The 55,957-nt window shown below is 71.7% G+C and carries 55 protein-coding genes, 2 tRNA genes and 1 pseudogene (1 of these 58 only partly in view); 14 read left to right on the plus strand and 44 right to left on the minus strand.

Annotated elements, in window-relative coordinates:
- Window positions 1-1,060 carry the beginning of a type VII secretion EssC family protein gene (locus V2J52_RS12380; protein WP_331228026.1) on the minus strand. The gene continues 3,632 nt to the left of window position 1, outside the view, so only the first 1,060 of its 4,692 coding nucleotides appear in the window; it begins with the start codon at window positions 1,058-1,060; its stop codon lies off the left edge, out of view.
- 155 nt (window positions 1,061-1,215) lie between these two features.
- Here V2J52_RS12380 and V2J52_RS12385 point away from each other — a divergent pair, with 155 nt between their 5' ends.
- Both V2J52_RS12385 and V2J52_RS12390 read left to right on the plus strand, forming a co-directional pair.
- A complete protein-coding gene (locus V2J52_RS12385) occupies window positions 1,216-1,608 on the plus strand; it encodes a DUF3151 domain-containing protein (protein WP_331228027.1) in 393 nt (130 codons plus the stop codon).
- 186 nt (window positions 1,609-1,794) lie between these two features.
- Complete coding sequence (locus V2J52_RS12390; protein WP_331228028.1) at window positions 1,795-4,188, plus strand: multicopper oxidase family protein; 2,394 nt, start codon at window positions 1,795-1,797, stop codon at window positions 4,186-4,188.
- A gap of 102 nt (window positions 4,189-4,290) precedes the next feature.
- Here the strand turns inward: V2J52_RS12390 and V2J52_RS12395 are convergent, their stop codons facing one another.
- From V2J52_RS12395 to V2J52_RS12410, 4 genes are all read right to left on the minus strand, one after another.
- Window positions 4,291-4,563 (minus strand): hypothetical protein, encoded by a 273-nt coding sequence (locus V2J52_RS12395; RefSeq protein WP_331228029.1) that lies wholly within the window; start codon window positions 4,561-4,563, stop codon window positions 4,291-4,293.
- 96 nt (window positions 4,564-4,659) lie between these two features.
- The gene (locus V2J52_RS12400; protein ID WP_331228030.1) at window positions 4,660-6,111 is read right to left on the minus strand and encodes a hypothetical protein; all 1,452 of its coding nucleotides are present in this window, start codon (window positions 6,109-6,111) and stop codon (window positions 4,660-4,662) included.
- A gap of 112 nt (window positions 6,112-6,223) precedes the next feature.
- A complete protein-coding gene (locus V2J52_RS12405) occupies window positions 6,224-6,502 on the minus strand; it encodes a hypothetical protein (protein ID WP_331228031.1) in 279 nt (92 codons plus the stop codon).
- Window positions 6,503-6,654: 152 nt separating this feature from the next.
- Window positions 6,655-7,317, minus strand: coding sequence for a TetR/AcrR family transcriptional regulator (locus V2J52_RS12410; protein ID WP_331228032.1), 663 nt, complete (start codon window positions 7,315-7,317; stop codon window positions 6,655-6,657).
- 90 nt (window positions 7,318-7,407) lie between these two features.
- Between V2J52_RS12410 and V2J52_RS12415 the strand changes: the two genes are divergently transcribed.
- A complete protein-coding gene (locus V2J52_RS12415) occupies window positions 7,408-8,214 on the plus strand; it encodes an alpha/beta fold hydrolase (protein ID WP_331228033.1) in 807 nt (268 codons plus the stop codon).
- Window positions 8,214-8,504, plus strand: a complete 291-nt coding sequence (locus V2J52_RS12420) for a DUF1905 domain-containing protein (protein ID WP_331228034.1) — start codon at window positions 8,214-8,216, stop codon at window positions 8,502-8,504. Before V2J52_RS12415 ends, V2J52_RS12420 begins: the two co-directional genes overlap by 1 nt.
- Window positions 8,505-8,513: 9 nt before the next feature.
- On the opposite strand, the gene V2J52_RS12425 is transcribed toward V2J52_RS12420, so the two are convergent.
- A complete protein-coding gene (locus V2J52_RS12425) occupies window positions 8,514-9,365 on the minus strand; it encodes a hypothetical protein (protein WP_331228035.1) in 852 nt (283 codons plus the stop codon).
- Window positions 9,366-9,457: 92 nt separating this feature from the next.
- On the opposite strand from V2J52_RS12425, the gene V2J52_RS12430 reads away from it, so the two are divergent.
- Together V2J52_RS12430 and V2J52_RS17050 are read left to right on the plus strand one after the other, a co-directional pair.
- Complete coding sequence (locus V2J52_RS12430) at window positions 9,458-9,685, plus strand: CopG family transcriptional regulator (protein ID WP_331228036.1); 228 nt, start codon at window positions 9,458-9,460, stop codon at window positions 9,683-9,685.
- A gap of 8 nt (window positions 9,686-9,693) precedes the next feature.
- Window positions 9,694-10,098, plus strand: a complete 405-nt coding sequence (locus V2J52_RS17050; protein WP_434056425.1) for a type II toxin-antitoxin system VapC family toxin — start codon at window positions 9,694-9,696, stop codon at window positions 10,096-10,098.
- Window positions 10,099-10,123: 25 nt separating this feature from the next.
- On the opposite strand, the gene V2J52_RS12435 is transcribed toward V2J52_RS17050, so the two are convergent.
- From V2J52_RS12435 to V2J52_RS12550, 24 genes are all read right to left on the minus strand, one after another.
- A complete protein-coding gene (locus tag V2J52_RS12435) occupies window positions 10,124-10,990 on the minus strand; it encodes a hypothetical protein (RefSeq protein ID WP_331228037.1) in 867 nt (288 codons plus the stop codon).
- 186 nt (window positions 10,991-11,176) lie between these two features.
- Window positions 11,177-11,249 (minus strand) — tRNA-Glu (locus V2J52_RS12440).
- A 54-nt stretch (window positions 11,250-11,303) separates the two neighbouring features.
- Window positions 11,304-11,375, minus strand: a tRNA-Gln gene (locus V2J52_RS12445).
- Window positions 11,376-11,519: 144 nt separating this feature from the next.
- Window positions 11,520-12,167 (minus strand): nucleoside/nucleotide kinase family protein, encoded by a 648-nt coding sequence (locus V2J52_RS12450; RefSeq protein WP_331228038.1) that lies wholly within the window; start codon window positions 12,165-12,167, stop codon window positions 11,520-11,522.
- Window positions 12,164-13,087 carry a carbohydrate kinase family protein gene (locus tag V2J52_RS12455; RefSeq protein WP_331228039.1) on the minus strand — a complete coding sequence of 308 codons (924 nt, stop codon included), beginning with the start codon at window positions 13,085-13,087 and terminating at the stop codon, window positions 12,164-12,166. The genes V2J52_RS12450 and V2J52_RS12455 overlap by 4 nt, the downstream gene beginning before the upstream one ends.
- 57 nt (window positions 13,088-13,144) lie before the next feature.
- Window positions 13,145-13,843, minus strand: a complete 699-nt coding sequence (locus V2J52_RS12460) for an MOSC domain-containing protein (RefSeq protein WP_331228040.1) — start codon at window positions 13,841-13,843, stop codon at window positions 13,145-13,147.
- Window positions 13,844-13,910: 67 nt separating this feature from the next.
- Window positions 13,911-14,369: a VOC family protein gene (locus V2J52_RS12465; RefSeq protein WP_331228041.1), complete on the minus strand. Its 459-nt coding sequence runs from the start codon at window positions 14,367-14,369 to the stop codon at window positions 13,911-13,913.
- A 63-nt stretch (window positions 14,370-14,432) separates the two neighbouring features.
- A complete protein-coding gene (locus V2J52_RS12470; RefSeq protein ID WP_331228042.1) occupies window positions 14,433-14,915 on the minus strand; it encodes a hypothetical protein in 483 nt (160 codons plus the stop codon).
- Window positions 14,912-17,374, minus strand: a complete 2,463-nt coding sequence (locus tag V2J52_RS12475) for a molybdopterin oxidoreductase family protein (protein WP_331228043.1) — start codon at window positions 17,372-17,374, stop codon at window positions 14,912-14,914. The genes V2J52_RS12470 and V2J52_RS12475 overlap by 4 nt, the downstream gene beginning before the upstream one ends.
- Before the next feature lie 127 nt (window positions 17,375-17,501).
- On the minus strand, window positions 17,502-18,167 hold the full coding sequence (locus V2J52_RS12480; protein WP_331228044.1) for an MBL fold metallo-hydrolase: 666 nt from the start codon (window positions 18,165-18,167) through the stop codon (window positions 17,502-17,504).
- Window positions 18,164-19,288, minus strand: a complete 1,125-nt coding sequence (locus V2J52_RS12485) for an S-(hydroxymethyl)mycothiol dehydrogenase (protein WP_331228045.1) — start codon at window positions 19,286-19,288, stop codon at window positions 18,164-18,166. The genes V2J52_RS12480 and V2J52_RS12485 overlap by 4 nt, the downstream gene beginning before the upstream one ends.
- A gap of 120 nt (window positions 19,289-19,408) precedes the next feature.
- A complete protein-coding gene (locus V2J52_RS12490; protein WP_331228046.1) occupies window positions 19,409-20,452 on the minus strand; it encodes an Ldh family oxidoreductase in 1,044 nt (347 codons plus the stop codon).
- 55 nt (window positions 20,453-20,507) lie between these two features.
- Window positions 20,508-21,527, minus strand: a complete 1,020-nt coding sequence (locus tag V2J52_RS12495) for an MsnO8 family LLM class oxidoreductase (protein ID WP_331228047.1) — start codon at window positions 21,525-21,527, stop codon at window positions 20,508-20,510.
- A 194-nt stretch (window positions 21,528-21,721) separates the two neighbouring features.
- Window positions 21,722-22,561, minus strand: coding sequence for a transporter substrate-binding domain-containing protein (locus tag V2J52_RS12500; protein WP_331228048.1), 840 nt, complete (start codon window positions 22,559-22,561; stop codon window positions 21,722-21,724).
- Between the two features lie 17 nt (window positions 22,562-22,578).
- On the minus strand, window positions 22,579-23,382 hold the full coding sequence (locus V2J52_RS12505) for an amino acid ABC transporter ATP-binding protein (protein ID WP_331228049.1): 804 nt from the start codon (window positions 23,380-23,382) through the stop codon (window positions 22,579-22,581).
- Complete coding sequence (locus V2J52_RS12510; protein ID WP_331228050.1) at window positions 23,382-24,299, minus strand: amino acid ABC transporter permease; 918 nt, start codon at window positions 24,297-24,299, stop codon at window positions 23,382-23,384. The genes V2J52_RS12505 and V2J52_RS12510 overlap by 1 nt, the downstream gene beginning before the upstream one ends.
- Window positions 24,300-24,399: 100 nt before the next feature.
- Window positions 24,400-24,879 carry an SDR family NAD(P)-dependent oxidoreductase gene (locus tag V2J52_RS12515; RefSeq protein WP_331228051.1) on the minus strand — a complete coding sequence of 160 codons (480 nt, stop codon included), beginning with the start codon at window positions 24,877-24,879 and terminating at the stop codon, window positions 24,400-24,402.
- The gene (locus V2J52_RS12520; protein WP_331228052.1) at window positions 24,876-25,145 is read right to left on the minus strand and encodes an SDR family NAD(P)-dependent oxidoreductase; all 270 of its coding nucleotides are present in this window, start codon (window positions 25,143-25,145) and stop codon (window positions 24,876-24,878) included. The genes V2J52_RS12515 and V2J52_RS12520 overlap by 4 nt, the downstream gene beginning before the upstream one ends.
- A 185-nt stretch (window positions 25,146-25,330) precedes the next feature.
- Window positions 25,331-26,551, minus strand: coding sequence for an MFS transporter (locus tag V2J52_RS12525; RefSeq protein ID WP_331228053.1), 1,221 nt, complete (start codon window positions 26,549-26,551; stop codon window positions 25,331-25,333).
- Window positions 26,552-26,663: 112 nt separating this feature from the next.
- Window positions 26,664-27,038, minus strand: a complete 375-nt coding sequence (locus V2J52_RS12530) for a DUF4342 domain-containing protein (RefSeq protein WP_331228054.1) — start codon at window positions 27,036-27,038, stop codon at window positions 26,664-26,666.
- A 25-nt stretch (window positions 27,039-27,063) separates the two neighbouring features.
- The gene (locus V2J52_RS12535) at window positions 27,064-27,486 is read right to left on the minus strand and encodes a hypothetical protein (protein ID WP_331228055.1); all 423 of its coding nucleotides are present in this window, start codon (window positions 27,484-27,486) and stop codon (window positions 27,064-27,066) included.
- 76 nt (window positions 27,487-27,562) lie between these two features.
- Window positions 27,563-28,417 (minus strand): transporter substrate-binding domain-containing protein, encoded by an 855-nt coding sequence (locus V2J52_RS12540; RefSeq protein WP_331228056.1) that lies wholly within the window; start codon window positions 28,415-28,417, stop codon window positions 27,563-27,565.
- Between the two features lie 17 nt (window positions 28,418-28,434).
- Window positions 28,435-29,889 carry an FAD/NAD(P)-binding protein gene (locus V2J52_RS12545; RefSeq protein ID WP_331228057.1) on the minus strand — a complete coding sequence of 485 codons (1,455 nt, stop codon included), beginning with the start codon at window positions 29,887-29,889 and terminating at the stop codon, window positions 28,435-28,437.
- Window positions 29,890-30,239: 350 nt separating this feature from the next.
- Entirely contained in the window at window positions 30,240-31,823 is a 1,584-nt protein-coding gene (locus V2J52_RS12550) for an alpha/beta hydrolase-fold protein (RefSeq protein ID WP_331228058.1), read from the minus strand.
- Window positions 31,824-32,047: 224 nt separating this feature from the next.
- Here V2J52_RS12550 and V2J52_RS12555 point away from each other — a divergent pair, with 224 nt between their 5' ends.
- The 3 genes from V2J52_RS12555 to V2J52_RS12565 all read left to right on the plus strand — a co-directional run bounded on the left by V2J52_RS12555 (window position 32,048) and on the right by V2J52_RS12565 (window position 35,719).
- Entirely contained in the window at window positions 32,048-33,154 is a 1,107-nt protein-coding gene (locus tag V2J52_RS12555; protein ID WP_434056422.1) for a PLP-dependent cysteine synthase family protein, read from the plus strand.
- A 213-nt stretch (window positions 33,155-33,367) separates the two neighbouring features.
- Window positions 33,368-35,380, plus strand: a complete 2,013-nt coding sequence (locus V2J52_RS12560) for an SH3 domain-containing protein (protein WP_331228060.1) — start codon at window positions 33,368-33,370, stop codon at window positions 35,378-35,380.
- Between the two features lie 3 nt (window positions 35,381-35,383).
- The gene (locus V2J52_RS12565; RefSeq protein WP_331228061.1) at window positions 35,384-35,719 is read left to right on the plus strand and encodes a hypothetical protein; all 336 of its coding nucleotides are present in this window, start codon (window positions 35,384-35,386) and stop codon (window positions 35,717-35,719) included.
- A 59-nt stretch (window positions 35,720-35,778) separates the two neighbouring features.
- On the opposite strand, the gene V2J52_RS12570 is transcribed toward V2J52_RS12565, so the two are convergent.
- On the minus strand, window positions 35,779-38,331 hold the full coding sequence (locus tag V2J52_RS12570) for a metallophosphoesterase (protein ID WP_331228062.1): 2,553 nt from the start codon (window positions 38,329-38,331) through the stop codon (window positions 35,779-35,781).
- Window positions 38,332-38,568: 237 nt separating this feature from the next.
- On the opposite strand from V2J52_RS12570, the gene V2J52_RS12575 reads away from it, so the two are divergent.
- Entirely contained in the window at window positions 38,569-39,258 is a 690-nt protein-coding gene (locus tag V2J52_RS12575) for a DUF981 family protein (protein ID WP_331228063.1), read from the plus strand.
- Between the two features lie 88 nt (window positions 39,259-39,346).
- On the opposite strand, the gene V2J52_RS12580 is transcribed toward V2J52_RS12575, so the two are convergent.
- Window positions 39,347-39,811 carry a MarR family winged helix-turn-helix transcriptional regulator gene (locus V2J52_RS12580; protein WP_331228064.1) on the minus strand — a complete coding sequence of 155 codons (465 nt, stop codon included), beginning with the start codon at window positions 39,809-39,811 and terminating at the stop codon, window positions 39,347-39,349.
- Between the two features lie 51 nt (window positions 39,812-39,862).
- On the opposite strand from V2J52_RS12580, the pseudogene V2J52_RS17125 reads away from it, so the two are divergent.
- A pseudogene (locus V2J52_RS17125) lies at window positions 39,863-41,352 on the plus strand (MFS transporter).
- Between the two features lie 210 nt (window positions 41,353-41,562).
- On the opposite strand, the gene V2J52_RS12595 reads toward V2J52_RS17125, so the two are convergent.
- The 12 genes from V2J52_RS12595 to V2J52_RS12650 form a co-directional block, all read right to left on the minus strand.
- Window positions 41,563-42,969 (minus strand): hypothetical protein, encoded by a 1,407-nt coding sequence (locus V2J52_RS12595; RefSeq protein WP_331228067.1) that lies wholly within the window; start codon window positions 42,967-42,969, stop codon window positions 41,563-41,565.
- A gap of 88 nt (window positions 42,970-43,057) precedes the next feature.
- Window positions 43,058-44,581 carry a glutamate--tRNA ligase gene (gene gltX / locus V2J52_RS12600; RefSeq protein ID WP_331228068.1) on the minus strand — a complete coding sequence of 508 codons (1,524 nt, stop codon included), beginning with the start codon at window positions 44,579-44,581 and terminating at the stop codon, window positions 43,058-43,060.
- A gap of 52 nt (window positions 44,582-44,633) precedes the next feature.
- Window positions 44,634-45,203, minus strand: a complete 570-nt coding sequence (locus V2J52_RS12605) for a hypothetical protein (protein WP_331228069.1) — start codon at window positions 45,201-45,203, stop codon at window positions 44,634-44,636.
- A gap of 157 nt (window positions 45,204-45,360) precedes the next feature.
- Window positions 45,361-45,810 carry a hypothetical protein gene (locus tag V2J52_RS12610; protein WP_331228070.1) on the minus strand — a complete coding sequence of 150 codons (450 nt, stop codon included), beginning with the start codon at window positions 45,808-45,810 and terminating at the stop codon, window positions 45,361-45,363.
- A complete protein-coding gene (locus V2J52_RS12615; RefSeq protein WP_331228071.1) occupies window positions 45,807-46,184 on the minus strand; it encodes a hypothetical protein in 378 nt (125 codons plus the stop codon). The genes V2J52_RS12610 and V2J52_RS12615 overlap by 4 nt, the downstream gene beginning before the upstream one ends.
- On the minus strand, window positions 46,181-46,336 hold the full coding sequence (locus tag V2J52_RS12620; protein ID WP_331228072.1) for a hypothetical protein: 156 nt from the start codon (window positions 46,334-46,336) through the stop codon (window positions 46,181-46,183). The genes V2J52_RS12615 and V2J52_RS12620 overlap by 4 nt, the downstream gene beginning before the upstream one ends.
- Before the next feature lie 376 nt (window positions 46,337-46,712).
- On the minus strand, window positions 46,713-47,351 hold the full coding sequence (locus V2J52_RS12625; protein ID WP_331228073.1) for a transaldolase family protein: 639 nt from the start codon (window positions 47,349-47,351) through the stop codon (window positions 46,713-46,715).
- The gene (gene xylB / locus V2J52_RS12630) at window positions 47,348-48,823 is read right to left on the minus strand and encodes a xylulokinase (protein ID WP_331228074.1); all 1,476 of its coding nucleotides are present in this window, start codon (window positions 48,821-48,823) and stop codon (window positions 47,348-47,350) included. The genes V2J52_RS12625 and xylB overlap by 4 nt, the downstream gene beginning before the upstream one ends.
- Complete coding sequence (locus V2J52_RS12635) at window positions 48,823-49,482, minus strand: SIS domain-containing protein (protein WP_331228075.1); 660 nt, start codon at window positions 49,480-49,482, stop codon at window positions 48,823-48,825. Before V2J52_RS12635 ends, xylB begins: the two co-directional genes overlap by 1 nt.
- Window positions 49,483-49,553: 71 nt before the next feature.
- Window positions 49,554-51,107 (minus strand): sugar ABC transporter ATP-binding protein, encoded by a 1,554-nt coding sequence (locus V2J52_RS12640; RefSeq protein WP_331228076.1) that lies wholly within the window; start codon window positions 51,105-51,107, stop codon window positions 49,554-49,556.
- Between the two features lies 1 nt (window position 51,108).
- Entirely contained in the window at window positions 51,109-52,122 is a 1,014-nt protein-coding gene (locus tag V2J52_RS12645; RefSeq protein WP_331228077.1) for a substrate-binding domain-containing protein, read from the minus strand.
- Window positions 52,123-52,183: 61 nt separating this feature from the next.
- Window positions 52,184-53,242 (minus strand): ABC transporter permease, encoded by a 1,059-nt coding sequence (locus tag V2J52_RS12650; RefSeq protein ID WP_331228078.1) that lies wholly within the window; start codon window positions 53,240-53,242, stop codon window positions 52,184-52,186.
- Window positions 53,243-53,403: 161 nt separating this feature from the next.
- Here V2J52_RS12650 and V2J52_RS12655 point away from each other — a divergent pair, with 161 nt between their 5' ends.
- From V2J52_RS12655 to V2J52_RS12665, 3 genes are read left to right on the plus strand one after another with little or no spacing between them, the layout of a single operon-like run.
- Entirely contained in the window at window positions 53,404-54,378 is a 975-nt protein-coding gene (locus tag V2J52_RS12655; protein WP_331228079.1) for a sugar-binding transcriptional regulator, read from the plus strand.
- Window positions 54,375-55,058, plus strand: coding sequence for a hypothetical protein (locus V2J52_RS12660; protein WP_331228080.1), 684 nt, complete (start codon window positions 54,375-54,377; stop codon window positions 55,056-55,058). Before V2J52_RS12655 ends, V2J52_RS12660 begins: the two co-directional genes overlap by 4 nt.
- Window positions 55,049-55,861 carry a carbon-nitrogen hydrolase family protein gene (locus V2J52_RS12665; protein ID WP_331228081.1) on the plus strand — a complete coding sequence of 271 codons (813 nt, stop codon included), beginning with the start codon at window positions 55,049-55,051 and terminating at the stop codon, window positions 55,859-55,861. Before V2J52_RS12660 ends, V2J52_RS12665 begins: the two co-directional genes overlap by 10 nt.
- Window positions 55,862-55,957 lie beyond the last annotated feature (96 nt).

Genomic DNA, 55,957 nt, shown 5'->3' on the forward strand with positions numbered 1-55,957 from the left:
TGCCGCGCACGAGCGCGGGGCGCGGGCCGCGGCCGGCGCGGGCGGTGAGGAAGTCGGCGTCGTCGGCCTGGCGCACCCACACCCGATGGTGGCGTGACGTCGCACGGCTACGGACGACGGCGAGGTCCGGCTCGTCGTCCTCGGCGTGCTCGCGCTGGTGCGCGGCGGCGGTGTCGAGCGTGGTGAGGACGCCGGCGACGTCGGAGCGCCAGAGCCGTGCCTCGGTCTCGTGCTCGCGGCGTGCCTGGCGCTTCTGCACGACGTGGTTGACGACCATCATCATCGGGAATCCGAGCATGAAGACCAGCGAGATCGGGCTGCGGGACCACGCGAACATCGCGCCGCCCATGAGTGCCGGCATGAGCATCATCGGCCACGGGAACGGGATGTGGCGCGGGGACGCCGGCGGGCTGGGGATCTCGAGCTCGGCGGCGACGACCGACTCGCCGAACCGCGGCGGTCGCAGCACGCTGCGGCCCCGGGCCGGGGCGGCGCCCTCGCGCACGGTGAGGACGGTGTCGCCGAGCTCGATGCGGTCGCCCCACGCGAGGGGGGTCGTGGTCGTCACCGGCCGGCCGTCGACCCGGGTGCCGTGCGCCGAGCCGGTGTCCCGCACGAGCGGGGTCTCGGCGAGCATGAGCTGGGCGTGGTCGCGGCTGACGAGCGGGTCGGTCAGCCGGACACCGGCGTCGGCGCCGCGGCCGACGGTGACGACGTCACCGGTGATCGGCACCTGCAGCCCGGCGTCCGGCCCGGCGAGCACGTGGGCGACGGCGCGAGCGCGGACGGCGGCCGCGGGGCGGGTGAGCCAGTCCTCGGTCACCGAGGTGACGGTGAGGACGTCGCCGTCGTGCAGGCCGGCGTCGGTGAGCCGACGGGAGGCGGGCCACGGCCGGCCGTCGGTGGTGGGGGCGAGCAGCAGCTTGCTGCCGCCGCCCGAGAGGTGAGCCCCGAGGCCGGCGGCGAGGTCGGCGACCGAGCCGTCCGGCTCCGCACTGACGACGACGTCGACCGCGGAGAGCTGGCTCTCCGCACTCGGCAACACACTCAACCGCCACATCGCGTGGTCCCTCTCCGTCACCTCGCCGGCGCTGCTGCCGGCGTCTGGGAACGACGCTAGGGAGCGCGCCACGCCCGGTCCAGCGCGGGAGGGGTGGAAACTTCCGCAATCGACAGCTCGGCCGCCGTCGTCGTCGAGGCTGAGACACTGGGCTCATGGTCAAGAATCTGCTCGGTCCCGAGCCCACCTACCTGCCCGACGACCACCCCGACATGGTCGCCCGCGCGGCGCTGGCCGACGGCGAGGACTTGCGTTCGGTCGCCGCTCGCCTCCCGGCAGCGAGCCACGTGTGGGCGCTGCTGGCCCAGGACGCGATGGCGTCCGACGACCCGGTCGCTTCCTACGCCTTCGCCCGCACCGGCTACCACCGCGGCCTCGACGCCCTTCGTCGCGCCGGCTGGCGCGGCCAGGGCCCGATCCCGGCCGACCACGTCCCCAACCAGGGATTCCTCGCCGCTCTGACCGCGCTGGCCGACGCCGCCGCCGCCATCGGTGAGGAGGAGGAAGCGGCGCGGTGCCGCACCTTCCTCGCCGACGCGGCAGCCTGACGCTCACCGCCCGGAAGTCCCGGGCGTCCCGGCCACTGGTCACTCCCGGTGGCCGGGACCGCCACGCCTGGGACGGAAGTCCTAGCCCGGTCGCCTTTAGTTGGACTATCCTCTCGATCTGCGATGCGAGTGCGGAAAGACCCGCGCCCTCCCTCTGCGTATCGTCAGTGAAAGGACATCTTCAGCATGCGCCCCTCCACAAGTGCTGCGGTGGCCCTGGGAGCAGCCCTGTCCCTGGCAGCACCCCTCGCCGCCGGCTCCGCCGCGCTCGCGACACCTCCACCCACGGCCCCTGTCGTCACCGCAACCTCTGCTGCCGACGACGTCAACCGCCACGGCAACACCTACTACCTGGCCGACAACCGCTCGCAGGCCGCCGCCCGGGTCATCACCTACGGGCGATCCGGCGACCTCGTCTACGTCGGCGACTGGGACGGCGACGGCATCGACACCCTCGCCGTCCGCCGCGGCGACAGGTTCTACTTCACCAACTCCCTCGACGGCGGACCGGCGGACGTCGTCGTCAGCTACGGCCGGCCGCAGGACGAGATCCTCGTGGGCGACTGGAACGGTGACGGCCGCGACACGCTCGCTGTGCGCCGGGGATCGACGTACCACGTGAAGAACTCGCTGCGCGGCGGTGCGCCGGACAGCGTCGTACGCTACGGCCGGGACGACGACGTCGTGCTCGTCGGCGACTGGGACGGCGACGGCCGCGACTCCTTCGCGGTACGGCGCGGCTTCGACTACTTCATCAACAACGCGATGGCTTCCGGGCCGGCGTCGACCGTCGTGTGCTTCGGGCGCAATGGCGACGAGGTCTACGTCGGTGACTGGAACGGCTCCGGCGCCGATTCCCTCGCCGTGCGGCGCAGCTCCCAGTACTTCCTCAGCGAGGAGCTGCGGTCCGGGCCGGCGGAGCGCTCGGTCCGCTACGGCCGACCCGACGACATCTCGATCGTCGGCGACTGGGACGGCGACGGCACCGACTCTCTCGGCATCCGGCGCGCGACGTCCGGCGTCGGCAACCAGCCCGGGCCGGTGGAGCCGCCAGCCGAGGAGGGCTTCACCGAGCCGCTCGCCATCCCGCCGCTGGCCGACTCCCGCGTGGACGAGGACGGCACCCGGGTCTTCGAGCTGACCGCGCAGGAGGGCACCATGTCCTTCCACCCGGGCGAGGAGACCAGCACCTGGGGCTTCAACGGCGACTTCCTCGGCCCCACGCTGCGCGCCCGGCAGGGTGAGCAGGTGGCGGTGGAGTTCACCAACGCCATCGACGAGACGACCAGCGTCCACTGGCACGGCATGCACCTGCCCCCGGAGATGGACGGCGGCCCGCACCAGGAGGTCGAGCCGGGCGGCACCTGGCGGCCCACCTGGCTCATCGACCAGCCCGCCGCGACGCTCTGGTACCACCCGCACCCGCACGGCCTCACCGAGAAGCACGTCTACCGCGGACTGTCCGGCATGTTCATCCTCGACGACGCCACCAGTGACGCGTCGGGGCTGCCGCAGGAGTACGGGGTGGACGACATCCCGCTGATCGTGCAGGACAAGGACTTCGACGAGGACGGCGAGCTCACGCTGGTCTCCCCGCTGCCCAGCGGCGTCATGGGGAAGACGATCATGGTCAACGGCACCGTCGGCGCCGTCCAGGAAGTGACCACCGAGCGCGTCCGGCTGCGCCTGCTCAACGGGTCGACGCTGCGGAGCTACAACTTCGGCTTCGACGACAACCGTTCCTTCCAGCTCGTCGCCACCGACGGCGGCCTGCTCGAGGAGCCCCACGAGACCAACCGGATCCAGCTCACCCCCGCCGAGCGGGCCGAGATCGTCGTCGAGCTGGAGCCGGGCGAGGACGTCATGCTGCGCTCCTACCCGCAGCGGCTCGGCGTCATCGCCGACCCGGAGGGCTACGGCACCTTGCAGACCCGCGACATCCTGCGGCTGCAGGCGGCCGACGAGCTTGCGCCGTCGACCGAGATCGCCGAGCAGCTGTCGGATTACGAACGGCTGTCGGAGGCCGACGCCACCGTCACCCGCCATTTCGAGATGGAGAACCTACGGCTCAACGGCCAGCTGATGGACATGAGCCGCATCGACGAGGTAGTCACCGTCGGCACCACCGAGATCTGGGAGATCACCAACCTCGACAGCATCCCGCACAACTTCCACATCCATGACGTGCAGTTCGAGGTGCTGTCGATCGACGGCGCGGCGCCGCCGCCCGAGCTGGCGGGCCGCAAGGACACCATCTACACCGAGCCGCAGCGCGAGTACCGCCTGATCATGCGGTTTGAGAACTACACCAGCGCCGAGTTCCCGTACATGTACCACTGTCACCTGTTGCGTCACGAGGACTTCGGGCTCATGGGCCAGTTCCTCGTGCTCGAGCCGGGCGCCGAGCCGCCCACCGACCTGCCCGACACCGGCCACCACCACGCCGACGACGGCGGGGACGACGACGACGGCGGTGCCGACGACGACGGGGACGATGACGACGGTGCCGACGACGGCGGTGGTGCCGTCGAAGATGACGACGGTGGCGCCGACGAAGCCGGCGGACACCGGGACCACTGACCCGGCGCCGAGCGGCACCGAGCAACCGCCGGCACGACGAACGAGCCCGGGCCGGGCACCTCAGACGAGGTGCCCGGCCCGGGCTCGTTGCTTGCCGCGCGATCAGCTGGAGGCGCGCTCCTGGTCCTCGGCCTGCTGGTTGAGGATCTGCGCGTTCTCCTGGAGGGCGCGGACCACGTTCTGCAGGGCGGGGACGTACTGCCCGGTCCAGTCGCCGCGGAAGCGCTGGGCGTCCGGCCCGTACCAGGGGGTGGCCTCGAGGTGCTGGGTGAGGCGGGCGGTGAGCTGGTTGATGGTGTCGGCATCAGCGTTCATCACGCGGACGAGGTCCCGTGCGGCGTTGATGTCCATCCCGTAGAGGGTTCCGGTGCTCATGTCATGCATCCTTTCGGTGGGTAATGCGCTGATGGTGTTGTGGTGCTTCGGTACTGCTGGCCTGCCGGCCGGTCATCTGGTGTGGTGGCTCGTGGCTCACTGGTCGTCGACGTCGAGAAGGTCGCCTCCTTCCGGGTCGTCGCCGCCACGGCGACCACGCAGGGCGCCGAGCCCGGCCGCGCCGAGGCCGGCGAGGCCCAGCGGTGCTGCGATGGCCGCCGGGTTCACCGACGACGAGCCGGCGTCGATGACGCCTGGGGCACCCAGCGACAGGCCGCCACCGCCACCGCCACCGACCGCCACCGGGGTCGCCCGGACCGCGGGGTCTCCCATGACGCCGGACGATCGGCCGGCGCCGTTGGTGGGGCCGCCGGTGGCAGAGCCGCCGGTGTCTCCACCGGGGCCGCTGCTGCCGGAGCTGCCGGAGCTGCCGGAGCTGCCGGAGCTGCCGCCGAGCGAACCACTACCGGTGGCCAACGGACCGCCACCGGAGCCGGAGCCCAGCGATCCGCCGGAACTGCCCAGCGAGCCACTGCCGCCGAGCGAACCGCCACCGGTGCTACCCAATGAGCCACCGCTCACACCGCCGCTGGAGCCGCCGCCGAACGAACCGGTGCCAGAGCCACCCCCGGAGCCGCCGCCGAACGAGCTGGCGCCGGAGCCGCCGCCAGCGCCGGACCACGTCCCCAGCGACCCGGCCGCACCGAGCGAGCCAGTCCCGGTCGTCGCGCCGCCGAGCGATCCTCCTCCCCCGAGCGCTCCCCCGCCGCCGAGCGCCGTCCCCGCCCCGATGGCGCCGGCCGCGAGGCCGAGCGAGCCGGAGGCGCTGCCGAGGGCACCGCCACCGACGGCGCCGCCAGACCCGCCGACGGACGACGGCCCGATGGCCACTGCTGGCGGCACCGCGGTGAGCGCCGGCTGGTTGCCGCCGGTGCCGACCGAGCCCACGCCACCGAAGGACGACGGGATGCCGGTCTGCGGGGTGCTGCCGGTGGCCGATGTGCCGGCGGCGCCGGTGCCGCCACCCCAGGAGACGGTGATCCCGCCGGGCGTGGTGACGCTGCTGCCGCCACCCTGGGCGCCGGTCTGGCCGAGCGAGCTCGAGGTGCCGCCGATGCTGATCGGGATGATCACCACGGCCCCCTCGCCCACGGCGACCGTCGGCATCGCGCCGTTGCCGGTCGCGGTGTCCGGGGCTCGCAGCGTCGGCGCGTTGACCGCGGTCGACGCCGGAAGCTGCGGCGAGACGTACTGGACGGCGGGGATGGCCGCGGTGGGCGAGTCGCTGCTGACCGCCTTCTGCAGCGCGGAGGCCGCGCGCAGGATCTGCGCGAACCGCTCGAGCGCCTCGCCGGTGGCCTCGACCCACGGGATGACGGTGCCTTCGAGGTAGATGGCGTAGCCGGCCGCCCAGCCGGTCCATGACATCGCCTTCAGCGCCCGGACGACGATCTTCAGCGCCATCGCGATCTTCTTCGCGTAGTCCGCACCGTCCTGCGCCTTCTGCGCCATCGTGTCCAGCCCACTGACATCTGCTCCCTGGAACATTGTCGGCCTCCTTTCTGAATTGATGTTCGGATGGTGCGAATGACGTTAGTGAGTCATTGTTCTGCGGGGCAAGCGGCCCGGGGCGGAAGTTTCCGTCGCGGGGACCTGTCGCCTATTGGCTGACTTCGTCCTGCATCTCGGCGCGCCGCTGCAGCTCGCGAGCGCTCTCGCTCAGCGACTGGCCGGCAGCCTCGAGCTCCGGGCGTAGCGAGCCGTCCCAGTCCTGCTTGAAACGCTTGGCGGACGGGCCGATCCAGACGACGGACTCGAGCATCGCCGAGATGTTGCCGACCATGCCGCCGAGGTCCTGAGCGCTGGCGTCCATCTCACGCGAGCTCTGCCGCGCATAGCCAGTGTCAATTCCGTGGAAACGTGAAGCGTCGTGGCTCATGTCATTTCTCCTGGTCCTCACCCGCCGGCTTCTCCGGCACTAAGGACACTAGAATGAGCAGAGCCGCGATATCCAGCGCACCAGGGGTGGAAACTTCCGGAGGTTAATGCGGAACCTTCCGCTTGACAGCTGTTCGCCCGGCGGTGAGTCCGTCAGCGCACGCCGTAGGCCGCGAGGAAGACCTGCACGACGTGACGGGCGTGGGCACGGCGCCGCGAAGGGGCGAGGATCGCGTCGTCGCCCAGGAGCATGGCCTCGTTCACCGGACCGCCCATGATCAGCCAGTTGAAGGTCGTCGCCGCCTCGACCGGGTCCGCGACGTCGAGCAGGCCACGAGCGGTGAGCCGCTCGAAGGCCCCTGCCATCGCGGCGATGGCCCGCTGCGGGCCGGCCTCGTACAGCGCCCGGGCAAGGTCGGGGAAGCGGGCCACCTCGCCGATGACCAGGCGCCGCAGCCGGAGCAGCCGCGGCGTGAGGACGACGGCGAGCTGCCGCTCAGCGTACTCGCGCAGGTACCGCTCGACGTCGTCGTCCACCGCAGGCTCCGCGCCGTCCCAGGCGTGCACGGCGTCACCGGCGCCGGTGGTCATCGCGGAGACGAGCGCGACGAACAGCGCCTCCTTGCTGCCGGCGTGCGCGTAGACGGTCTGCTTGGACACCTTCGCCCGGGCAGCGACCTCGTCCATGCTGGTGCCGAGGTAGCCGGCGTCGAGAAAGAGCTCCTCCGCGGCCGCGAGGATCGCACGCCGCTTGCGCTCCGAGCTCGTGAGCGGCTCGTTGCCGGCTGGTGAGCCCATCGGAGGCAGCTGCTGCATCACGGCCCCTCCCCAATCGACTCCCAGTACTGTACCGTCCAGTTTGATCCAGCGGTACCGACACGCCAGTCCCGTCCCCAGGAGGCCGTCATGACCGAGTACGTCACCACTTCACGCGGCGACCGCGTCGCCTACGACCGGCGTGGCGACGGCCCCGCACTGATCTTCGTCGCCGGCGCCGGCCCGCACCGGGCGACCGACCCGGTGACGACAGCGACGGCGGAGGCGATGGTCCCGCTCGGCGTGACCACGGTCGTCTTCGACCGGCTCGGCCGCGGCGACAGCCCCGCGACGGAACGCCTCGACCTGGACCGCGAGCTCGCCGCCGTCGCCGCACTCATCGACGTCGTCGGCGGCAGCGCGGTGCTGTGCGGCCACTCCTCCGGGTGCACGATCGCACTGCGGGCGGCTGTCGGTGGGCTGCCGGTCACCGGCCTGGCCCTGTGGGAGGCGCCGATCGCCGGTGATCGCGCCGCGACCCGCGACTGGATCGACGGCTTCCTGCGCCGGCTCGACGCCGGTGAGCTGGCAGCGGCCCGCGAGTTCTACATGAAGGACATGCCGCCGCAGTGGCTGGCGGAAGCCAAGCGGTCCCCCGAGTGGCCCGAGCTCGTCGAGCAGACGGTCTCCCTCCGCGCCGACGCGGAGTCCCTCGGCTGGGCGGCGTCCGCGCCGCACGCCGAGCTGTTCGCGGGCATCGACGTCCCGGTCCTCGCGATGGCCGGCACGGAGACCTTCGACGAGATGATCGAGTCGGCGGCACTCATCGCCGCGGCTGTCCCCGGGGCACGCCAGGCGCGGGTCGCGGGCGCCTTCCACTCCTGGGAGCCCGAACCGATGGCCGCCGAGCTGGCTGGCTTTGTCCACGCCGCCGCCACCGAGAAGGCGGCACGCTGATGACGCCGCGCGAGCCCGAGCCGCTCGACCACTCCTTCACCGCCACCCTGCTGCCGGAGCTCGGTGGTGTCGCCTGGACCTGCGTCGTCGTCCCGGGCTCTGCCGAGATGCTCGGGACCAGGAGGGCAGCGAAGGTGGTCGGCACCGTCGACGGCGCAGCACTGAGCACCTCGCTGATGCCGGTGGGCGACGGCCGGCACATGCTGCCGGTCAAGGCCGCGATCCTCAAGGCCATCGGCAAGGGCGTGGGCGACGGCGTCGACGTCCACCTCACCCAGCGACTGAGCTGAACCAGCGACTCAGCTGCTCCGGCCGGGGTTGAGGCCGTCGCCGCGGGCCATCGCGGCGGTGACTGAGTCGAGGTCGTCGGTCGTCACCAGGCGTACCTCGGCGGTCCGGCGGCCGACGGCGAAGCGCACGTTCTGCACCCGGCCGGCGGTCGAGGTGAACGGATCGTCGTCGGGCCCGAACGCCAGCCGGGCGACCGACCGGATCGCGTCGTCCACCCGCTGCGGGCGCTCGAGGTTCCACGCGTGCCCGCGCAGCGCCAGCACCCGCTCGTAGATCTCCCGGTTGGAGGCCGGCCGGGGGTAGTCGTCGGCGCCGGTGAGCCACGGCTCGGCCAGCGCGAGGGCGACGTACCACTCCCGTGAGTACCGCTCGAGCTGCGGGGCTCGCGTCGTCACGGTGGCGTCGGCGTCGATGTCCGGCGCTGCCGCGACGGTGACGGCCGGGGCCGGGCTGACCTCCTCGACCTCCAGCACGATGACGAGGTCGGTGAAGCTGCCGGTGCCGGTCTCCCGGCCGCGGAGCACGAGGATCTGGTTCTCCCCCTCGTCGAGCAGTGCCCCCATGCCGTCGGCCAGCGCCACCCGCCGGGCGCCACCCGGAGCGTCGAACAGGCTGGACAGCTGCGCCGTCGTCGAGCCGAGCCACCGCAGCCGCACCACCTCGTCACCCACGGTCACCTCGCCGACCACCCGCGACACGTGCGGCGCGACCCGCGGCAGGGCCAGTGTCGTGACGCGCAGCTGGCCCTCGGGGTCGTCGTCGGCCAGCGCACCGTCGGGCGCCCGGCCCATGAGCAGTCGGTCCCCCGTACCGAGGACGACGGCGGGGACGCCGGCACCTCGGACCCGTACTCGCAGCATCGTGGCGTCCTTCCTGTCGCTGGCTCAAGGTTAGAGGCTGCCGCGACCGGTCCGGTCACCGCCGACGCCTCCCGCTCGGTATGCTGGCATACATGAAGCGCACCACTGTCAAGATCCCAGATGCGCTCGACGCCCGGCTGCGGCACGAGGCCGAACGTCGAGGAACGACCATCGCGGATATCACCCGCGAAGCGCTCGAGGCGCACCTCGGCGGCCCCTCGACGCGGCGCCGGCTCGGTGCTGCCGCAGCCGGACGAAGCGGACGCAGCGACGTCTCCGAGCGCATCGAAGAGATCCTCGCCTCCGAGGTCGGACGATAGCGGCGCTCATCGTCGACGCCGGGCCGCTCTACGCCTACGTCGACGCCGACGATGCGCACCACGCGGCCTCGCTGGAACTTCTTGAGACCCATGCCGGTCCGCTCATCGTCCCCGCCCTGGTCGTCACCGAGGTCGCCTACCTCCTGGCAACTCGACTCGGGACGGGTCCGGAGATCCGCTTCCTCGGGGACCTGGCCAGCGGCTCGTTCACCGTCGAGCCGGTTGCTGCAGCCGACTGGCTACGCATCGCCGAGCTGGTCGCGCGCTACCGGGACCTGCCATTGGGTACCGTGGATGCCTCGGTCGTGGCGACCGCCGAACGTCTCGGCATCAGCGAGATCGCCACCGTCGACCGACGCCACTTCACCGTGGTGCGCCCAGCCCATGTCGACGCGTTCACTCTCCTCCCGTAAGTTCCGAACGGACAGGTTCACACCGTCAGCGCCCGCCGCCGCGCTCGCCGATGACGCCGTCGTCGCTCGTCGGGACGATCATGTCCAGGCCGCTCTGGACGAGCACGGCCGGGGTGAGCACCATGCCCAGGGCGCCGAACTGGTCGAAGACCGCGTCGAAGTTGGCGGTGACGCGGTCGCCGTACGCGGTGCCTTCCATCGCGTCGTTGATCTCGTTGCCGACGAGGGAGCCGACCGCGAACGGCACGGTGATCGCTGCCGCCGTCCCGCTGCCGATCAGGCCGGCCGCCGCCAGCCCGCCGACGCCGAGCGGGACGCCGCTCTGCGTCACCTGCGCCATGTCGCCGGTCTGCACACCCTCGTAGACGCCGTGCGCGTTGACCAGCACGCCCAGTCCCCCGAGCACCTGCCCCGCACCCTGCGCGAACCCCGAGCGCCCCAGCTCCTGCAGCGACCAGACCTCGTCGAGCCGGAGGAGGTTGTGCGCGGCTTCCTTGCTCAGCCCGAGCACCTGGCCGAGCTTCGCCGCGTCCGGCAGCATGGCGAGGACGTCGGCCTGGAAGCGGAGCCGGGTCCGGAGGTCGTCCCCGGCGGCGGAGACGGTGCCCTCCGGTGAGCTCGCCGCCTCCTGGGCGTCGGCCTGCTGCGCGATCTCGTGAGCGGCCCGGTTGAGGGCACCGCAGACGGCCGAGATACGCGGGGAGTGGTCTGCCTCCCACTCCGCGCGGAACCGGGCGGCGTCGGGCCCGTTCCAGGTGAGGTCGTAGGCCCGCGCGGTGAGCCGGACCTGGACGAGGAGGATCTCGTGGGCGCGGTCGGCCAGCTCGCGGGCCCTTGCCCGTAGCGCCTCGACATCTGCGCCGTGGCTGACGCCTCCCGGACCGATGCTCATGGTGGACCTCCTGGTTGCTGAGGTCCCATGGTGGCCGCGCGGCGGCGCGGTGCCCAGGGCGCGGTGGGTGGAAGTTTCCGGTTCGTTCGCCGGCGTCCGACGCGCGCCGGCCGTGGCGCCCCGGCGAACGTTCCGAGAAAGCGAAGAAGGCCCCCACCCGCACTGGGTGGAAGCCTTCTTCTGTCGTAGCCCCGACCGGATTCGAACCGGCGCCGCCGCCGTGAGAGGGCGGTGTCCTAGGCCGCTAGACGACGGGGCCTTGCGCATTTCTGCCTGGTGAAGACTACCCGATCTTCTGGGCGACTCCAAACCGCTGGGGTACCAGGACTCGAACCTAGACTAAGTGGATCAGAACCACTCGTGCTGCCAATTACACCATACCCCAAGGAGGTATTCCGACCGCTGGATCCGGGGCGCTGAGCACCTCGGAGCGAACGTCCTACCGGGCGTTGACATTACCCTGTCGACCGCGGAGCCGCCAAAAATTTTTCCGGTGGCGGTGCTCACACCGGCAATCAAGTGAGCGTTGTCACACCACCTCGACGACGAGGTCCGCGCCGGCCGCGGTGGCGGCGATGAGCTCGGCGTTCAGCTGGTCGCTGCCGAGCGACCACGACCTCGCCTCGGCCTCGCTGCGGCCGTGCGCCATGTGCCGGGCGATGAGGCGCTCCACCCGAAGGTCGTCGGCGGGCATGAGGAACCACACCTCGGCCAGGCTCCGGCGGGCGTTCTCCCAGCCGGGGCCGTCGGCGAGCAGGTAGTTGCCCTCGGTGACCACGAGCGGCACGCCGGCCGGGACCGCGACCCCGCCGGCGATCGGCTCCTCGAGGTCCCGGTCGAACACCGGCGCGTAGATCGGGTCGTCCCCCGGCCGGGCGGCGCGCAGCCGCGTCAGCAGCGCCGCGTACCCGTGGCTGTCGAAGGTGTCGATGGCGCCCTTGCGCTCGTGACGGCCGAGGTCGCGCAGCACCGCGTTGGACAGGTGGAACCCGTCCATGCCGACCGCGACGGCGAGGTCCGTGCCGAGCGCCACCACCAGCCGGCTCGCCAGCGTCGACTTCCCTGCTCCCGGCGCGCCGACGATCCCGAGCAGCCGTCTGCCTCCGGTGCCCACCAGCCGTCCGGCTCGCTCGACGAGCTCCGCCACCGTCAGCCGCACCGGCTGCCCGGGGCTCACGGCCACCACCGCGGCACGCCGGTGAGCCAGTCGCGCGGCCCGACGCTCGCCACCCGCCGGCCGGCGACCTCGGAGGCGAGCGCCACCGCCGTCGCCAGCTCCTGCCCGTGGGCGAGCGCGGCGGCGAGCCCGCCGTGGAACGCGTCGCCGGCACCGAGCGTGTCACGCACCGGCACCCGCCCGACGGCGTGGCTGCCGCTGGTGCCGGCGGCCCACCAGCGCACCGGGTGGCCGCCGTCGGTGATGACGACGGCGCGCGCTCCTCTCGCCAGCACCGCCCGCGCTGTCTCGGCCGGGCCGCCGTCGACGCCGGGCACCCGGAAGTCCGCCGAGAGCGCGGCGACGTCGGCCACCGGGAGCAGCTCGTCGAACACCGGCCGCCAGCGCCCGCAGTCGAGCACGACGACGGGCCGCGCCGGCTGGCCAGGCGTCGGGCCGTGAGTGCCGCGAGCGTCGTGAACGTCGAGCGCGGCGAGCGTCGCCCTGGCGAGGGCGGGGTGGTGCCCGTCGAGCAGCACCACCGTGACGCCGTCGAGGTCGACGTCGTCGGGCGCGGGCACGTCGGCGAGCCCGGCGTCGGGCGAGACCACGCTGCGCTCCCCGGTGCTCTCGACGACCACCACGGCCGAGACCGCGAGCGGGTAGTCGGGCGCCGCGGCGTCGACCACCGCCACGCCGTGGCGGCGCAGGTCCTCCCCGGCGACAACGGCCGGCGCGCTCGCGCCCAGCCCGGTGAGCAGCCGGGGCCTGCCCCCGAGGGCAGCGAAGGTCACCGCCGCGTTGGCGGCCGGCCCGCCGGCGGCGACGTCCTGGCGGGTCGCGGTGACCTTCTCGTTGGGTGCCGGCGGCCGGGCGGTCCGGTGGAGGACGTCCATCGTCGTGAGGCCGACGAACAGCCCCACGGGCGCGTCACCGGCCACTGGGAGCACCGTCCGCCGTCGGCCCAGGCGCCCGGGTCATCGCCTCACTCACCGCGATCAGCTTCCCGACAGCTGCCGCGCGCCGTGCTCGGCCCGCTCGCGCATCGGCTGGGCGAGGCGTACCTCGCCGTCGTCCGCTGCCGCGAGGAGCCGTGCCATGGGCTCGGGCCGGGGCTCGGGGAAGGTGTCGCCGAGCGTGACGCCGTGGTCGGGCCGGCGGACGACGACGACCTCGTCGCCCTCGCTGATCGGTCCCTCGGCCAGCACGCGCAGGTAGGCGCCGGGCATGCCGGCCTCGTTGAAGCGGCGGATCCACCGCTTCTCGCCCATCCGGTGGGCGAACTTGTAGCACGGGGTGCGCGGCATGGTGACCTCGAGCAGCAGGTTGCCACCGACCAGCCACCGCTCGCCGATGATGGCGCCGGTGACGTCGACGCCCGCGAGGGTGAGGTTCTCACCGAACAGCCCGGGAGTCAGCCTCCGGTCCAGCTGGGCGGCCCACCAGTCGAGGTCCTCGGCGGCGTAGGCGTAGACGGCCCGGTCCGGCCCCCCGTGGTGGACCTGGTCGACCTGACGGTCCCCCGCCACCCCGAGCTCGCCGACGGCGACGTCGCCGCTCACCGGCCGCTTGTCGATGCCGGTCGGGTGGCCGGGCCGGTCGGTGTCCCGGACCTCGAACAGCACGTTGACGGCGACCACCGCGCCTCGCGCCGCTGCTCCGCCGGCCTCGCCCGACGGCGTCTCGAACGTGTTCACCAGGCCATCCAACCAGGCCGCCCCACCGGACGGGGCCATTGCGGCCATGGCGCCACCGTCCGCGCCGCTATTCGCCGCGGTAGGTCCCGATGCTCCACAGGTTGCCGTCGCGGTCGCGCACGCTGAAGGTCCGCGGGTCGTACCCGGTCCCGTGGAGCGGCTGGAGGACTTCGACGTCGTCGGCGGCCTGCACCCGCTGCCACACGGCGTCGACCGTCGTGGCCTCGGCGGCGACGACGTAGACGCCCTGTGGGCCGAGCGCGCCCCAGTCCCCCGGTTTGTCGCGGGAGCCGAACATGACGCCGCCGCCGTCCGGCCAGCGGGCCTCGGCGTGGACGACGGTCCCGTCGTCGTCGCGGTGCAGCGCGGTGACCACGAAGCCGAGGACCTCGGTGAGGAACCGGATCCCGGCGTCGACGTCGGTGAAGCCGATGCTCGGCCACACCGTCGGCGTCGCTGCCGGCAGACCGGTCGCCGGGCCGCCGTCCTGCGAGAGTGCGTTCTGAGCTGAGTCGTCGGTGCTCATGGCACCAGTGTGCTCGCCCGCCCAGCGACGCGCCAGAGCGTCGACGGCGGCGCTCCAGGTCCGTCAGCTGACGAGGATCTGGGTCGACTCCTCCTTCAGCTTCGCGTTGGACCACTTGAGCTGGCGCAGCGTGTCGGCGTGGCACCTGGAGGCGACGTCGAGCAGTTCGGCGTGCTTGATGCCCTGCGCGGCCTGCGCGAGCATCTCCCAGTCGAGGGAGACGCCGGCGACCTTCATGTGGATCTCTCGCAGGTCGCGCAGCAGCAGGAGGCCGGGCGCCTTGAGCCGACCTGCCATCTCCGCGCCCTTCTCGAGCAGCTTGCCGGCCAGCCGGGCCTCGCCCTCGGGCTCGGGGTTGAGCGACTCGCCGTACTGCTCCGCGATGCGGGCGAGCTCGCGCACGTGCCGCTGCGACCACGCCGCCAGGTCGCGGGCGACGTGGTAGATCTCGTGGTCCACCTTGTGGCGGTCGGCGATCTGCAGCAGCTCGTGGGCGAGGTCGTTCTCCGAGCGGTGCAGCTCGTTGAGCACCAGTCCGATCTTCATGACGCACCTCCCACGGCCAGGTCCTCCTCGACGTCGGCGCCGGGTCCGCCCCGCGTCGGTGGCAGGTCGCCCGCCACGGGAGCGGACGCCGTCGTCGTCGTCGTCGGGGCAGCCGAGGGGCCGCCGTCACCGCGTCGGACCAGCGCGACCGCGCAGGCCGCGGTCTTGAACAGCGGCTGCTTGGACACCGGGTCCCAGTCCGTCATGGTGAGCTCGTTGGCGGCCCGGCCCACGCCGTCGGGCTCGTGGCCGCCGCGGTCCCAGTAGCCGTAGTGGAAGGGCAGGAAGACGACGCCGTCGCGGATCCCGGAGACCCGCACGTGCGCCTGGACGCTGCCGCGCGGGGTGGTGATCTCCGCGAGGTCCCCCTCGCCGAGATCGAGTACCTCGGCATCGTGGGCGGACAGCTCCACCCACACCTCCGGCGCGGCCGCCTGCAGCTGCGGCGCGCGGGCCGTCTTGGTGCGGGTGTGGAAGTGGTAGACGGTGCGGCCGGTGATGAGCTGCAGCGGGTAGTCGTCGCTCGGCGTCTCGTGCGGGGCGAGGTACTCGGCGGCCCGGATGATCGCCTTCCCATCGGGGTTCATCGCCCGGTACTCGGTCGGCTCGAACGGCGCACCGGTGAGCAGGTCGCGGCCGTAAGCCTCGCAGTAGTCGGGGTCGGCGAAGAACTGGCCGTCGGCGTAGAGCCGTTCGGTGCCGTCCGGGGCCTCCTCGGTGCACGGCCACTGGATGCCGCTGCCGCCGCGCAGCTTGTCGTAGGTGATGCCGGTGTAGTCGCACGGCCGGCCGCGGCTGCACTCCTTCCACGCCTCGAAGGCGCCCTCGGCGGTCGACCACGTGACCAGCGGCGCGCCGTCCTTGTCCTTCAGCCCCAGGCGGTGGGCGAAGTCGATGAGGATGTCGAGGTCCGGGCGGGCCTCCCCCGGCGGCTCGACGGCCTTCTCCGACAGGTGCACGGTGCGGTCGACGTTGGTGAACGTGCCGGTCTTCTCCCCCCACGTGGCGGCCGGGAGCACGACGTCGGCGAGCTGGGCGGTCTCGGACAGGAAGATGTCCTGCACCACGAGGAAGAGCCGTTCCTGCGACAGGATCGAGCGGATCCGCGACAGCTCCGGCAGGGAGACGGCGGGGTTGGTGGCCTGCACCCACAGCAGGCCGATGGAGCCTTCCTCGACGTAGCGCATCATCTGCATGACGTGGGTGGGCGGGGCGTAGTGCGGGATGTCCATCGGCTCGACGTTCCACACCCGGGCGAGCTCGGCCACGTGGGCCGGGTTGGACCAGTTGCGGAACCCCGGCAGGTCGCCGTCGCCGCCCGCCTCGCGGGTGTTCTCCGCGGTGGGCTGGCCGTTCATCTGCAGCAGGCCGCACCCGGGCCGCCCGAGCATGCCGCGGACGATGTGGATGTTGTTCACCTGCACCGAGGCGGCGGTCGCCTGGTGCGACTGGTAGAAACCCTGCAGCACCGTGGACATCAGGTGCTCGGTGGTGCCGATGAGGCGGGCTGCCTCGCGGAGGTCGTCGGCCGGGACGTCGCACAGCGTCGCGACCCACTCGGGCGTGTAGTCCTGGACCCGCTCGGCCAGCTCGTCGTAGCCGACGGCGTGGGCGGCGAGGTAGTCGTGGTCCACCCAGCCGTTCGCGATGATCTCGTGGAGCAGGCCGTTCATCAGGGCGAGGTTCGTGCCCGGCCGCGGCGCGAGGTGGACGTCGGCGACCTGGGCCACCGGCGTCAGGCGCGGGTCGACGCAGATGATCTTCGGCGGGTTGGGGCCGGCGAGCCGGTCGAGGATGCGCATCCACAGCACGGTCTGCGTCTCGGCCATGTTGTGCCCGTAGAGCGCGATGACGTCGGCATGGTCGATGTCGGTGTACGAGCCGGGCTGACCGTCGGAGGCGAAGGACTCCTTGAGGGCGGCCGCCGCGGTGGCCGTGCACAGCCGGGTGTTGCCGTCGACGTGGTTGGTGCCGATGCCGCCGTGGGCGATGAGCCCGAGGGTGTAGTAGTCCTCGAGGAACAGCTGGCCGGTGGTGTAGAAGCCGACGGCGGACGGGCCTTGCTCGGCCAGCAGCTCCGTGGTCCGGCCGACGACGGCGTCCATCGCCTCGTCCCACGACGTCTCCACCAGCCGGCCGCCCTTGCGCACCAGCGGGCGGGTGAGCCGGTCGGGCGAGGAGTTCGCCTGCCAGCCGAACAGGTCCTTGGGGCCGAGCCGGCCGTGGTTGACGCGGTCGACGGCGCGGCCCCGGACCCCGACCATCTGGTCGTCCTTGACGGCGATGTCGAGGGCATCGCCGTTGGAGTGCAGGATCGAGGCCGTCTGCACCCACCGGTCGACATCGGCGGCGGTGAGCCCCTCCTCGAGGTGGGTGTCCACCCGGGTGGGCCAGGCGGCCCCGCGGGCGTAGGGGGTTCGTGTCCCCCAGACGTCGGCGATGCGATCGGTGCGCGTCATCGGCACTCCCCTGCTCCGGTGCTGGTCGAGGTTCCTCAGCCAGCGTCCTCCTGCCCGCAGGAACCGCAACCGGGGCAAGGCGGCTGGGCGGGCGGGCCGGCGCCATGACGCGCCGGCCCGGCCGGTGTCAGCTGCCGCGGGCGATCCACTCGTCCAGGTGCGGCTTCTCGGCGCCGACCGAGGTCGCGTCGCCGTGGCCGGTGAGGACCTCGGTGGACTCCGGCAGCGTGAAGATCCGGTCCCGGATGGACTCGATGATGGTCGGGAAGTCCGAGTAGGACCGGCCGGTCGCCCCGGGTCCGCCGTTGAACAGCGTGTCCCCGGAGAGCAGCACGCCGCCGTCGCCCAGCCCAGGTGCGTAGAAGCAGGTCGACCCGGGCGAGTGGCCGGGCGTGTGCAGCGCGGTCAGCGTCATGCCGGCCACGGTGAACTCATCGCCGTCGGCGATCTCGGCGTCCGCCGTCGTGCCGGGGTAGACCTGCTCCCAGAGCATGGCGTCGGCCGGGTTGAGGTGGACCGGCGCGCCGACCTGGCCGGCGACGTCGCGCACGGCGCGGATGTGGTCGTCGTGGCCATGGGTGAGCAGCACGGCCACGACCTTCCGGCCGCCGACCGCTTCGACGACGGCGACGGTGTCGTGCGCCGGGTCGATGACCAGGCACTCGTCGTCGTCGCCGACGATCCACACGTTGTTGTCGACCTCCCAGGTCCCGCCGTCGAGCGAGAATGTCCCGCTCGTGACGAGGTTCTCGACGCGGACGCGGCCGCTCTGATCAGTTCGCACAGTGGTCATCGGGCGGCTCCGGTCTGCTCGGGGGCGGGGTTGATCTCGACGACGGAGCGCAGCACCTTGCCGGCCGTCATCTTGTCGAAGGCGGGCTCGACCTCGTCGATGCCGATGCGCTCGGTGACGAAGGCGTCCAGGTCGAGGCGGCCGAGGCGGTACTGGTCGACGAGCATCGGGAAGTCGCGCGAGGGCAGCGTGTCGCCGTACCAGGCGGACTTGATCGCGCCGCCGCGGCCGAACACCTGGTCCAGCGGGATCTCCCAGGTGGTGCCCGGGTCGGGCACGCCGACGAGCACCACCCGGCCGGCGAGGTCGCGGGCCTCGAAGGCCTGCGCGAAGGTGGCGGCGATCCCGACGGCGTCGATGACGACGTCCGCGCCGAAGCCGCCGGTGTGCTCGCGGATGGCCTCGACCGGGTCCTGCTCGCGGGAGTTGACGGTGTGGGTGGCGCCGAAGCTGCGGGCGGTGGCGAGCTTCTCGTCGTCGAGGTCGACGGCGATGATCGTCGTCGCCCCGGCGAGCACGGCCCCGGCGATCGCCGCGGTCCCGACACCGCCGCAGCCGATGACGGCCACCGACTCGCCGCGCTGCACCGCGCCGGTGTTGATGGCGGCACCGATGCCGGCCATGACGCCGCAGCCGAGCAGCCCGAGCGCCGCGAACTGCTCCGGCGCGATGTCGCCCTCGATCTTCGTGCACTGCCCGGCCGCGACGAGCGTCTTCTCGGCGAACGCGCCGATGCCCAGCGCCGGCGAGAGCTCGGTGCCGTCCTGCAGGGTCATCTTCTGGGTGGCGTTGTGGGTGGCGAAGCAGTACCAGGGCTGGCCCTTGCGGCAGGCGCGGCAGTCCCCGCACACCGCGCGCCAGTTGAGGATGACGTTGTCACCGACGGCGACCTCGGTGACGCCCTCGCCCACCGCGGAGACGACGCCGGCCGCCTCGTGCCCGAGCAGGAACGGGAAGTCGTCGCTGACCCCGCCGACCTTGTAGTGCAGGTCGGTCTGGCACACCCCGCAGGTGATGACGTCCACGAGCGCCTCGCCCGGCCCGGGGTCGGGGACGAGGATGGTCTCGACGGTGGCGGGTTCGTTCTTCGCCTTGACGACGACGGCCTTGACCTCATGCATGGAGACGTTCCCTTTCGACGGCGGGCGCTCGGCGGTGCCGGGCGTTCCCGACACCATAGACGGGGCGCGTCGGCGATGGTCCGCGACGGCGGGATCAGGTATGGGCCCGCGATCGCGGGATCAGGTCTCGGTGCGCAGTGCGTCCCACGTGTCGCGCCGGACGGGAAGTCCGTTGGCCAGGTTCTCCTCGCGGGTGCGCACCGTGCCCTCACCGGGGTACCGCAGCTCGCCGCCGTCCGCTCCCGGCGCGGCCGCTCCTGGCGCGGACTTCAGCGCGGCGACGACGCCGTCCAGCATCGCCTCACTCTCGGCCGGGCCGGACACCGCGGCGGGGTCCACCGCGAGGAAGAACTGGGTCTGCCCGGACTCCTTGGCGGGGTCGTCCCCGAGCTGGTGGGTCGCTCGGCCGCCGGAGAGCATCGCCGCCCACGCGTCGAGCGCCACCGCCAGCGCGAAGCCCTTCCAGTGGCCGATCGCAGCACCGAACCCGCCGCTGACGATCGCGGCGGCGTCGTCGGTCAGCCCGCCGGCCGCGTCGAATCCGCCAGGCACCGGCAGCCGCTCACCCCGCTGCGCGTAGCCGCCCATGACTCCGACGGAGAACTGGCTCAGCGCCATGTCCAGCACGAGCGGGCCGGCAGCGCGCGGCAGCCCGATGACGAACGGGTTGTTGCCCACCACGGGCGGCTCACCGGCGCCCGAGGTGTTCGGGAGGGTGTTCGACCAGCACATCGCGGCCATGCCGGCCTCGACGGCCTGCCACCCGTAAGAACCGCCGCGCATCCAGTGGTTGCTGTTCCCCAGCGCCACCGCTCCCATCCCGTGCTCGCGGGCCAGGACGATCGCCCGGTCCATGGCGAACCAGGCGTTGAGGTTCCCCGGCCCGCGCTGCCCGTCCCACCGTTCGATGGCGGCGCCGCCGGAGACCCGCTCCGGGCGGGCGGTCACGTCGACCAGCCCGTCGTTGACGTTCCGCGCGAAGGTGGCGAAGCGCTCCACGCCGTGGGAGTAGACGCCGTCCCGGGTGGCCTCGACGAACAGCCGCGCGCACAGATCACCGCGCTCACCGGTGATCCCGAGCCGTTCGGTGGCGCTCCGGACGACGCGGAGGACCTCGTCGAACGGGACGCGGATCTCGTGGTGGCCACCCGTGGGGTTCGACATCGATCAGTCTCTCTCAGCAGCATCCAGCGGATCTCGGATCGTACGTGGCACGCGGCTACAGCCCGAAGGCGTCGGCCAGCAGTGCGTGGGAGCGACGGCGGTCGCCCGGGTCGGCGATGAGGTCCTGCATCATGATCTCGTCGGCACCACTCTCCTCGGCCATCTGCTCCAGGGTGGCGCGGACGTCGGCGGGTCCGCCGGCGACGAACCGGGGCCACCGGCCGTCGATGATCGACGTCGGCTCCTCGCGCTCGGCGTCGGTCATCTCCCGCAGTGCCTCGTCGACGGACGGCACGGTGACCGACCCGGCGCGGCGGCCGGCCCGGCCGAGCCGCGCGTAGAAGCCGGTGGCCGAGCTCGCCAGCCGCTGCCCCTCGGCGCGCGTCTCGCCGACGGTGACGTTGATGGCGAGGATCGCCCGCGGCGAGTCCAGCCCGAAGCCTTGCGGCTGGAAGGTGTCGCGGTAGTTGCGCAGCGCCGGGGCCGCACCGACGGGGTTGATGAAGCCGGCGAAGGTGTAGCCGATGCCCAGGCCGGCGGCGAGGCCGGAGCCGCTCGGGCTGGAGCCGAGCAACCAGGTCTGCGGCACGTGGGGCACGGAGTCGAGCAGGCGGTGGCCGGCGAACGGGTGGTCCGGCGGGAATGCGTCATACAGCCATGTGACGGTCTCGAGGACCTGCTGCTGGTGGTCGGCACGGACCGGGTGCTCCCGGTTCTGCTGCAGCGCGAGGTCGATGACCGGCCCGGCGGTGGCGCGCCCCATCCCGAGGTCGATGCGACCGGGCGCCATTGCCTCCAGCTGCTTGAACATCTCGGCGACCTTGAACGGGCTGTAGTGGTTCATCAGCACCGCACCCGACCCGAGCCGGATGCGGGAGGTCTGCATCGCCGCGGCGGCGATGAGCAGCTCGGGGTGGTGCGACGCTCCCGACCCGCTGAGATGGTGCTCGGCGAACCAGATCCGGTGGAATCCCACGGCTTCGGCATGCCGCGCGGTCTCGAGGGCATCCGCGAGCGCCTCCGTCTCGGTGGTTCCGGGGGCGACGGTGCCGAGGTCGACGATCGAGAGCTTCATGCTCCGACTCTCCCAGACGTCACCACACCTAGCGGTCGGTCGGTTGCGGCAACCTCAGCGTGCGGTGCCGAGCGCCGTGCGGATGACGTCGTCGCGGTCGGCGAGCAGGGCCTCGGCGGCGGTCAGGCCGGTCGCTGCCAGGGGGCAGGCGCGGGCGGGGCCGGCGCGGGCGGGGGCAGGCGCGACTGGGTCGGCTACTCGGCCGGGTTGACGCGGGCCTCGTCGACGGCGACCTCGGTGAGGTCGTGCTCGGCGAGGATCTCGCCGTAGCGGCCGCTGGCGATGACGGCGTCGAGGGCCTCCGCGAAGGCCTCGGCCTGGCCGCTGCCCTTGGCGAAGGTCATGCCGGAGAAGCCGGAGGTGATCGCCGGGCCGGTCGCCGCCAGGTCCGGCTCGATCTTCACCGCCTGCTGGATGAACGCACGGTAGGCGGTGGCGACGTCCGCGCGACCGCTCTGCACCGCGAGCTGCGCGGAGGCCTGGTCCGGGAAGGTCGCCAGCTCGATCGCCTCGGCGCCGTCAGCGACGCACTCCTCGGACCGCTCCTCGAGGACCGGGACGGTCGACTGGCCGGCAAGCACAGCGACCGTCGCGCCGCACAGCTCGGCGAGCTCGTCGTCGACCTCGAGGCCGTCCTCGGCTCGGGTGAGGAACGCGTGCCCAGCCTGCTGGGTGCTGACGACGTCGACGACCTGCTGGCGCTCCGACGTGGCATCGGCCCCCACGCCGATGTCGTACTTGCCGCTCTGCACGCCCGGGATGACCTGGGCGAAGGTGGTCTCGTTCCACTCGATGGCGGCGTCGAGCTCCACCGCGACCGCGTCGAGAAGGTCGATGTACATGCCGGCCGGCTCACCGGCGTTGTCCCGGTAGGCCAGCGGCGCCCAGTCGTACTGGATGGTCGCCTCGATCGTGTCACCCGCGAAGGGCGCGTCGTTGTCACCGGCGTCGGCGGCGCCCGCTGAGCAGCTGGCGGCGAGCAGGCCGACGACGCCGAGCAGGGTGACGGCAGCAGGGAAGCGCGAGGAAGCCATGGTTCTCCAGAGAGGGGTCAGCGCACGCCGGCGAGGAACGCGCGGGTGCGTGGGTTGGCGGGGTGGTCGAAGACGTCCTCGGGGGTGCCGTGCTCGATGACGTGGCCGTCGTCGAAGAACAGCACGCGGTGCGCGGCACGCCGGGCGAAGGACATCTCGTGGGTGACGACGAGCATCGTCGTGCCGGTGCGAGCGAGCTCCTCCATCACGCCGAGGACCTCCCCCACCAGCTCGGGGTCGAGTGCGCTCGTCGGCTCGTCGAAGAGCAGGACGGCGGGCTCCATCGCCATCGCGCGGGCGATCGCCACCCGCTGCTGCTGCCCGCCGGAGAGCTGGCGGGGGTAGGAGCCGGCCTTGTCTGCCAGGCCGACCCGGGCGAGCAGGTCGGTGGCGCGGGCGCGGGCCGCGGCCGCGCTGAGGCCGAGCACCCGGCGCGGGCCGTAGGCGACGTTCTCCAGCGCGGTCATCGTGGCGAACAGGTTGAACTGCTGGAACACCATCCCGATCCGGGCGATCTGCCGGGCGGTGCGCCGCGGGCTGAGGCGACGCAGCGCGCCGCCGCGGTCGGCATAGCCGATGAGCTCGCCGTCGACCTCGACGAGACCGGCGTCCGGCCGCTCGATGAGGTTGAGGCACCGCAGCAGGGTCGACTTGCCCGAGCCGGACGGACCGACGATGCACACCACCTCGCCCTGCGCGACGTCGAGGTCGACGCCGCGCACCGCGTGCACGTCGCCAAAGCTCTTCGTCACCCCGCGCAGCCGGAGCACCGGCCGGGCGGCCTCGGCGGGCGCGGCCTGCAGGCGAGGAACCGCGGACATCAGGACCCCCTGGTGTAGCGCTTGATGAAGTGGCGCTCGAGCACGTGCTGGAGCACCGAGAGCACCGAGGTGCACACCGCGTACCAGAACACCGCGACCATGAGCAGCGGGATGACCTGGTAGTTCGCGTTGTAGATGAGCTGCACGGAGTAGAGCAGGTCGGAGACCGCGAGGTAGCTGACCACCGCGGTGTGCTTGAGGGTGCCGATGAGCAGGCCCATCCCGGCGGGGATGATCGAGCGCATCGCGTTGGGCAGCACGACGGCGAACAGCGTCCTGGTCTTGCTCAGCCCGACGGCGTGAGCGGCCTCGTGCTGGCCGCGGTCCACCGAGAGGATGCCGCCGCGGATGACCTCCGCGGCGTAGGCGGTCTCATGCAGGGTGAGCCCGATGAACGCCGCCGTCGTCGCGGAGATGAGGTTGTTGGTGTTGACGCTCCACGACAGGTCGGTGAACGGCAGCGCCACCCCGAGGGTCGGGAACAGGTAGCCGATGTTGAACCACAGCAGCAGCTGCACGAGCAACGGGATGGTGCGGAACACCGAGACGTAGCCCCACGCGATCGCGCTGATGCCGCGCACGGCTGACAGCCGCATCGCGGCGATCACGGTGCCCAGCGCGAAGCTCGCGACGGTGACCGCGGCGGTGAGGCCCAGCGTCATCCGCAGCCCGGCGAGGATCCGCTCGTTGACCAGGTACTCGGCGAAGGTCGGCCAGTCCATCGCGTCGTTGCGGGCGAGGATGACGATGAAGGCCCCGACCGCGACGACGGCGAGCACGGAGACCAGCCGGCCGAGCAGCAGCCCGTTGGCGTGGCTGCGTTCGAGCGCGGGCGCGGCGAGCGCCCGGCCGAGGGGGGTGTCCGGCGGAACCGGCTGGGTCAGCTCGGCTGGTGCCGCGACGTGCTGCTGGGTCATGACGCCGTCATCTCCTCGTCGGTAGCGGAGGGCTCGGCAAGCAGCGGCCGGCTGCCCTCGGTGGGCTCAAGGCGCGCGATGTCGGTGGCCACGGTTGCCATCACGAGGTGTATCCGCCGTCGACGCACAGGTTCGCGCCGGTGACGAAACGGGCGTCGGGCGACGCGACGAAGCCGACGAGGCTGGCGATGTCACGCGGCTCGGCGAAGTGCTTGAGGGCGTTGAAGGAGACCATCAGGGCCTCGGCGTCCGAGCCCTCGTCCGGGCTCATCCCGGTGCGGGTGGTGCCGGGGCTGACCAGGTTGACGGTGATGCCGCGCGGCGCGAGGTCGCGGGCCAGCCCCTTGGTCATGCCGACGAGCGCCGCCTTGGTGGTGGCGTAGAGCGAGGCGGTGGCGCGCGGGACCCGGCTGGCGACGGTGCTGCCGATCGAGATGATCCGGCCGCCCTCGGGCAGCACGCGAGCGGCGTCGCGGGCCAGCCGGTACGGGGTGGCGACGTTGACGGCGAGCGACTGCGAGATCTGCGCGTCGGTGATGTCGAGGACGTCGCGGTAGTGCGCGACGGCCGCGTTGTTCACGAGCACGTCGAGCCGGCCCCAGACGCCGTGGCCCGGTCGACCAGTGCGCTCACGTCGGCATCGACGTCGCCGTCGAACTGCAGGACGTGGGCGCGGCGGCCGGCGCCACGGACGTCGTCGGCGACCGCGGCGGCGAGTCCGGCGGTCTGCGGGTTGCGGTGGGTGAGGACGACGTCGATCCCGTCGTTCGCCAGCCGTCTCGCGATCGCCGCACCGATGCCCTGTGATGCCCCGGTCACCAGTGCGACCCGTGCCTGCTCCGCCATGCCCGCCCTACCTGTACTCGTCGTGCAGCAACCATCCGGCCACCGCCCGCCATGGTGGCCGTGGGACCTGCCGGCAGGACGGGCGTCTCTCAGCGTGGCCGGCCGACGGCAGATTGTCCGGATGGCAGGATGCCCGACTGCTCAGGGCTGTCGGAGGACGGAGATCTGGTAGCGCAGCGGCTGCGCTACTCGCGTGAGGTGGGCGCCCCGACTGCCGGGTTGGCGGCGGGAACCGCAGCGGGCACCTGGTCGGCATGGCCGAGGCGCTTGCCGTGGACGGCGCGGTAGTAGAGGCAGCTCGCCAGCATGACGACGGCGAGGGTCGCGTACATCCAGCGGTAGTCGAGCTGCCCGACGACCACGCCGAGGACGATCGGGCCGAATCCCATGCCGAGGTCGACGAGCAGGAAGTAGGTCGAGATGGTGAGGCCGACGCTGACGATCGGCGCGCGGCGCACGGCCACCGCCTGCCCGGCCGACATGAGGCTTCCCCAGCCCAGGCCGAGGAGGCCGGCGGCGATGAGCAGGACGGCGCTGGTCTGGGTGACGGCGAGCGTGCCGAGCCCAGCGGCGAAGCACAGGATCGCCGGGTAGATGACGATGTTGTCGCCACGGGCGTCCTGCAGCCGTCCCAGGAACGGTCGGGTCACGATGACGACAACCGCGTAGACGAGGAAGAACACTGCGGCAGCCGTCGTGAGGCCGAGGTCGGTGGCGTAGGCGCTGACGAAGGCCACGACGCCGGAGAAGGCGGTGGCGCAGATGAAGATGAACGAGGCGATCGGCACTGCCGCAGCCTCGACGAGCCGGCGCCGGCCCCCCACCACGGGGACCGGCGTGCTGCTCTTCGGGGCGCGCAGCCACACGCCGGCTCCCAATGCGATGACGGAGACCGTCGCGGTGACGACGAACACGGCGTCGTAGCCGCTGTCGGCGGTGAGCAGCACGGCGACGAGCGGGCCGACGGCAGTCCCGAGGGTCGTGGTGGCGCCGTGGTAGCCGGTACCCTCGGCGCGCCGGGCAGGCGGGATCAGCGTCTGGACGATCGCGCTGGCGGCAGTGTGCGCGGCACCGAAGGCGATGCCGTGGACGAGCCGCACCACGAGCAGTGCGACCAGCCCGTCGGCCGGGAAATAGGCGAGAGCGGCGATGGTGCCGAGCACCAGCGCGACGAGCAGCACCCGACGGCGGCCGAGACGGTCGGTCGCCGGCCCCGCCACCAGCCTGGCCGCGACCGCTCCGATGACGAATATCGACGAGGCGAGCCCGGCGAGGACGTCACCGGCGCCGAACTCCTCGGTGGCGTAGAGGACCATGGTGGTCATCAACATGTAGAACACCATGGAGATCAGGAAAGCCACCGCGAGGGCGAGCGTGTAGTTCTTCGTCCACAACTTTTCCGGCACGAGCGGCCCCTTCTGCACGCAGGCACCCACCCGACGGCGAGCCTCGATGCTAGCCCGGCGCCGGCCCGCGGCAAGCCGCCGTCAGGTCGCCGGCGCCGCCGTCAGCTCGGGGTCACTCCAGCACCTCGACGACGGACTCGTCGCCCGTGCCGCCGGCCGGCGGACCGCCACGCTCGACGCCGACCGTCACCTGCGTGAGCAGCGCCGCGACAGCACCGACCGCCACGAGCACGGGTGAGACGGCCGCGGCGATCGCGGTCACCGCCACCCCGGCGGTCAACGGGATCTCCAGCAGCGTGGCGCCCTTGTCGTTCTTGATGAACACCCGCCGGACGTTGCCCTCGCGGATCAGCTCCCGCACCTTCGCGACCAGGTTGTCCCCGGAGACCTTGAACTCCTCGTACCACGTGCTCGACTCGGTCATCATCGCCTGTCCTCCTGGCCCTGCAGCGGGCCCGTTGCCGTCGGAATCACGTACTGCCAGCATGGCAGAAGGGTCCGACATGCCGCGCTCAGCTGCGCAGCGGGAAGCCGAAGATGGCGTTCGAGGGCGGGTCGATCTCGTCGGGCGGCGGCTGCGGCGGCCCCTCCGCCACCGGCCATGCCGGGCCGGCCCAGACCCGCCAGACGCCGTCGTGGCGGCGGACGTGGCCGTCAGCGACGAGTGGCGCGGTCACCGCGTCGTCGAGCTGACGGCGCAGCTCGTCGCGGTGGGTGGGCGGGACGAAGCCGACGATGACGTTGCGCCAGAGCACGACGACGTGGTCCTCGGCGCCGCGGGAGAACTGCAGCCGAGCCGGGATCGCCTCCATGCCGGTCTCCAGGCTCCGCAGCGCGCCCACGACCGTCCGCTGCATGGCAACGGCCTCGGCGACCCAGAACCCCTCGGGAACGTCCGCGGGAACCTCGGGTCGGCGTCGGCCGCGAATCCTCATCGGGCCAGTATCCCCGATCGAGCAGCTGCGGCAGGTTGGACCGGGACAGCACCGTGCCTCGCCCGACCCTCCGGCACTACCCGGCCGGGTTGACCGTGGACTCCGCCAGGGCGAGGTCCGCCACCCCGTAACGCTCGAGCAGCTCGGCGTAGGTACCGTCCTCGATGAGGTTGTTGAGCGCTGCCGAGAACGCCTCGGCGGTGCCGGCGCCCTTGGCGAACGACATCCCGGTGAACCCGGCATTGATCATCTGCGGCCCGGTCTCGACGAGGTCCGGCTCGACCTCGACCGCGTGCAGCATGAACACCCGGTACGCGGTGGCGACATCGGCGCGGCCGCTCTGCACAGCTAGTTGGGCGCTCGCCTGGTCCGGGAACGTGGCGATCTCGATCGGTGCGACGCCGTCGGTCTCGCACTGAGCCGAGCGCGCCTCGAGGATCGGGATGGTCGACTGGCCGGCCAGCACCCCGACAGTGGATCCGCACAGCTCGTCGAGATCGTCGCCAACCTCGTGGCCGCCGTCGGCCCGGGTGATGAAGGCATACCCGGACTGCTCGGTGGCTGCGATGTCCACCACCTGCTGGCGCTCCACGGTGGCATCCGTCCCGGCGCCGATGTCGTACTTGCCGCTCTGCACCCCCGGGATCACCTGGGCGAACGTCGTCTCGTTCCAGCTGATCGTCTTGTCCAGCTCGGCGCCGATCGCCTCGATGAGCTCGATGTAGTAACCCGTCGGCTCGCCTGCGTCGTCCCGGTACGCCAGTGGCGCCCAGTCGTACTGGATGGTCACCTCGATGGCGTCACCCTCGAACGGTGTCGCAGTGCCGTCGTCGTCACCGGCGGTCGCGCTGTCACTGCAGCCGGCGGCAAGCAGACCGACTGCCGCGAGCGCGACCAGGGCACGACGGGGACGGGGGCGGGGAAGAGACATGGTGCTCCTTGTGCTGGTCATCGGGTAGCGGCGAGGGCGTCGGTGCTGGTCTGCTCGACGAACGCGGCCAGCAGGTCGGCCCCGTCCTCGACGAGGAGGTCACGCGCGATGGTGTGAACGACGTTGTCGCTGAACCACGGCAGACCGTTGATGCCGATCGCCACCGGTCCGAAACTCACCTGCGCGGCAGCGTTCATCAGATGGAGGTTGGGCAGCGCGACGTCGGCCTCGTCGCGAGGCTGCACGCTGGCACCCGGGCCCAGGTAGGGGCAGCCACCCAGGTGACGGTCGATCGTGTCCCGGGTGAGGTCGTGCCGGTCCCCCCACAGGAGGATGCGGTCGGCCACCTCCGCGAGCCACGACACGCGGTGGAGGTCCACCCGGAAGCCCGTGGCAGCGATGACGAAGTCGACCGCGACGTCGCCCTGCGCGGTGTGCAGCGTGACTCCTCCGGCGTCGGCGGCGGCGCCGTCGATGCCGGCGTCGAGCAGGAGCGAGTAGTTCTCGTGGCGCCGGCACCGGTCGACGGAGTGGGTCGGCGCCGGCATCGCGAGCGCGAGCTCAGCACGCTTGAACGCGAGCCGGGTGTCGTCGGACAACGCGGAGAAGTGGCGGAAGATCCCCTTGCTCTCCAGGTGCCGCAGCGAGTTGAGCGTCGGCAGCGTAGCCCGGCGGCCGAGCTGGATCACCTTCGCTGCGCCGGCCTCCAGCGCCGCGGCGGCGTTGTCGAAGGCCGACGCCCCGACCCCGACGACCGCCACCGTCCGGCCGCGGACCGCCTCGAGGTCGATCATGTCCGAGCTGTGGGCCCAGCTGCCCGCGGGCAGGGCCTCGATGGCGCCGGGGGCCGCGCCCCCACCCACGCCGTCGATGCCGGTACAGGCGAGGATCTTCCGGGCGACGACGGTGCGTGCGCCGTCAGGACCGTGCAGCTCGGCAAGCCAGCGCCGGCCATGTGGCCGGATCGTGGTGACCACCGTGCCGTTCGTGACGACGATGCCGGTTGCCTGCCGCAGCCAACCGAGGTACTCCCCCCAGGTTTCGCGGGGGATCAGCTCCATCGCGGCGTAGGCGTCGGCACCGAACCGGTGCTCGTACCAGCTGCGGAAGCTCGCCGACCGGATCCCGCTCTCCGGACCGTGGAGCGTCTTCACGGTCCGGAGGGTCTCCATCCGGGCCCAGGTCACCCATGGCCCCTCACGTCCCGGCTCGGCAGCGTCGACCACTTCGATGTTCCGGATCCCCTCGCGGTGGAGCCGGATGGCGGCGGTGAGACCCGCCTGCCCCGCCCCGACGATCAGCACGTCGAGCACCTTCTGGCCGGCGTCCTGGTGCTGGACCGGCCACGAGTGCGCGGGGTAGTCGAACTCCTCGATCTCCCCCCGCACAGTCTGGGCGAGGTCGTCCGTCGCGATGATGGAGAGCATTGTGGTGGCGGACGATGCTTCGGTGCCAGCGGTGTCGGTGGTCATCGTGGTTCTTCCTGTCTGGTGGTCGGCGCTCCGGCAACACGTCCGTCAGGGGCACCGAGTCGGTCGGCATCCCGCCGGGCTGATCCGGCGCGTCTGCCAGGTCGGCTGCCGTGCTTGCTCGGCGGCTGACCTCGTCGCACAGCTACTCGGCGAGCCTGTCGCAGCTCTGCGACGGCACCCTTCACCCAGGACGCCTGTCCTCTATGTGAGAAACGAGCTCTGTTGGCACATCTCGATCCCGGAGGGCAAGACGTTCGGCAGCCGGAGGGCCGCTGCGGCGAGTGCTGTGCTAGTTGTAACGCCAGCCCGGCAGGACCGACGGATCGTTCCGTTCTGCGTCAGAGGGCCGCTCAGTGCGCCCTCATCGCCCGCCGGCGAGCGGTGAGTCCCGCCGCACCGCCGAGGAGCAGCAGCCCCACGAGGCCAGCAACCGCGAGTGCCGGCACCCCGGTCGAGGGCAGCTGGCCGCCGCCGGCCGACCCACCCGGACGGTTCGGCGTCACGCCCGCGTCGCCGTCCGGGGCTGACGACGGCGGCACCTGCGTGGTCGCGGTCGGCTCGGGCTCCGCCGTCGTCGGCTCAGGCGTCGGGGTGGGGGGCGGCTCGGGCGTCGGCGTCGGCTCGGGCGCCGGGGTGGGCGTCGGGGTGGGCGCCGGCTCGGCGTCCTCGCGCTGCTGGGCGAAGAGCCACTCGCGCATCACGTCGTTGCCGAAGGTCGCGATCCACGAGTGGTGCGGGGAGACCGGCGTGGTCCCGGCGGTGAACGTGGTGAACAGCGTGTTGCTGCCGGACGCTGCGGCGTCCTCCCACAGTGCTGCTGCGGCCGACTCGGCCTCGTCCTCGGGCAACGACCCGCTCCACGTGCCACGCGTGACCTCGGCGCCAGCAGCCTCGAGAGTCGCCATGAACGCCCGCGTCCCCTCGACGTAGGAGACGACGTCGTCGTCGATCGCGTGGGTCGCCCACAGCGGCAGGTCCAACAGTGCAGCGACGTGCTCGGTCTCGCCGCTCTGGCTCGCCCGTCCCGCGGCGAGCAGCGCCCCGGCGAACCGGTCCGGTGCGGTGGGGAGCAGCTGGAGCGCTCCCCGGGCGCCTCGGGACAGGCCGGTGAGGTAGACCCGGTCGTCGTCGACGGCCGGTCGGTCGGCGACGTCGTCGATGAGCTCGGCGAGCGTCGCCTGGATGTCGGGCATCTCCCACTGGGAGTCCTCCGGCATCGGCAGCTGCGGCGCCAGCACGTAGGCCGGATGGCCGCCCTGCCACTGCGGGGCGGCGAATGCGACCGCACCCTGGTTGGCGGTGAGCTGGGCGACGTTGTCCTCGCCCACCTCTCCCCCGCCGTGGAGGAAGACGACGAGCGGGACCTGGCTCGCACCGTCGTCTTCCTCGATGCCCGACGGCGCGAAGAGGCGGTAGTTCAACGTCGCGCCGGACGATCCGGTGTACGAGCCGGCGGCGAAATCGTCGACCACGGCCGTCCGGACCGCGCGGTTGGTGACCTCGAAGGCGGGGATCGCCAGCGCACCGTCGCTGTCGAGCACATCGCTTGCCAGGCCGATCGTGTACTCGCCGACCAGCTCGTCCGGGTAGATGGCCACCGCGTTCTCGTCGGCAGGGTCGAGGTCGACGTAGAGGTAGCGGCCGCCCTCCGCCGGAGCGCCGACGTCCGCGGCACCGGCAACATAGGCGTCGACCACCGTTCGGGCCTCGGTGCCCACCGTGACCGACACGTCTGCCAGCGGGATGTCGAGGTCAGCCGGCAGCTCCTCGGTGAGCTCCACCGCGGCCGCCACCACCCGTGCCCCCTCCGGTCGCACCTCGCTCAACGCGTCCGCGCCCACCACGGCGGGGTCGGCCTGGGCGGGCAGCGCCCCCGCACCAAGGACCACCATGCTCGCCACTGCCGTCAGCGCTACTGCGCGTACAGGTCTCACCGCTCCACGTCCCCTCGCGTCCTCGGCCGACTCCGCTGTCAGCCGAATAGCCCGGAGTGTCCCGCATGTGCGAGCTGGGCGCATCAGGGGCGGGGCGGCGGGGCCCGAACCTTCGGTAGATCATCTGGGACCTCATGTTCGGTCTTCATGGTCGACCGTGCGCCCACAAGAGCCACCCAACGTCAGGGGGTCGCGGCCGCCCACCCGCAGCCGCCACCCGTGGCATGGTGTTCCTGTTCCTAGCGCTGAGAGATTGCGAGGCCGCCGTGGCGACTGCCCGTGACTGGGTCAGCGAGGCGGTCCGGCGCGTCCAGGCGGACGCGCAGCGCAGCGCCGACACCCACCTGCGTGTCCTCGACCTGCCGGCCGAGTGGGGCATCGACCTCTACCTCAAGGACGAGTCGGTCCACCCGACGGGGTCGCTCAAGCACCGGCTCGCCCGGTCGCTGTTCCTCTACGGCCTGGCCAACGGCGACATCGGGCCGGGCACCACGCTGGTGGAGGCGTCGAGCGGTTCCACCGCGGTCTCCGAGGCGTACTTCGCGCGGCTGCTCGGGCTGCCGTTCGTCGCCGTCGTGCCGACCGACACCTCGCCGGCCAAGCTGCAGCTCATCGAGCACCACGGCGGGCGCTGCCACCTGGTCGCGGACGCACCGAGCGTCTACGCCGAGGCGGAGCGGCTCGGGGCGCAGCCCGGCTGGCACTACCTCGACCAGTTCGCCAACGCCTCGACCGCCACCGACTGGCGCGGCAACAACAACATCGCCTGCTCGATCTTCGAGCAGCTCGAGCTCGAGCGTCACCCGGTCCCGGAGTGGATCGTCGTCGCCGCCGGCACCGGCGGGACCAGCGCGACGATCGGCCGCTACTGCCGCTACCTCGGCGTGCCGACGCAGCTGGCGCTGGCCGACCCGGAAGGTTCGGTGTTCGCCGAGGCGTGGCGCACCGGCCGGCGCGACCTCACGTCCGACGGCGCACGCATCGAGGGCATCGGCCGCGGCCGGGTGGAGCCGTCGTTCGTCCCGGGTGTCATCGACGACGTCCTCACCGTGGCCGACACCGAGTCGATCGCCGCGATGCGTCTTCTCGCCGACCGCACCGGGATGCGCGCCGGCCCCTCCACCGGCACGAACCTCGTCGCCACCTTCCGGGTCGTCGCCCGGATGCTGCGCGAGGGGCGCCGCGGCAGCGTCGTCACCCTCATCTGCGACGGCGGCGACCGCTACCTCGACACCTACTACTCCCCCACCTGGCTGGTCGCCCAGGGAATGGCCGACGACGGCGCCCGCGCGGCCCTCGACGCGTTCCTCACCACCGGCGAGCTCGACTAGCCCGAGGCCCGACGAGGCCTGCTGCGGTCACTCGGTGCGCTGTCCCAGCCCGTCAGGTGGCCGAGCTGCTCGACCGGTATGCCCGTGAGGTCGTCCCCTCAGACGGCTGCGTCGGTCCCGGCATCGTGCTGCCCGATTGGGCGCCCGGATCTGCCCGCCGTGCTACCGCTGCCGGTCTTGTCCGGCAGCCAACGAGTCGTCACACTCCGAGGCATGACGGTGCCTGCGCCGCAGCCTGCAGCCGCGCGTCCGGCATCGGGAGCAAAGGCGCACCGCGACACCGCCGGCGCCCGTGACGCAACGACGGCGGCCCGGCGGCCACCGCACGGCCCCGGCGGGCTCGACATCCTGCGCCTGCAGGGCCTGGCCGGGAACCGTGCCGTCTCGCGGCTGCTGGTGCAGCGCAGCGCCACCGACACCACCATCACGCCGATGTTCGCCGGGACCCTCAGCGACCAGGCGCTGCGCGACGAGATCGCCGCCGTCGAGCTCGAGCTCGCCCTCTCGCCGACGGACGCCGAGCTGCTCCGCCCGAACTTGCGGGTCCTGCACGAGGAGGAGGCCAGGCGGGGCCTCGCGTCGAGCGGGGCGGGCCCGGTCCCGGCGCCAACAACCATCCCCGACGGTGGGGAGGCCGTCGGCAAGGTCGGGGTCCTCAACCGCGACGAGGCCCCCGAGGTCCGGCTCCGGGCGACGCCGGACACGGCCGCGGACAACGTCGTCCGGGGCCTGCCGTTCGACACCCACGTCCAGGTCGTCAAGCAGTTCCCCGGGGACTGGTACTTCGTGTCGACTCCCGACGGCGACCTCGGCTACGTGGCCCGGACATACATCTGGTCCCAGCTGCCGGCCCCCGAGGCGCACCTGCACCGGGTGGCCGGCGGCGTCCCGGGCGCGGCCATCGCGATCGCGGAGCAGTACTACAGCGAGGTCGCGGACGACTGGGGGCAGGACCTGCGCTTCTACGTCAACGTGCTGGCCTGGGCCAACGGCGTCACCGTGCCCGACACGACCGACGGCTGGCGCGAGGTGCACTTCCAGGCAGACCGCCTGATCTGGGTCCCTGGGCTGACATTCGCCCGCAGCCTCAAAGGCGTGGTCGGCTCCGGCTCGCTGAGCTACGACATCGCGGACGCGGTCGGCGTCGCCGGCGTCGTCGAGCGCGCCGGCGAGCTGTACGACGACTTCGCGACCGCGTTCGGACTGTCCGGCCAGTACATGGCCGAGGCGATCATGCGCCACCTCGGCGACTCGTTCGTCGACGCCCTCGTCTCCCTGGGCATCACGCTTGTCGGCGCCGCCGGCATCCTCGCCGTGTCCACCGCGATCGGGGCGGGCATCGGTGCGCTCGCCGGCGGCGTCGGGGCCGCCCCCGGAGCGGCCGCAGGTTTCGAGGTCGGCATGGTGCTCCTCAAGTGGCTGGGGCTCGGGCTGCTCATCGTCTGGGCCGCCCAGGCGCTCGCCGACGTCGGCAGCGCGTTCGGGACGTTCCTCGCCACCGTGTGGCGCGCCCGGGGCGACCGCGACACCCTGGACCGCGCTGCCCGGCAGCTCGCCGAGGCCGTCGGCCTGCTGCTCGGGAAGCTGCTGGAGGCACTCGTGATGTACGCCGCGTCCCTCGGTCTGGGCGCCGGGATGCGGGTCTTTCGCTCCTCGAAGCTCGGTCGCTCGTTCGGGGAGAGCAGGTCGGGTACCTGGTTGACCGAACGTGTGCGCCGCGTGCAGGCCGGCGAAGCAGCGATCTCGGGTCCGCGGGAGGTGGTGCAGTACTACCGGGGCGTCGAGCTCGTCAATGCCGGCAGGAGCCCCATCGGTGAGTTCGACGGCGTCGACCTCGCGCGGGGACGGTTCGTCGAGAACAAGTCGGTGTCCGGCCTGGAGCGGGTCAACCCGCGCACCCGTCAGCGTGCGCAGACCGAGGCGCAGTGGGCGGCCAAGCAGATCACGACCAAGACCACCAAGCGGATCCAGGCCCTGCAGTCCGCGGCGGCCACGCGCCCCACGTCAGGTGGGTCGTCGACGGTCCCCGAGCTGTCGCGGCTCCAGCAGATCCGCCGGCTGCACTTCAAGCTCGACGGCGACTCGCCTGCTCTCCGCGCGGCGGTGCACGCCGAGCTTGCTGCGCTCCGCACCACCTTCCCGGGCTGGACCTTCACGGTCGAGTTCGGCGTCAGGATCCTGCCGCCGCCGCTCCCCGACCGCGACACGCAACCCGTGGGACCTTGAGCCATGTCGGTCGCCGCCGTCGTCACCTACCGTCCGGGATCGGTCGGGACCTCCTACCTGCCGGTCGCGACCGAGGAGACGTTTCGTCGCACCTGGCTGCCCCTCGCCGAGGCCGCCGGGCTGACGCTCGTCCCGCGGTTCGCGGAGGGCGTGGTGATTGAGCCTGGCCAGTACGCGGTGCTCGACGCCGAGCTCTCGACGCTGCAGGCGGACGCCGCTGCCACGGTGGCCGACGCGGCGGAGCTCGAGCAGCTCCTCGCACGGGCCGGGGAACTCTCGGCGCTGGTGAGGCAGCTCGCCACCCGGCGTAACGACGTCGCGGAGCTCTACATCGGGTAGGGCTGTCCAGCCCGCCGTCGCACGGGCGGGGCTCCGACGACGAGCCCCGCCCGCTCGCGCTACACGGTCATCTTCCGCTCGCGGATGGCGACCACCGCAGCGCCGCCGGAGACCAGCAGCAGCAGTGCGAGGACGACGACGGCGGCCGCCCCCTCCGCGCCGGTCTGCGCCAGGTCGACGTCGGTACCGTCGCCGGTGCCGCCGTCTGCCGCATCATCGGACCCGTCACCACCGGGTGCGGGGTCATCCTCGGGCCTCGGGACGTCGTCACCCGGGTGCTCGGGCGCCGGCGTCGCGTCGTCGGTCGGCGACGGCGTCGGGGCCGGCTCCGTGTCGACCGCGAGCACGGTCAGCGCGGCGCTCAGCGGCGCCGACCGGCGCTCGCCGAAGCCCTGCGTCACGACAAGGTCGTGCGTCCCGGCGGCCAGCTCGGCGTCGGCCGGCTCGAGGACCGCGGTCCACGTGCCGTCCTCGGCGACGACGGACTCCGCCCGAGCCGCGCCCTCGACCACCACCGTCGTGCCGGCCAGCCCGGTGCCGGTCAGCTGCGGCAGGGGAGCGCCCTCGTCGGTCGCGGCCGCGTCCGCGGTGAGGGTGAAGTCCGCCTCGAGGTCGGGGCGGGCGGTGAGCCACTCGTCCGCGCCGGTGGGGCGGTCGATGATGCGGGTCTCCCCCACGCAGCCGTGCCAGCCGTTCGCCGCGCTGTCGTCGACCCAGTCCGCGCCGATGATCCACGGCATGCCCTCGTTGAAGCTCATGCCGCCGGTGCCGGTCGAGTTGCGCAGCACCGGGGCGCCGTCGATGAACATCGTCGTCGACCCGGCCTGCACATCGTTGACGACCGCGACGTGCAGCCAGCGGCCGACGAGGATCTCGCCGGACCACGCGGTGCGGTCACCGACGGTGGTGTCGGCCGGCACCTCGGTCCACTGGAACTCCTTGAGGTTGGAGATGCCCAGCGCCGTCGGGGAGGCGGTGAAGTCCCACTGCGACCACGGCATGCCGTCGAGGGTGGAGCGGTTGCCGCTGCGGGTCAGCGCCTTGCTCCACTGGTTCGCGTCGACCGACCAGTCGTCGGCCACCTGCACGAAGGTCTCGATGGTGTAGCCGCCGTCGAGCTCGGCGTCGTTGACCGCCGCGTCCACGCCGGTGCTGAGGTAGCTGAAGCGCTCGGTGGTGCGGTCGCTCTCGGCGAAGCACACCGCGGCGCCGTCGGCGGAGAACGCGTGGCCCTCGTCGGTGACCGTCACGTCGTCGAGCTGGGCGATCTCCGACCCGGACTCTGCCAGCGCCACCCGGTGGAGGTCGTTGCCGCCACCGCTGATGTCCGGCACCGCGGCGCCCTCGGCGAGCACGCCGTCGGCGCCCGCGTCGGCCTCGCTCGGCCGCCAGTGGGCGAGGGTGCCCTCGGCGCGCACGAAGTCCTCGGCCGACCCGGGCAGCGAGTTGAGGACCGGGTCGGGGCCCTCGAAGCCGTCGAGCAGGAGCTGGCGGGCGCGCTGCGACAGCGACGGGTACTGGCCGTCGCCGGGCCCGAAGTCCGGCGCGAAGTCGCCGAACCGCTCGGCGAAGTCGATGTCGAAGACGTACTGCTGGGTGGGTCCCTCGAGGAAGGGCTGGTCGTAGGGGGTCAGCACGTCCTGCGGCTTGGCCACCACCCACGGCGACGCCGTCTGGACGGCGATCTGGTCGTTGTCGAGGTCGAACTCGAACAGTCCGAGGTAGCCGTTGCCGCCGTCGTACGCCATCTGGTGGTCCATGAGCACCTGGGTGACGCCGTTGCCCGCGTCGTTGAGGCGGGTCTGGTAGGTGGTGCCGTGGAAGTGGCCGTTGAGGGTGAGGAAGATCTGGTCGTTGCCCGAGATCAGCTTCTCCCACAGCTCGTCGCCGTAGGCGGTGTCCACCGGCGAGACGCCGTCGCTCGCGACACTGATCAGCGAGTGCGTGGTGAGGATGGTGGGCAGCGTGGGGTTGGCGGCCATCACCTCGTCCGCCCAGGCGATCGTCTCGTCCGACGCGCGCCAGGTCAGCGCGAGCACGAGGAAGCGCTGCCCCTCGGCCTCGAAGATCTGGTACTGGCTCAGCCCGGTCTCGTCGGTGCCGCCGTCGGTGTGCTGCGCCTGCGCGCGCTCGGGCCCGAACCAGTCGAGGTAGGGCTCGGCGGCAAGGTCGTAGTCGCGGTCGGTGAGACGGTCGTCGGGGGTCAGCAGGTCGTGGTTGCCGGGCAGGACCGAGTAGGCGAGACCGCCGTCCTCGAGCGTCGCCATCGCGGCGTCGGCCGCCCGCCACTCGCTGTCCACCCCGGCGCGGTCGACGACGTCGCCCACGTGCGCGACGAACGGGATGTTGAGCTCGTCCTGCACCTCGACGAGCCACTCCGTCTGCGCCGCGAACGGGTTGGTGCCGTGGCGCGGCCCGAACTGGTCGTCGGCGTAGCGCGAGTAGAACTGCGTGTCCGGCAGCACCGCGAGGGTGAATCGTGAGCCCGGGTCCTCGGCGTTCACCGCAGCCTCGGCGGGGGTGGCCGCACCGGGGGCCACCACGACGGCGCCGGCTGCTGCGAGCACGGTGGCGGTGGCCAGGCACCTGGTCAATGAGCGTCGTCGACGCACGTTTCTCCCATCCTTGATGATCGGCCCCCGGGCACGGGAGCCCGGCGCAGCCAATCACCGCGGGGCGAACAGCGGGTGTCGCGACGACGGCGCGATCATGAACGACGGCGGGGCAGCGCGACAAATGGCCACCCGGGCGTATCCAGGGGGAATAGACCGGCGCGCCGTAGCCTTGCCACTAATGATTGATGATCTTTCGGGCGGATTTGCCGCCTTCACAAGGAAGGAATTGCTGACTTGGTCGTCTATAACGAACTCATCGCCATCACGGCGGGCGCAGGCCTGCTGGGCTTCGCGAAGTTCCTCTCGGACCTCATCCGCAACGAGCGGATCCGCAGCGAGGGCTGGGCGGCGTTCTTCGGCGTCACCGGCCTGCTGCTCTTCATCCTGGGTCTGCACACCACGGTGACCTGGCCCTACGGCGGCGACGGCTTCGAGTACGCAAACATCGCCTTCGGCCAGCCGGCGGCGGGCTTCGGCGCGCTGCTCCTGGCGGCCGCGATCTACCTGTGGCGTCACCGCTCGGACTTCGACGGCGAGATCGAGGTCGCCAACACCAAGACCCTCGAGTCACTCAAGCCGACCAGCATCTTCGTCGGCGTGCTCGGCCTGGGGATGGCCGTCATCGCGATCTCGTTGGTCCGCTACCAGCTCGGTGCCGCTCCGCCGGAGGAGCCGATCACCGGGCGCTTCGGCCACCTACCGCTCATCGAGGCGATCTTCCTCGGTGGCCTGTGGGGCGTCGTCGCCCTCGGTGCGCTGCTCTTCGCCATCGCGTTCTGGACCAACCGGCCGCGGCTGCTGCGCTGGGCGGTGTGGGCCTTCCTGCTCGGTGGTATCGCCTTCACACTGTTCGGTGCGCTGAACTTCTACACGCACATGGGCATGTACTACAACATCGCCAACGACACGATGATCAAGTGGTAGCCCACTGATCTGACACGCGAGCGAGGGCCGTCCGGCGACTGATCCGGGCGGCCTTCGCTCGTTCCGTCACGCCCGACGACGACGAGCGTCAGCCCGCCGGGCGCGGCCAGGCCCGCCCGGAACGCTGCTCGACGGCGCGGTTGAGGCGGCCCAGGAGACTGCCGAGAGCCACACGGTCCGCCTCGGTCCAGTCGGCCGTCAGCGCTGCGAGCGCCTCGCGGCTGGCGGCGCGCTCCTCCTCGAGTGCCCGCTCTCCGGTGCCGGTGATGCGGAACTTGCGGGCCACCCCGCCGTCGGGGTCCGGGATCCGCTCGGCGTAGTGGTCCCGCAGGAGCGCGGCGGTCTGCCGGTTGAGCGTGGAGGCGTCGAGGCCGGTGATAGCGCTCAGCTGCCTGATGCTCGCGGGACCACCGACCTGGAGCAGCGCGAGCAGGGTGTAGGCGCTGGTGTCGAGCACGCCCTGGCTCCGGCGGGACCGGCCCGGGAGCGAGGTCAGGTGACGCCCGAACACCATGGCCTCGTACTCGACGGCGACGATCGGATCGCAGGTCATGGCCATAGTCTGGCATCTCTTTGTGCATCGTGCATACGATGTGTATCGTGCATGTTCGTGACGGTACTCCAGACGAGCGAATCCTCGGCAGACTCCTCCCAGGTGGGCACCAAGCCCGGCACGATCGTCGCCGTCCTCGCCGTCGCGGGCATCGTCATCTCTCTGGCCCAGACCCTGGTGGTGCCGATCATCGGCATCCTGCCGCAGATCTTCGACACCTCCGCCGCCAACACGTCGTGGGTCATCACGGTGACCCTGCTGGTGGGCGCGGTGTCGACCCCGGTCGTCGGCCGGCTGGCGGACATGTACGGCAAGAAGCGCATGCTCCTCGTCGCGATCGTCCCGTTCGTCCTCGGGTCGATCGTCTGCGCGGTCGCACCCAACGTCGTCGTCATGATCGTCGGCCGCGGCCTCCAGGGACTGGCGACCGGAATCGTGCCGCTCGGCATCTCCCTGCTGCATGACGTGCTGCCCAAGGAGAAGGTCGGCAGCGCCATCGCCCTCATGAGCTCCTCGATGGGGATCGGCGGAGCCCTCGGCCTGCCGGTCGCGGCCGCGGTCACCGAGTTCACCAGCTGGCGGGTGCTGTTCTGGGCCACCGCCGCCGCGGCCGCGGTGCTCGCCGTCGTCGTCTGGCGCACCATCCCCGCGCACCGGCCCCACGGCAACGCTCACAGCTTCGACTACGTCGGGGCGGCCGGCCTCGCCGCGGCGCTCGTCACGCTGCTGCTCGGCGTGTCCAAGGGCGCCGAGTGGGCTGGACCAGCGGCACGACCCTCGGCTGCTTCGCGGCGGCCGTCGCGCTCCTCACGGTGTGGGGCTGGTACGAGCTGCGCCGTCGCGGCCCGCTCGTCGACCTACGCACCGCGGCGACGCCGGTCGTGCTGCTGACCAACATCGCCTCGATCCTCATCGGCTTCGCGATGTACTCGATGAACCTCATCGTGCCGCAGGTCATGCAGCTACCGGTCGAGACCGGCTACGGCCTCGGCCAGTCGATGATCCAGATGGGCCTGTGGATCGCCCCGATGGGCATCGGCATGATGGCGGTCTCCAACGTCGGCGCGTGGATCAGCCGCAACCACGGCCCGAAGGTCACGCTCACTCTTGCCGGCATCGTCATCGCCGCCGGCTACGGCGCCACCGCGCTCGTGCTCGCCACGGTCGGCAACCGGCCGGTCGGCGACACCTCGCCCGTCGTCGGGACGCTCGTGCTGCTGCTCGTGACCACGCTCGTCGTCGGCTGCGGCATCGGGTTCGCCTTCGGCGCGATGCCGGCCCTGATCATGAGCGCCGTGCCGGCCCACGAGAAGACGGCGGCGAACGGCCTCAACTCACTCATGCGCGCGATCGGCACCTCGGTCTCCGCCGCGGTCATCGGCGCCGTTCTCGGTTCGATGACCCACGCCGTCGGCGGTCACCTCGTCCCGGCGCTGCCCGGGTTCATCGTCTCGTTGCTCATCGGCTGCGGCGGTGCACTCGTCGCGGCCGGCATCGCGGCGGCCATCCCGAACAGTGCCAAGGTGGCCGCCGCTCGCTGAGCCGGCAGCGGGCCGGGCCGGGTAGCGGATCAATCGGTGGAGTAACGACTCTTCCCGACCTTCGAGCGGGGGCTGCGCAGCGAGTTGGAGCTGGCTGACCATCCCCCGCCTGCCTCCCTCCGCGCGATGGACGACCGCTTCAGAGCGATAGTGGTCATCCGGCCACCATTGGCGCCGCCGGTCATGCCTTGCGCATCCTTGCGCTGGTTGTCACTCGTGGGCGACGCCATCATGCCCCTCCAAAGAGTCCGGTATCCCTGATCCTACCTCCGCGTCATGACGCTGTCGGCCCAACCACGGGCCCACTACTGCGATCGACAGCAGCAGGATCGTCGCGAGGATGGCTGCGGAGATCCATAAGGCCGAGTTCCACGGCTCCCGCAGCTCGCCCACCAGTGCCCAGCCAAGGGTGAAGAGGATCAGCGAGCAGGTGAGCATCAACCCGCGCAACGGCGAGAGCATCCAGGCGGCCAGCGCACTTTCCCGGCGTCTGGCGGCGAACCCGATGAGCACTGCCGGCAGCGCGAGGAGGATTGCCGCCGCGCCCTCACCAGACTGCCTCAGAGTCGTCATCGCCCCGGGTAGCAGCAGCACGAGCCACATGGTGATGACGGTGATCGTCGTCGCAAGCATTGCGTAGGTCCACAACCCACGGCGAGGCACCACAAGGTGTGCCCGAGCGATGCCGTCCGGCGGCATCTGATATCTACCGTGGACGTGAGCAACCGGCTGCCCGCTGGTGTCCATCACCCCAGGTTGCCACTGAGCTCCATCGGCCGGCAGATCGAGTCGTATGCAGTCGAGCTCGGGCGGGGTCTGGAACTCCATGTGATACGAACGCGTGTCGCTCGGTGCCGTCATCGGAAGCTCGATCACGCGAGACCCGGCGCGCAGGCTGACTTGCGCACGCCGCCACAACGAGGCCAGCGGTCCATCGATGGGTTCGATCCGCCAGTGGAACGAGAACTTGATGACCTGGCGTACTCCGACGTCGTTCGCGGGGAGTAGCCCTGCCAACAAGAAGCCAGCTGCAAAGTCACGAAGGAGGTCGGCCGCTCCCGGCGAGAGCGCTTCCGGGTCCCAGTACGTCTGTCCGTCCCAGGCCCCGCTGGCGATGAGCGCCTCGGCGACGTTGGTCGGCGAGGCATCGCCCGCGCGAGCTGCGCCTGCGACCCGCTTCAGCAACATCTCCAGCTCCGCCGGGACATCAATCCCTTCACGTGAGAGGACGCGCTTGAGCATCGCCACCGCGAGCTGGATATTCTCCGCCATGCCAAGCAGCGGGATAGGTCGCCCCTCGCGGTCAGCAGCATTGAGCTCGCGCATCGGCTGCTTCTGCACCACCGCCAGCGGGACCACGACCTGACCTTGGACGGCATCGACGTTTGCCATTCCGCGCTCTTCCGGAAGGTACGCAAGCCAGGGGTCCGGTGGTGGCGAGCAGTCCATCGAATGGCGGGCCCGGCCCCGCTCGCCCTCCAGCGGATGGACGCTGTCGACGCGCCGGTGGCACCACACTGCCCATCCTGCGATGGCGTCAACCAGTGCCTCAGCGATGCGCGGATCGGCGAACTCCGGACTCACAGCCGGAGTTGGCAGGTGGTCGATGGGGGGCATGTCTGGATCATGCCGGACGCCACTGACATCGCGGAGGCACGAACGAGCCGGCCGGGCCGGGTAGCAACCGACACACGGCCGCGGTCAACTACAGCTGCGCGCGCAACCCGCGCAGCCGCACCAGCGAGGACTCCTGGCCGAGGATCTCCATCGACTCGAACAGCGGCGGAGAGACGCGCCGTCCGGTGATCCCGACGCGCAGCGGCGCGAACGCGAACTTGGGCTTGATCCCCATCTCGTCGACGAGGACCGCGCGCAGCGCCTCCTGCTGCGCCTCCGGCGAGAAGTCGGCCAGGCCCTCGAGAACAGCGAGAGACCGGTCGAGCACCTCGGCCGCCTCGGGCCGCAGCGCCTTGCGGGAGTCCTCCTCGACGACGACGTCCTCGTCGGCCACGAACAGGAAGCCGAGCATGCCCGGCGCCTCGCCGAGCAGGGTCATCCGTTCCTGCACCAGCAGCGCCGATGCCGTCAGCAGCGCCTGGAACTTCGGCGACAGGTCGGCGAAGGACGCGGCCGGCACCACGCCGGCGTCGTGCAGGTACGGCACCAGGCGGTCGCGGAAGTCCTCGGCGCCGAGCAGGCGCACGTGGGTGGCGTTGATCGCCTCGGCTTTCTTGATGTCGAAGCGTGCCGGGTTCGGGTTGACGTCGGCGACGTCGAACGCCGCGATCATCTCCTCGACGGAGAAGATGTCGTTGTCCGGCGCGATCGCCCAGCCGAGCAGCGCGAGGTAGTTGAGCAGCCCCTCGGGGATGAAGCCCCGCTGCCGGTGGAGGAAGAGGTTGGACTCCGGATCACGCTTGGAGAGCTTCTTGTTGCCCTGGCCCATGACGTACGGCAGGTGCCCGAACTTGGGCATCACCGACGCGACACCGATGTCCAGCAGCGCCCGGTAGAGCACCACCTGGCGCGGCGTGGAGGACAGCAGGTCCTCGCCGCGCAGCACGTGGGTGATGTTCATGACGGCGTCGTCCACCGGGTTGACCAGCGTGTACAGCGGCTGGCCGTTGCCGCGCACGATGACGAAGTCCGGCACGGAGCCGCCCTTGAAGGTCACCTCGCCCCGCACGACGTCGTCGAAGGAGACGTCCTCCTCCGGCATCCGGACCCGCAGCACCGGCTGGCGGCCCTCGGCCCGGAACGCGGCCTTCTGCTCCTCGGTGAGGTCACGGTCGAAGCCGTCGTAGCCGAGCTTCGGGTCGCGCCCGGCGGCGCGGTGGCGTGCCTCGACCTCCTCCGGCGTCGAGAACGACTCGTAGGCGTGACCGGCCTCGACCAGCCGCGTCGCGACGTCGGCGTACAGCGCCATCCGCTGGGACTGCCGGTAGGGCTCGTGCGGCCCGCCGACCTCCACACCCTCGTCCCAGTCCAGCCCGAGCCAGCGCATCGCCTCGAGCAGCTGCTGGTAGCTCTCCTCGGAGTCCCGCGCGGCGTCGGTGTCCTCGATCCGGAACACCATGGTGCCGCCGGTGTGCCGGGCGTACGCCCAGTTGAACAGCGCGGTCCGGATGAGCCCGACGTGCGGGACCCCGGTCGGCGAGGGGCAGAAGCGGACGCGGACGGCGCCGGAGCGGGCGCCGTCGTCGGTCGTGGGAGCAGAGGTATCGGTCATGGTGGGCCCAGTCTATCGACGCGGCCCAGGCCCGTGCCCACAGCCCCCGCGGTCAGCCCTCGTCCTGCAGCTCGAAGTACCGGTCTCCCAGCGCCTCCCAGTCCTGCGCACCGAGCGGGGTGACCGCGCCGGCGCACTGGTGCGACCAGGGGGCCAGCTCCGCGAGCTCTTCCCCTACCGTCGCGAGCTCCTCGGTCGTCGGCAGTCGGCCGGATTCGGTGGGCGTCATGGACAGGCGACCGGTCAGCAGCTCGGGCAGCTCCGCGCCGACGTCGCACGCCAGGTGCGCGGCGAGCTGTCCGTCGGCCTCGACGTAGTACACGCCGGGCAGCACCTCGCGCACCTCGTCCGAGGCGAGCCGGCCGCCGTCCGGGCCGAACAGGTCGCGCATCCGGGTGACCTCGTCGACGAAAGCCTGCCCTCCGGGAGAACTCCACGTCCGCAGCGCGACGATCTCCACCGGCGTGTCCCCGTCGGCCCAGACGATGTTGCACCGCTGGGTCACCCCGCCGATGGGCGTCACGTCGCCCACCTGCCGGACCCGCTCAGGATCCACGTCGCCGAGCAGTGCCTGGACCTGGCCGTCCGGCAGCAGCCGGCACCAGGTGTCGCCCGGAGGCACCCGACCCTCGCGAATGACCTCGTCGGGATCGGGATCGGAAGAGCAGCTCCCGAGGCCGAGCGCGAGCACCGCGACCACGGCCCACGCACCCGGGCGGCTCCTGCCTCCCGCGGTAGCTGCCGCGTCCGCGTGCCCACGCCTGATGCCGTTCATCGCCTCACCCACCAGTGGCGTTGTAGTCGTCCGCCGCGATGACCGCACCGGACCCGGTGGCTTCCTGCACCTGGTCGTACATGATCCGAAGTACATCAGCCCCGCCGTCCTCCGCGCTGAGGAAGCTGATGAAGAACGCCTCACGTCTCGCGTCATCCGCCCGGATCTCCTCGATGGGCATGAGCTCGCCGTCGCGGATAAAGGTTTGCAACTCCGAGAGGCCATCGGCCTCGGCCCAGGTCACCGGGTCCTTGCCCTCCTCCCACGCTCCTGCGTCGATGATCGCCGTCTCCCCCTGGTCCTGGAGCAGCGAGCAGACCAGCTGGTCCGCCCCTGCCTCGGTGCTCACCTGTCGGTCGGCGTGGTCGGTGTCGATCACCTGGTCGAGGACCGCGTCGGCCGTCAGGCCGACGGCGGCGTCGGCCGGCGCGCCAACCACCAGGATACTGCTCACGGGGTCATGCCCACGCCCGCTCCGAGCACCTTCTTGAGGTACTCGCCGTACGCGTCCTCGTCCTCGGCCGCGTCGACCAGGACGAGCTCGGAGCTCTCCGTGAGGTAGACGAGGGAGCCGGCCCCCTCGTCCATCACCGTCACCGGTGCACGGTTCGGATCGGCGTAGGACTCGAGAGTTCGCGTTGTCGCCACGGCCGCGTTGAAGACGCGCTGCAGTGCCGGCGGGTTCTCGCGCGCGCCGGGGTTCTCCGCGGTGACCACCTGGTCTGGGCGGTCCAGCGCGAGGTCGCCGAACGTGCGCGCGAAGTTGCGGGTGGTGCTCTCGTCAAAGTGGAGGCGGTAGCCCGCTGATTCACCGGACCCTCCGGTCACCTCACCGTAGACGCTGTCGGTGCGTCGGGACGCGACAGGGCTCGGACGAAGTCCTCGATGTGGACGCTCATGACGTCCGCGGTCCCGGTCCGGCCCTGGGCAAAGGAGTACTCCCAGAGCTCGGAGCCGTTGGCGAAGGTGCCCGAGCCCACGGTGTCGACGTAGGCGTTGAGGTAGTGGCCGGCCAGCGCTTGCTCTGGTAGTCGTCACGGTCGCTGCCCGCGTTCATCGTCGTCGACGACTACGAGCTCGTCGCCACCAGCAGCGGCACCCCGATCGCCGCCCTGCAACCGCTGCTCGCCCAGGCCCGCGACGTGGACCTGCACGTGGTCCTCGCCCGGCGCTCCTGCTGGTCACCCGCGAGACCGGCTTCCAGGTGGTTCAGACGGGCTGGGTCGACCCGGCCCTGTGACCGCCCGGCGCTGAGCCGGGCCGCCGCCCTAACCTTAGGTCGCTCTTCCGGGACCTTATGTCCGGAAATTATGGTCGACCTGCTGCCCGGAAGAGCGACCCAACGTCGGGCGCGGCTCAGCCGCGCGAGATCGCCGCGAACTCCGCCACCGCACGCGCGGTCAGCTCGTCCTCGAACAGCTCGTCGGCGACGGTCGTCGACACGGTGACCGAGTGGATGCCCAGCGCAGCCAGCTCGCACACGACGTCGGCGGACCGGATGCTGGCGGCCAGCACGCGCACGCCGGTCCCGTCGAGGAGCTGCTGCATGGCAGCCACCTGGGCGAGCCCGTCTCGTCCCGCGTCACTCATCCGACCGACGTACGGGGCGATCCCCCACGCGCCGGCAGCACGGGCCAGCAGCGCCTGCCGTGCGTGGTAGACCGCCGTGATGAGGACCGGTACGTCGTCGTCCGCGAGTCGCCGGGCCGCGGCGAAGCCGTCGCGGGTCGCCGGGATCTTCGCGACGACCCGCTCCCCGAGGGCGGCGATCTCCCGGCCCTCGCGCACGAGCTCCTCGACCCCGTCCGTGACGGTCTGCACGAACACCTGGCCGGCACCTGCGGCGAACAGCTCCGTCACGAGGCCACGGACGTGGGTCTGGTCGAGCCCCGCCCTGCTGAGGATCAGCGGGTTGGTCGTCACACCGGCGAACAGCCCCGTCCGCATCAGCGGGCGCAGCGCCCCCATGTCGGCACTGTCGAGATAGAGCTTCATGCGTCCTCCGATGAGTGGTCGCCGGCGGCTCTCGCCAGCGCAAGGTACCGCTGTTCCAGATCGTCGCCCGAGCGAGCCCGGGGCTGGGTGCTGCCCACGGACGGTGGCTGCCACGCGTCGCGCACCGACACGACCGGCTCACCGGTGAGCACCGCGGCCGCCTGCACACACGCACCGCGCGCGGTCGCCTCAGGCACGTCCCTCACGTGGACGGGCACGCCGAGCAGGTCGGCGAGCACCTGCCGGTAGGCCGGCGACCGCGACCCGCCACCCGCGACGAGCACTGTGCCTGACGCGTCCGCGCCGGCCGCCTCGATCGCCCGATGTCCGCGCACCAGACCGAGCAGAACGCCTTCGAAGGCAGCCAGCGCCACCTCCTCGCGCGTCGTGTCAGTCCGGATGCCGCCGAGGATCCCGGTCGCATCGGGCAGGGCCGGTGACCGCTCCCCCTCGAGGTAGGCGGCCAGCACCGGCCGCTCGGGCCGGACGTCGGCCGCGAGCGCAAGCCGGGCGAGCTCGTCGTGGTCGACGCCGAGGAGACGCCCGGCGAAGTCGGTGACCTTCGTGCAGTTGAGGGTGCAGACGAGCGGCAGGTAGCCGCCGGCGGCGTCGGCCACGCCGTCCACCCAGCCGGCGTGATCGTGCACGGCAGTGGGCGACGTCGTCATCACCACCCCGGAGGTGCCCAGGCTGTAGAGCACCTCCCCCGGTCGCAGGCCCATGCCCAGCGCCCCAGCGTGCTGGTCACCGGCACCTGCGCCGACGACGACGTCGGGCCGGAGCCCGAGCTCGCGGGCGCCGGCGCTGCGGGCCCGCCCTGCAGGCTCGTCGGGACCCAGCACCACGGGAAGCGCCGTCGCCCAGTTCTTGTCCTCCGACACGAATCGCTCGAGCATCTCGGGCATCCACCGTCCCTCGTGCGCCGAGTAGTACCCGGTGCCGCTGGCCTCCGACCGGTCAGTCGCGGGCCGTCCCGTCAGCCGCCACGTGAGGTAGTCGTGCGGCAGCAGCACGGTCGCGGTTCGGGCCAGCAGCTCGGGCTCGTGCTCGGCGAGCCAGGCGAGCTTCGTGATGGTGAAGGCCGCGGTCGGGACAGATCCGACGGCGTCGGCCCACCCGGCGTCGCCGAGCTCGGCCACCATCCGGCGCGCCTGGGGCGCCGACGTAGTGTCGTTCCACAACTTCACCGGCCGAAGCGCGCGACCGCCGTCGTCCAGGAGCACCATGCCGTGGCACTGTGCCGCCACGCTGATGGCATCGACCTCGTCGGCGCGGAGCCCCGCCGAGTGCAGTGCCGCACCGAACGCCGCCGTCATGGCGGCCCACCAGTCCTCGACACGCTGCTCGCTCACCGGCGGCGTGGTCGGTGGGTGCGGTGCCGATCCGGTACCGAGGAGCGTCCCGCTGGCGGCGTCGCGCAGCTCGACCGTGCAGGACTGGGTGGAGGAGTCCACCCCGGCGACGACTCCCATCAGGCGCTCCCAGGCTCCGGGCGGCCCGGCGCCGGCTGCAGTGCGGCCAGGCTCTCGGGTGCCGTCGTGATCTTGCCGACCGCGCCGGCGGGGTGGGTGAACAGCACCTCGTCCCAGCCGTAGCCACGTACCCGCATGAGCACGTACGCCAGCGCGTCGCCCCAGACCGCGCCGGCGAGCGTCGAGCCCATGGCGATGACCCCACCGGGGTCGACCTCCGGCCCGGAATCGATGATGACGACGACGTCCGCGAGTCCCGCGAGGGTCGAGGTGGCCTTGGCGGTGAGTGCCACCACCGGCACCTCTCGCTGCTGCACGCGGGTGGAGAGCTGGTTCAGCTCGTCGGTCTCCCCGCCCCGGGAGATCGTGATGAGCACGTCGTCCTTCGCGAACACGCCCATGGTGCCGTGCAGGGCGTCCATCGCAGAGACGAACACTGCCGGCGTGCCGCAGACGGACAGGAGGTGGGCCATCCGGCGAGCGATCGCGCCCGACGTCCCCGAGCCGGTGACGAACACCTTGCCCCGGCACGCCAGGAGGAGCTGCACGACCCGCAGGAAGGAGTCGTCGAGCTGCTCGGCGACCGCCTCGACCCCACCGGCCTCCCGCCGGATCAGGTCGCGCGCTGCGTCGAGCAGATCGCTGTGGTCATCCGTCACTTGTTCTTTCCTCCGTGCTTGTCATGGGGTGAGATACGGTCCTGCGCCGTGCCTCTGCGGCACTCCAGGCGCTATGCGGCACTCCAGGCGGCCAGGCGAAGCTCCTTGGCGCCGCGCTCGTCCTCCTCGAGCGGGGTGCCCGAGCAGCGCCCGTGAGCGGCCACGACGATGTCGTCGGCGACGTCGGCCACTTCCTCCTCCTCGCTGGAGACCAGGACGACGGTCATGCCGTCCTCGTGCGCCAGTGCTCGGATGATGCGGTGGATCTCGGCCTTGACGCCGATGTCGACGCCCTTCGTCGGCTCGTCGAGGAGCAGGAGCCGCGGGCGCTGCGCCAGCGCCCGGGCCAGCAGCACCTTCTGCTGGTTGCCGCCCGAGAGGCTGGAGACCGGGTTCGAGACGTCGCCACGAACGCGCAGGCGCGTGGTGAAGTCGGCGGCCTCGCCGCGCAGCGAGCGCATGCTCAGCAGGCCGAGGCGACGGTGCCGCTTGAGGACGGGTAGCGCGACGTTCATGAGGCTGTCGAGGTTCGCGACGATGCCGTCCTGCTTGCGCTCCTCGGTCAGGTAGACCACTCCCGCGCCCTGCGCGTGGCCCGGCCCCTTGGGGCGGAACGGCTTGCCGTCGAGCAGGATGCTGCCGCGGGTGAGCCGCTCGAGGCCGACGAGCGAGCGGAGGAACTCGGTGCGGCCCGATCCGACCAGGCCGTAGATGCCGACGACGCGTCCCGGCTCGGCGGTGAGGTTGAAGCCGTTGAGCACGTTGCTGCGGACGTCCTTCACCTCGAGATGGATCCCGCCGGCCGGCTGTCGGGCGCCGGTGCCGGCTCGCCGCTCGGGCGGCGCGGTCACCACGGCAGGTGCGGGCGCCGCCGTCTCCTCGCCGACGATGGCCGCGATAACGTCCTCCCGGCTCACCTCGTCGACGCGGGCGTCGATCCGGAGCTCGCCGTCCACGAGTGCCGCGATCCGGTCAGCGACCGTGTAGAGCTCGTCCATCTTGTGGTTGACCATGAGCACCCCCATCCCGCGCTCGGTCGCCAGTCCCTTGACCACCTCGAGCAGGTGGTCGATCTGCTTGCCCTCGAGGCTGGTCGTGGGCTCGTCGAGCAGCAGGTACTGCGCGTCACGGTGGATCGCCACCGCGATCTCGAGGAGCTGCCGGGTGGCGACCGGGTAGCTGCCGAGCTTGGCGTCGACGTCGACCGAGAGGCCGAAGTCGGCGACCAGCTGGCGTGCCTGGTCCCGCATGTCAGCTCGCCGCAGCAGCCCGCCCGAGGTGGCCTCGTCCCCGAGGAATGCGTTCTGGGCCACCGTGAGGTTATCGAGCAACGACAGCTCCTGGTAGACCGTGGCGATCCCCGCGTCGATGGCGTCTGCGGGTGAGCCGAAGCTCCGCAGCTCGCCGTCGACGGCGATGGTGCCGGCGTCCGGGGCCGTGGCCCCGCTGAGCACGCGCAGCAGGGTGGACTTGCCGGCCCCGTTGTGGCCGACCAGTCCGAGCACTTCTCCGGGACGGACGGCGACTGAGACGCCGTGCAGTACCGGGACGCCCGAGTACCTCTTGACGATGTTCTCGACGCGCAGCCCCTCGTGCTGCGCCGTCGCCGTCCGTCCCGATGTCATGTCAGCCCACCTCGCCCGCGGCCGGCGTGTCACCGGTGGTGAAGAGCTTGAGGTCCTTGAGGATCTCGGCCTCCGGCGTCTCGCCGTCGAGCCATGCGGCGATCTGGCCGATGACGTCCTGGCCGTAGACGCTGGGCTCCTGGGCGACGCAACCCGCATACTGCTCGGTCAGCGTCTCCTCCGATGCGCAGAACCCGTAGACCTTGACGTCGGAGCTGGCCGGCAGCGCCTGCAGGGCGCCGTAGGTGCCGGGGCCGGTGGAGGCGAAGATGACGTTGATGTCGGGGTTGCCCGAGAGCATCTCGGACGCTGCCTGCATCGAGTCGTCGGGCTTGACGTTGCCGTCGACGCGGGCCACGACCTCGGCGTTCGGGTTGGCGGCGATGGCCTCCTCGAAGCCCTCGTCGCGCAGCCGCGTCGGAACCTCGTCGGGCTCGGTGACGAACCCGATGACCAGCTCCGCGTCGTCACCGAAGTCGGCGAGCACCTGCTCCGCGGTCTGCCGTCCGCCGGCGACGTTGTCAGCGCCGAGGTACTGCACGATGCTCGCGCTCTGGGCCTCCAGCGACGCTTCGTCGACGGCCACGTTGACGGTGAACACGGGGACGCCGGCCTGGTTGGCCGCATTGACGATCGCGGCAGCGGGCTCGGACTTCACCGCGTTGAGCGCGAGCGCGCACGGCTGCTTGCCGAGCATGGCCTCGACCTGGGCGAGCTGGTTAGCGTCGTCGTCGTTGGCGATCTGCACCTCGACGTCGAAGCCGTGCTCCTCCCCGGCCTGCTCGAAGCCTTCCTGCATGGCGACGTAGTAGGGGTTGGTGAGGTTGGGCAGCGCGACGGCGATGTAGGGGTTCTCGGCGTCACACGCCTCCGGGCGAGCGATGTCCCCTGCCTCGTCCGTTGCGTTGTCGCCCGAGCCGGTGCCGGTGTCGACCGCTCCCGAGCACGCTCCCAGCGCGAGGATTCCGATGACTGCGGCGGCTCCGACCTTGGGACGCCAGTTTCTGAGCAACATTGCTGATTCTCCTGATCGTTCGATGCCGACCACGGGTGTGGGCGACGTGGGAAGTTGGTCTCTAGGTCCGGGGCTCGTCGGAGTCCGACGTCCGGTCAGGGGATCCCGGCACGACGGCGGCGACCGCCGGCTCCCCTAGGGCGGGCGGTGCCGATCTCGACTGCCGTCGCAGCAGCTCGGACAGCGACATCTGGCGCCGGTAGGTGTCGAGCGTGACGCCGGCGAGGATGATCACGCCGATGACGAGGGGCTGCCAGTAGCTCTGCACGCCGACGACGTTCATGCCGTTGGAGACGGTCGCGATGAGCACCGCTCCGAGCAGAGCGCCCTGGACCGAGCCGATCCCGCCGAAGAGGCTGACCCCGCCGACAACGGCCGCGGCGATCGAGTAGAACAGCTCGTTCCCGGAGCCGGCCGAGGGGTAGCCGACCATCAACCGGCTCGTGGTGATGAGGCCGCCCATCGCCGCGCACATCCCACTGAGCACATACGCAAGGATCGTCACCCGTCCGATCGGGATGCCGGCGAGGCGCGCCGTCTCGCGGTTGCCGCCGACGGCGTAGATGTGGACACCGGTCGGGGTGAGCCGCAGCATGACGACGAAGATGATGGCGGCCACCGCCACGAGCACCACCGGCATCGGGATCCCGAACAGTGCGCCTCGGCCGATGATCGCGAACGTCGGGTCGGCGACGTTGACCGAGTTGGCGCCGGTGAGGATGAGTGGGATCGACGCCGCATACCCGAACGCCGCGAAGGTGACGATGAATGGTGGCAACTTGAGGAAGTGCACGAGCGCACCGTTGATCACGCCCACGAGCGCACCGACGGCGATCGCGGTCACGGCGGCCGCCCACCACGGCATCCCGGAACGCATGGCCAGTGCCGCCACCATCCCGGTCAGGGCGATGACCGATCCGGTCGACAGGTCAATGCCCCCGGTGAGCAGCACGAACGCCTGACCGAGCGCCAGGAAGGCGATCACGGTCCCGTTGAGCAGCAGGAGCTCGAGGTTCCCGAGCGAGAGGAAGCGGGGGGAGATCAGCCCGATAGCACCTGCCACCAGGATGATCACGATGGTGATCCCCAGTTCCTCCGGGACTCGTCGTCGACGGATCATGTCACTGCCTCCTCGCAGCGTGACGCTGCCTCGTCTGCTCATGTGAGCGGACTCACCGCTCGTTTCGGAACAGTACGACGAACAGGCATCGATAGCAACCCTCGAGATCACCGAGGCTCATCGGGCAACCAGCCAGGTCGAGTGCGGGCTAGTCTGCTCACATGAGCAGCGAGATTCAGGTAGGGCCCGAAGTGGACCGCGCGACCATGGTCGCGGCCGCCCGGCAGTACTACCTCGAGGACCTCAGCAAGTCCCAGATCGCCGACAACCTCGGGATCTCCCGCTTCAAGGTCGCCCGCCTGCTGGTCGCGGCACGTGATCAGGGCGTGGTGACGATCCGGGTCGACGACCGGGCGATACCCGTCCCCGAGCTCGCCGACAGGCTCGCTCGCGCGCTCAACCTGCGGCGCGCCATCGTCGTCGAGACGCCGGAGGACACCGACGAGGCTCGTCGACTCGTCGGTGCCGCCGCCGCGGAGCATCTCGGTCGGACGCTGACCGCCGGTGAGGTCGTCGGCATGGCCTGGGGCCGCACCCTCACCGCGATGAGCGCCGCGATGCCGCCGCTGCCCGAGGTGGACGTCGTCCAGCTCACCGGGACGGTCGGCTCCGACCTGGAGATGTCGCCGGTCGAGATCGTGCGCCGGGTGGCACTCAACGCCGGCGGCTCCGCGACGCCGATCTTCGCGCCGCTGGTCGTCGACGATCCGCGGACGGCGGACGCACTGCGACGCCAGTCCGACGTCGGCCGGGCCATCCGGATGTTCGACACGGTCACCACGGCCGTCGTCGCCGTCGGCTCCGTCGAGCCGTCGACCTCTCAGCTGTGGGAGTCCCTCGACCGCGTGGACCAGGAGCGGCTCCGGGAGGCCGGCGCGGTGGCGGAGGTGGTCGCCAGCCTCGTCGACGACGACGGCGAGCTCATCGACGCCGAGTTCGAGCAGCGCTGCATCGCGATCTCGACCGAGCAGCTGCGCCGCACCCCGCGGGTGGTCGCCATCGCCGCCGGCCGGGAGAAGGCCAGGGCAGTCGTCGCCATCGCCCGTGGCCGGCTGTGCACCGAGGTGGTGACGGACCGCAACCTCGCCGAGGCGGCCCTCACGCTGGTGAGCGCGGTGCAGGACGACGCACGATGAGCAGGACCGAACACGGCCCCACCCGCATCGCCGCGTCACTGTGGTCGGTGCCCGTGGCCGAGCAGGAGGCGCGCGCGACCCAGCTTGCCGCGGCGGGTCTGCGGCGGTGGCACTGGGACCACTCCGACGGGACGTTGGGCGCCGCGGGTGGGTTCACGCCGCAGCGCGCCGCCCGGCTCAACGCGCTGACCGGGCTGCCCGGGGAGGCTCACCTCATGGTGGCAGACCCCGTCGCGGCAGTCCCGGAGTGGGCTGCGGTGTGCGACACGATCATCGTGCACATCGAGGCGACCGGCCATGAAGTGGCGGTCGAGCTGATCCGGGGTGCAGGACGTACCGCCGTGCTTGCCGTCTCGCCTGACACCCCGCTCCCAGCACTGGAGAGCTACCCGGACGACGTCGGCATCCTGGTGATGGCGGTGGAACCCGGCCAGGCGGGTTCCACCTTCCGGTCCGGGACGCTCGCCCGGCTGCGCGCACTGCGCGGTCGCGAGCTCCTCGGCGTCGACGGCTCGGTCAATGAGGAGCGCGCCAGGGCCTGCGTCGCCAATGGCGCCACATGGGTCATCAGCGGCACCGACCTGTGCACGTCGCACGACCCAGCGGCGTGGATCGCGGACCTAGACTTGCCCCATATCGACGAGCCACCACCGCTGCGAGGAGCACACTCATGTCCCTGACCGTCGCCGTGGCGCAGTTCGCGCCGGGTGAGGACAAGTCCGCCAACCTACGCACCATCGAGGAGCAGGTGACGACGGCGGCGGAGCGCGGTGCGCGGCTGGTGGTGCTGCCGGAGTTCGCGGTGTTCACCGCATCGTCGATGGGCACCAGCTTCGTCGACAGCGCCGAGCCGCTCGACGGCCCCGCGGTGTCGCGGCTCGCGGCGCTCTCCGCCTCGTTGGACGTCACGATCGTCGCCGGTATCAACGAGTCGGCCGACGGCGCCCGCATCCACAACGCGCTGGTCGGCCTTCAGGGTGGCGAGCTGCGCGCGGTCTACCGCAAGGTCCACCTCTACGACGCGTTCGGCTACCGGGAGTCGGACCGGGTGATCGCCGCGGACCCGCAGGAGCCGGTGCTACTCGACGTCGACGGCTTCAAGGTCGGCCTGCAGACCTGCTACGACGTCCGGTTCCCGGAGAGCTCGCGTGCCCTGGTCGACGCCGGCGCGGACGTCCTCGCGATCCCCGCGGCGTGGATGCCCGGACCACTGAAGGAGTACCACTGGGGCACGCTGCTGCGCGCCCGCGCGATCGAGAACACCGTCTACGTGGTCGCCGCGGACCAGACCGGCCGCAGCGGCGTCGGCCACAGCGTCATCCTCGACCCGATGGGCACCGCGCTGGCGGCACTCGGCGAGGTGCCCGGCGTCGGCGTCGCGCCGCTCGAGCGCGCCCGCCTCGACCAGGTCCGCGAGACCAACCCGGCGCTGAGCCTGCGGCGCTACCGCGTCGCGCCCGGCGCCCCCTCCCCCGCCCGCTAGGTCGTCCCCGCCCCGCCCTCTCACCCCCACCCACACGCGCCGACAGCGGGATTGTCCACCGCCCGGCGCCCTCCCCCTCACCGACAGCGGGATTGC

The sequence above is a fragment of the Georgenia sunbinii genome (assembly GCF_036421875.1).
GTDB lineage: Bacteria > Actinomycetota > Actinomycetes > Actinomycetales > Actinomycetaceae > Georgenia_B > Georgenia_B sunbinii.

Bases quoted from the DNA above. Each gene is read 5' to 3' on its own strand.
- V2J52_RS12555 (WP_434056422.1), top strand. From the start codon at position 32,048: ATGGTGTTCCTGTTCCTAGCGCTGAGAGATTGCGAGGCCGCCGTGGCG.
- V2J52_RS12470 (WP_331228042.1), bottom strand. From the start codon at position 14,915: ATGAAGATCGGACTGGTGCTCAACGAGCTGCACCGCTCGGAGAACGAC.
- V2J52_RS12485 (WP_331228045.1), bottom strand. From the start codon at position 19,288: ATGCATGAGGTCAAGGCCGTCGTCGTCAAGGCGAAGAACGAACCCGCC.
- V2J52_RS12505 (WP_331228049.1), bottom strand. From the start codon at position 23,382: ATGTCCGCGGTTCCTCGCCTGCAGGCCGCGCCCGCCGAGGCCGCCCGG.
- V2J52_RS12665 (WP_331228081.1), top strand. From the start codon at position 55,049: ATGTCCCTGACCGTCGCCGTGGCGCAGTTCGCGCCGGGTGAGGACAAG.
- V2J52_RS12495 (WP_331228047.1), bottom strand. From the start codon at position 21,527: ATGAAGCTCTCGATCGTCGACCTCGGCACCGTCGCCCCCGGAACCACC.
- gltX (WP_331228068.1), bottom strand. From the start codon at position 44,581: ATGACCGATACCTCTGCTCCCACGACCGACGACGGCGCCCGCTCCGGC.
- V2J52_RS12655 (WP_331228079.1), top strand. From the start codon at position 53,404: ATGAGCAGCGAGATTCAGGTAGGGCCCGAAGTGGACCGCGCGACCATG.
- V2J52_RS12415 (WP_331228033.1), top strand. From the start codon at position 7,408: ATGACCGAGTACGTCACCACTTCACGCGGCGACCGCGTCGCCTACGAC.
- V2J52_RS12535 (WP_331228055.1), bottom strand. From the start codon at position 27,486: ATGAGGATTCGCGGCCGACGCCGACCCGAGGTTCCCGCGGACGTTCCC.
- V2J52_RS12645 (WP_331228077.1), bottom strand. From the start codon at position 52,122: ATGTTGCTCAGAAACTGGCGTCCCAAGGTCGGAGCCGCCGCAGTCATC.
- V2J52_RS12500 (WP_331228048.1), bottom strand. From the start codon at position 22,561: ATGGCTTCCTCGCGCTTCCCTGCTGCCGTCACCCTGCTCGGCGTCGTC.
- V2J52_RS12660 (WP_331228080.1), top strand. From the start codon at position 54,375: ATGAGCAGGACCGAACACGGCCCCACCCGCATCGCCGCGTCACTGTGG.
- V2J52_RS12420 (WP_331228034.1), top strand. From the start codon at position 8,214: ATGACGCCGCGCGAGCCCGAGCCGCTCGACCACTCCTTCACCGCCACC.
- V2J52_RS12425 (WP_331228035.1), bottom strand. From the start codon at position 9,365: ATGCTGCGAGTACGGGTCCGAGGTGCCGGCGTCCCCGCCGTCGTCCTC.
- V2J52_RS12400 (WP_331228030.1), bottom strand. From the start codon at position 6,111: ATGTTCCAGGGAGCAGATGTCAGTGGGCTGGACACGATGGCGCAGAAG.
- V2J52_RS12625 (WP_331228073.1), bottom strand. From the start codon at position 47,351: ATGAAGCTCTATCTCGACAGTGCCGACATGGGGGCGCTGCGCCCGCTG.
- V2J52_RS12640 (WP_331228076.1), bottom strand. From the start codon at position 51,107: ATGACATCGGGACGGACGGCGACGGCGCAGCACGAGGGGCTGCGCGTC.
- V2J52_RS12395 (WP_331228029.1), bottom strand. From the start codon at position 4,563: ATGAGCACCGGAACCCTCTACGGGATGGACATCAACGCCGCACGGGAC.
- V2J52_RS12520 (WP_331228052.1), bottom strand. From the start codon at position 25,145: ATGGCGGAGCAGGCACGGGTCGCACTGGTGACCGGGGCATCACAGGGC.
- V2J52_RS12490 (WP_331228046.1), bottom strand. From the start codon at position 20,452: ATGTCGAACCCCACGGGTGGCCACCACGAGATCCGCGTCCCGTTCGAC.
- V2J52_RS12510 (WP_331228050.1), bottom strand. From the start codon at position 24,299: ATGACCCAGCAGCACGTCGCGGCACCAGCCGAGCTGACCCAGCCGGTT.
- V2J52_RS12595 (WP_331228067.1), bottom strand. From the start codon at position 42,969: ATGCCCCCCATCGACCACCTGCCAACTCCGGCTGTGAGTCCGGAGTTC.
- V2J52_RS12540 (WP_331228056.1), bottom strand. From the start codon at position 28,417: ATGTCTCTTCCCCGCCCCCGTCCCCGTCGTGCCCTGGTCGCGCTCGCG.
- V2J52_RS12475 (WP_331228043.1), bottom strand. From the start codon at position 17,374: ATGACGCGCACCGATCGCATCGCCGACGTCTGGGGGACACGAACCCCC.
- V2J52_RS12545 (WP_331228057.1), bottom strand. From the start codon at position 29,889: ATGACCACCGACACCGCTGGCACCGAAGCATCGTCCGCCACCACAATG.
- V2J52_RS12580 (WP_331228064.1), bottom strand. From the start codon at position 39,811: ATGACCTGCGATCCGATCGTCGCCGTCGAGTACGAGGCCATGGTGTTC.
- V2J52_RS12410 (WP_331228032.1), bottom strand. From the start codon at position 7,317: ATGCAGCAGCTGCCTCCGATGGGCTCACCAGCCGGCAACGAGCCGCTC.
- V2J52_RS12530 (WP_331228054.1), bottom strand. From the start codon at position 27,038: ATGCTGGCAGTACGTGATTCCGACGGCAACGGGCCCGCTGCAGGGCCA.
- xylB (WP_331228074.1), bottom strand. From the start codon at position 48,823: ATGGGAGTCGTCGCCGGGGTGGACTCCTCCACCCAGTCCTGCACGGTC.
- V2J52_RS12435 (WP_331228037.1), bottom strand. From the start codon at position 10,990: ATGAGCATCGGTCCGGGAGGCGTCAGCCACGGCGCAGATGTCGAGGCG.
- V2J52_RS12405 (WP_331228031.1), bottom strand. From the start codon at position 6,502: ATGAGCCACGACGCTTCACGTTTCCACGGAATTGACACTGGCTATGCG.
- V2J52_RS12560 (WP_331228060.1), top strand. From the start codon at position 33,368: ATGACGGTGCCTGCGCCGCAGCCTGCAGCCGCGCGTCCGGCATCGGGA.
- V2J52_RS12565 (WP_331228061.1), top strand. From the start codon at position 35,384: ATGTCGGTCGCCGCCGTCGTCACCTACCGTCCGGGATCGGTCGGGACC.
- V2J52_RS12430 (WP_331228036.1), top strand. From the start codon at position 9,458: ATGAAGCGCACCACTGTCAAGATCCCAGATGCGCTCGACGCCCGGCTG.
- V2J52_RS12465 (WP_331228041.1), bottom strand. From the start codon at position 14,369: ATGAGCACCGACGACTCAGCTCAGAACGCACTCTCGCAGGACGGCGGC.
- V2J52_RS12390 (WP_331228028.1), top strand. From the start codon at position 1,795: ATGCGCCCCTCCACAAGTGCTGCGGTGGCCCTGGGAGCAGCCCTGTCC.
- V2J52_RS12385 (WP_331228027.1), top strand. From the start codon at position 1,216: ATGGTCAAGAATCTGCTCGGTCCCGAGCCCACCTACCTGCCCGACGAC.
- V2J52_RS12650 (WP_331228078.1), bottom strand. From the start codon at position 53,242: ATGATCCGTCGACGACGAGTCCCGGAGGAACTGGGGATCACCATCGTG.
- V2J52_RS12480 (WP_331228044.1), bottom strand. From the start codon at position 18,167: ATGACCACTGTGCGAACTGATCAGAGCGGCCGCGTCCGCGTCGAGAAC.